Annotated in this window: 51 protein-coding genes, 1 other RNA gene and 1 pseudogene (1 of these 53 running past the window's edge); 41 read left to right on the top strand and 12 right to left on the bottom strand. The window is 35.1% G+C overall.

The features are described 5' to 3' along the window. The 8 genes and pseudogenes from ACYH9I_RS08385 to ACYH9I_RS08350 all read left to right on the top strand — a co-directional run. On the top strand, positions 1 to 132 hold the 3' end of the coding sequence (locus ACYH9I_RS08385) for an SDR family oxidoreductase (protein ID WP_483560303.1). The gene continues 624 nt to the left of window position 1, outside the view; the window shows 132 of its 756 coding nt (coding positions 625-756); the start codon falls outside the window, past its left edge; its stop codon occupies positions 130 to 132. Positions 133 to 273: 141 nt separating this feature from the next. Further along, positions 274 to 603 carry a hypothetical protein gene (locus ACYH9I_RS08380; RefSeq protein WP_483560301.1) on the top strand — a complete coding sequence of 110 codons (330 nt, stop codon included), beginning with the start codon at positions 274 to 276 and terminating at the stop codon, positions 601 to 603. Positions 604 to 956: 353 nt separating this feature from the next. After that, positions 957 to 3,413 (top strand): bifunctional aspartate kinase/homoserine dehydrogenase I, encoded by a 2,457-nt coding sequence (gene thrA, locus ACYH9I_RS08375; RefSeq protein ID WP_483560300.1) that lies wholly within the window; start codon positions 957 to 959, stop codon positions 3,411 to 3,413. Continuing rightward, positions 3,414 to 4,352 (top strand): homoserine kinase, encoded by a 939-nt coding sequence (gene thrB / locus ACYH9I_RS08370; protein ID WP_483560298.1) that lies wholly within the window; start codon positions 3,414 to 3,416, stop codon positions 4,350 to 4,352. Positions 4,353 to 4,451: 99 nt separating this feature from the next. Continuing rightward, positions 4,452 to 5,741: a threonine synthase gene (thrC, locus tag ACYH9I_RS08365; protein WP_483560297.1), complete on the top strand. Its 1,290-nt coding sequence runs from the start codon at positions 4,452 to 4,454 to the stop codon at positions 5,739 to 5,741. Between the two features lie 229 nt (positions 5,742 to 5,970). Then, positions 5,971 to 6,423 carry a transcriptional regulator NrdR gene (gene nrdR / locus ACYH9I_RS08360; RefSeq protein WP_160403694.1) on the top strand — a complete coding sequence of 151 codons (453 nt, stop codon included), beginning with the start codon at positions 5,971 to 5,973 and terminating at the stop codon, positions 6,421 to 6,423. Positions 6,424 to 6,431: 8 nt separating this feature from the next. Next, complete coding sequence (gene ribD / locus ACYH9I_RS08355; RefSeq protein ID WP_483560296.1) at positions 6,432 to 7,544, top strand: bifunctional diaminohydroxyphosphoribosylaminopyrimidine deaminase/5-amino-6-(5-phosphoribosylamino)uracil reductase RibD; 1,113 nt, start codon at positions 6,432 to 6,434, stop codon at positions 7,542 to 7,544. A 483-nt stretch (positions 7,545 to 8,027) separates the two neighbouring features. Next, positions 8,028 to 8,302: pseudogene (locus ACYH9I_RS08350) on the top strand (sugar kinase); the annotation flags it as partial. 437 nt (positions 8,303 to 8,739) lie between these two features. On the opposite strand, the gene hemW reads toward ACYH9I_RS08350, so the two are convergent. Beyond that, positions 8,740 to 9,867 carry a radical SAM family heme chaperone HemW gene (gene hemW, locus ACYH9I_RS08345; protein WP_483560294.1) on the bottom strand — a complete coding sequence of 376 codons (1,128 nt, stop codon included), beginning with the start codon at positions 9,865 to 9,867 and terminating at the stop codon, positions 8,740 to 8,742. 196 nt (positions 9,868 to 10,063) lie between these two features. Between hemW and ACYH9I_RS08340 the strand changes: the two genes are divergently transcribed. From ACYH9I_RS08340 to pgl, 4 genes are all read left to right on the top strand, one after another. Next, complete coding sequence (locus ACYH9I_RS08340) at positions 10,064 to 10,936, top strand: D-hexose-6-phosphate mutarotase (protein WP_483560293.1); 873 nt, start codon at positions 10,064 to 10,066, stop codon at positions 10,934 to 10,936. Positions 10,937 to 11,117: 181 nt separating this feature from the next. Beyond that, the gene (gene rplY, locus ACYH9I_RS08335; RefSeq protein ID WP_091346520.1) at positions 11,118 to 11,402 is read left to right on the top strand and encodes a 50S ribosomal protein L25; all 285 of its coding nucleotides are present in this window, start codon (positions 11,118 to 11,120) and stop codon (positions 11,400 to 11,402) included. A gap of 169 nt (positions 11,403 to 11,571) precedes the next feature. Then, the gene (gene zwf / locus ACYH9I_RS08330; RefSeq protein WP_483560291.1) at positions 11,572 to 13,032 is read left to right on the top strand and encodes a glucose-6-phosphate dehydrogenase; all 1,461 of its coding nucleotides are present in this window, start codon (positions 11,572 to 11,574) and stop codon (positions 13,030 to 13,032) included. A gap of 13 nt (positions 13,033 to 13,045) precedes the next feature. Beyond that, positions 13,046 to 13,744, top strand: coding sequence for a 6-phosphogluconolactonase (gene pgl, locus ACYH9I_RS08325; protein ID WP_091346517.1), 699 nt, complete (start codon positions 13,046 to 13,048; stop codon positions 13,742 to 13,744). 252 nt (positions 13,745 to 13,996) lie between these two features. On the opposite strand, the gene ACYH9I_RS08320 is transcribed toward pgl, so the two are convergent. Then, on the bottom strand, positions 13,997 to 15,361 hold the full coding sequence (locus tag ACYH9I_RS08320; protein ID WP_483560289.1) for an MFS transporter: 1,365 nt from the start codon (positions 15,359 to 15,361) through the stop codon (positions 13,997 to 13,999). A 1-nt stretch (position 15,362) separates the two neighbouring features. Beyond that, positions 15,363 to 16,025 (bottom strand): cytochrome P450, encoded by a 663-nt coding sequence (locus tag ACYH9I_RS08315; RefSeq protein ID WP_091346513.1) that lies wholly within the window; start codon positions 16,023 to 16,025, stop codon positions 15,363 to 15,365. Between the two features lie 261 nt (positions 16,026 to 16,286). On the opposite strand from ACYH9I_RS08315, the gene ACYH9I_RS08310 reads away from it, so the two are divergent. The 19 genes from ACYH9I_RS08310 (at position 16,287) to yfbR (ending at position 37,068) form a co-directional block, all read left to right on the top strand. Further along, positions 16,287 to 17,108 (top strand): AraC family transcriptional regulator, encoded by an 822-nt coding sequence (locus ACYH9I_RS08310; RefSeq protein ID WP_483560287.1) that lies wholly within the window; start codon positions 16,287 to 16,289, stop codon positions 17,106 to 17,108. A 115-nt stretch (positions 17,109 to 17,223) separates the two neighbouring features. Further along, positions 17,224 to 17,985 (top strand): IS5 family transposase, encoded by a 762-nt coding sequence (locus ACYH9I_RS08305; protein ID WP_483560285.1) that lies wholly within the window; start codon positions 17,224 to 17,226, stop codon positions 17,983 to 17,985. A 416-nt stretch (positions 17,986 to 18,401) separates the two neighbouring features. Continuing rightward, a complete protein-coding gene (gene mraZ, locus ACYH9I_RS08300) occupies positions 18,402 to 18,848 on the top strand; it encodes a division/cell wall cluster transcriptional repressor MraZ (RefSeq protein ID WP_483560283.1) in 447 nt (148 codons plus the stop codon). Positions 18,849 to 18,864: 16 nt separating this feature from the next. After that, on the top strand, positions 18,865 to 19,800 hold the full coding sequence (rsmH, locus tag ACYH9I_RS08295) for a 16S rRNA (cytosine(1402)-N(4))-methyltransferase RsmH (RefSeq protein WP_483560281.1): 936 nt from the start codon (positions 18,865 to 18,867) through the stop codon (positions 19,798 to 19,800). Continuing rightward, positions 19,793 to 20,176, top strand: coding sequence for a cell division protein FtsL (gene ftsL, locus ACYH9I_RS08290; protein WP_483560279.1), 384 nt, complete (start codon positions 19,793 to 19,795; stop codon positions 20,174 to 20,176). Before rsmH ends, ftsL begins: the two co-directional genes overlap by 8 nt. Further along, complete coding sequence (gene ftsI / locus ACYH9I_RS08285) at positions 20,176 to 21,954, top strand: peptidoglycan glycosyltransferase FtsI (RefSeq protein WP_483560278.1); 1,779 nt, start codon at positions 20,176 to 20,178, stop codon at positions 21,952 to 21,954. Before ftsL ends, ftsI begins: the two co-directional genes overlap by 1 nt. Positions 21,955 to 21,964: 10 nt before the next feature. Next, positions 21,965 to 23,518 (top strand): UDP-N-acetylmuramoyl-L-alanyl-D-glutamate--2,6-diaminopimelate ligase, encoded by a 1,554-nt coding sequence (gene murE / locus ACYH9I_RS08280; RefSeq protein WP_483560277.1) that lies wholly within the window; start codon positions 21,965 to 21,967, stop codon positions 23,516 to 23,518. Then, positions 23,515 to 24,891: a UDP-N-acetylmuramoyl-tripeptide--D-alanyl-D-alanine ligase gene (gene murF, locus ACYH9I_RS08275; protein WP_483560275.1), complete on the top strand. Its 1,377-nt coding sequence runs from the start codon at positions 23,515 to 23,517 to the stop codon at positions 24,889 to 24,891. The genes murE and murF overlap by 4 nt, the downstream gene beginning before the upstream one ends. Before the next feature lie 4 nt (positions 24,892 to 24,895). After that, positions 24,896 to 25,978 carry a phospho-N-acetylmuramoyl-pentapeptide-transferase gene (gene mraY / locus ACYH9I_RS08270; RefSeq protein WP_160403937.1) on the top strand — a complete coding sequence of 361 codons (1,083 nt, stop codon included), beginning with the start codon at positions 24,896 to 24,898 and terminating at the stop codon, positions 25,976 to 25,978. A 25-nt stretch (positions 25,979 to 26,003) separates the two neighbouring features. Further along, the gene (gene murD, locus ACYH9I_RS08265; protein ID WP_483560273.1) at positions 26,004 to 27,338 is read left to right on the top strand and encodes a UDP-N-acetylmuramoyl-L-alanine--D-glutamate ligase; all 1,335 of its coding nucleotides are present in this window, start codon (positions 26,004 to 26,006) and stop codon (positions 27,336 to 27,338) included. Beyond that, a complete protein-coding gene (gene ftsW, locus ACYH9I_RS08260; RefSeq protein ID WP_483560271.1) occupies positions 27,335 to 28,486 on the top strand; it encodes a cell division protein FtsW in 1,152 nt (383 codons plus the stop codon). The genes murD and ftsW overlap by 4 nt, the downstream gene beginning before the upstream one ends. Continuing rightward, a complete protein-coding gene (gene murG / locus ACYH9I_RS08255) occupies positions 28,486 to 29,538 on the top strand; it encodes an undecaprenyldiphospho-muramoylpentapeptide beta-N-acetylglucosaminyltransferase (protein WP_483560270.1) in 1,053 nt (350 codons plus the stop codon). The genes ftsW and murG overlap by 1 nt, the downstream gene beginning before the upstream one ends. A gap of 166 nt (positions 29,539 to 29,704) precedes the next feature. Beyond that, on the top strand, positions 29,705 to 31,153 hold the full coding sequence (gene murC / locus ACYH9I_RS08250; RefSeq protein WP_483560268.1) for a UDP-N-acetylmuramate--L-alanine ligase: 1,449 nt from the start codon (positions 29,705 to 29,707) through the stop codon (positions 31,151 to 31,153). 2 nt (positions 31,154 to 31,155) lie between these two features. Further along, on the top strand, positions 31,156 to 32,064 hold the full coding sequence (locus ACYH9I_RS08245; RefSeq protein ID WP_483560266.1) for a D-alanine--D-alanine ligase: 909 nt from the start codon (positions 31,156 to 31,158) through the stop codon (positions 32,062 to 32,064). A gap of 15 nt (positions 32,065 to 32,079) precedes the next feature. Beyond that, positions 32,080 to 32,913, top strand: coding sequence for a cell division protein FtsQ/DivIB (locus ACYH9I_RS08240; protein ID WP_483560264.1), 834 nt, complete (start codon positions 32,080 to 32,082; stop codon positions 32,911 to 32,913). Positions 32,914 to 32,934: 21 nt separating this feature from the next. After that, positions 32,935 to 34,188 carry a cell division protein FtsA gene (ftsA, locus tag ACYH9I_RS08235; RefSeq protein ID WP_483560262.1) on the top strand — a complete coding sequence of 418 codons (1,254 nt, stop codon included), beginning with the start codon at positions 32,935 to 32,937 and terminating at the stop codon, positions 34,186 to 34,188. 81 nt (positions 34,189 to 34,269) lie between these two features. After that, positions 34,270 to 35,409 (top strand): cell division protein FtsZ, encoded by a 1,140-nt coding sequence (gene ftsZ / locus ACYH9I_RS08230; protein ID WP_483560261.1) that lies wholly within the window; start codon positions 34,270 to 34,272, stop codon positions 35,407 to 35,409. Positions 35,410 to 35,476: 67 nt separating this feature from the next. Then, positions 35,477 to 36,391 carry a UDP-3-O-acyl-N-acetylglucosamine deacetylase gene (lpxC, locus tag ACYH9I_RS08225; protein ID WP_483560259.1) on the top strand — a complete coding sequence of 305 codons (915 nt, stop codon included), beginning with the start codon at positions 35,477 to 35,479 and terminating at the stop codon, positions 36,389 to 36,391. Positions 36,392 to 36,474: 83 nt separating this feature from the next. Continuing rightward, entirely contained in the window at positions 36,475 to 37,068 is a 594-nt protein-coding gene (gene yfbR / locus ACYH9I_RS08220; RefSeq protein WP_483560257.1) for a 5'-deoxynucleotidase, read from the top strand. Positions 37,069 to 37,426: 358 nt separating this feature from the next. Here yfbR and ACYH9I_RS08215 read toward each other — a convergent pair whose 3' ends face one another. Both ACYH9I_RS08215 and ACYH9I_RS08210 read right to left on the bottom strand, forming a co-directional pair. Further along, a complete protein-coding gene (locus ACYH9I_RS08215) occupies positions 37,427 to 38,014 on the bottom strand; it encodes a hypothetical protein (RefSeq protein WP_483560256.1) in 588 nt (195 codons plus the stop codon). Positions 38,015 to 38,123: 109 nt separating this feature from the next. Beyond that, positions 38,124 to 38,828, bottom strand: coding sequence for a lipopolysaccharide core heptose(II) kinase RfaY (locus ACYH9I_RS08210; protein WP_483560254.1), 705 nt, complete (start codon positions 38,826 to 38,828; stop codon positions 38,124 to 38,126). A gap of 193 nt (positions 38,829 to 39,021) precedes the next feature. On the opposite strand from ACYH9I_RS08210, the gene ACYH9I_RS08205 reads away from it, so the two are divergent. Continuing rightward, the gene (locus tag ACYH9I_RS08205; RefSeq protein ID WP_483560348.1) at positions 39,022 to 39,315 is read left to right on the top strand and encodes a GIY-YIG nuclease family protein; all 294 of its coding nucleotides are present in this window, start codon (positions 39,022 to 39,024) and stop codon (positions 39,313 to 39,315) included. A 15-nt stretch (positions 39,316 to 39,330) separates the two neighbouring features. On the opposite strand, the gene ACYH9I_RS08200 is transcribed toward ACYH9I_RS08205, so the two are convergent. The 3 genes from ACYH9I_RS08200 to argD form a co-directional block, all read right to left on the bottom strand. Continuing rightward, positions 39,331 to 40,317: a serine/threonine protein kinase gene (locus ACYH9I_RS08200; RefSeq protein ID WP_483560347.1), complete on the bottom strand. Its 987-nt coding sequence runs from the start codon at positions 40,315 to 40,317 to the stop codon at positions 39,331 to 39,333. Positions 40,318 to 40,325: 8 nt separating this feature from the next. After that, a complete protein-coding gene (gene yihA / locus ACYH9I_RS08195; RefSeq protein ID WP_174787044.1) occupies positions 40,326 to 40,928 on the bottom strand; it encodes a ribosome biogenesis GTP-binding protein YihA/YsxC in 603 nt (200 codons plus the stop codon). Positions 40,929 to 41,005: 77 nt separating this feature from the next. Then, complete coding sequence (gene argD, locus ACYH9I_RS08190; protein ID WP_483560252.1) at positions 41,006 to 42,217, bottom strand: bifunctional acetylornithine/succinyldiaminopimelate transaminase; 1,212 nt, start codon at positions 42,215 to 42,217, stop codon at positions 41,006 to 41,008. A 215-nt stretch (positions 42,218 to 42,432) separates the two neighbouring features. On the opposite strand from argD, the gene ACYH9I_RS08185 reads away from it, so the two are divergent. The 6 genes from ACYH9I_RS08185 to ACYH9I_RS08160 all read left to right on the top strand — a co-directional run bounded on the left by ACYH9I_RS08185 (position 42,433) and on the right by ACYH9I_RS08160 (position 49,239). After that, a complete protein-coding gene (locus ACYH9I_RS08185) occupies positions 42,433 to 42,702 on the top strand; it encodes an oxidative damage protection protein (RefSeq protein ID WP_160403950.1) in 270 nt (89 codons plus the stop codon). Between the two features lie 8 nt (positions 42,703 to 42,710). Then, positions 42,711 to 43,781: a membrane-bound lytic murein transglycosylase MltC gene (gene mltC / locus ACYH9I_RS08180; protein ID WP_483560250.1), complete on the top strand. Its 1,071-nt coding sequence runs from the start codon at positions 42,711 to 42,713 to the stop codon at positions 43,779 to 43,781. A 1,007-nt stretch (positions 43,782 to 44,788) separates the two neighbouring features. Continuing rightward, the gene (locus ACYH9I_RS08175) at positions 44,789 to 46,417 is read left to right on the top strand and encodes a hypothetical protein (protein WP_483560248.1); all 1,629 of its coding nucleotides are present in this window, start codon (positions 44,789 to 44,791) and stop codon (positions 46,415 to 46,417) included. A gap of 379 nt (positions 46,418 to 46,796) precedes the next feature. After that, positions 46,797 to 47,534, top strand: a complete 738-nt coding sequence (locus ACYH9I_RS08170) for a carbonic anhydrase (protein WP_483560246.1) — start codon at positions 46,797 to 46,799, stop codon at positions 47,532 to 47,534. A gap of 193 nt (positions 47,535 to 47,727) precedes the next feature. Then, positions 47,728 to 48,222, top strand: a complete 495-nt coding sequence (locus tag ACYH9I_RS08165; RefSeq protein ID WP_483560244.1) for a hypothetical protein — start codon at positions 47,728 to 47,730, stop codon at positions 48,220 to 48,222. A gap of 108 nt (positions 48,223 to 48,330) precedes the next feature. Further along, the gene (locus ACYH9I_RS08160) at positions 48,331 to 49,239 is read left to right on the top strand and encodes a DUF5655 domain-containing protein (RefSeq protein ID WP_483560242.1); all 909 of its coding nucleotides are present in this window, start codon (positions 48,331 to 48,333) and stop codon (positions 49,237 to 49,239) included. A gap of 66 nt (positions 49,240 to 49,305) precedes the next feature. Here ACYH9I_RS08160 and ssrA read toward each other — a convergent pair. Together ssrA and ACYH9I_RS08150 are read right to left on the bottom strand one after the other, a co-directional pair. Beyond that, positions 49,306 to 49,670, bottom strand: a transfer-messenger RNA (tmRNA) gene (ssrA, locus tag ACYH9I_RS08155). Positions 49,671 to 49,734: 64 nt separating this feature from the next. Then, positions 49,735 to 50,712, bottom strand: coding sequence for a 2-hydroxyacid dehydrogenase (locus ACYH9I_RS08150; protein ID WP_483560240.1), 978 nt, complete (start codon positions 50,710 to 50,712; stop codon positions 49,735 to 49,737). 616 nt (positions 50,713 to 51,328) lie between these two features. On the opposite strand from ACYH9I_RS08150, the gene ACYH9I_RS08145 reads away from it, so the two are divergent. Beyond that, the gene (locus tag ACYH9I_RS08145; protein ID WP_483560238.1) at positions 51,329 to 52,225 is read left to right on the top strand and encodes a DMT family transporter; all 897 of its coding nucleotides are present in this window, start codon (positions 51,329 to 51,331) and stop codon (positions 52,223 to 52,225) included. Positions 52,226 to 52,311: 86 nt separating this feature from the next. On the opposite strand, the gene ACYH9I_RS08140 is transcribed toward ACYH9I_RS08145, so the two are convergent. Together ACYH9I_RS08140 and mprF are read right to left on the bottom strand one after the other, a co-directional pair. Next, positions 52,312 to 53,595 (bottom strand): virulence factor family protein, encoded by a 1,284-nt coding sequence (locus ACYH9I_RS08140; RefSeq protein WP_483560236.1) that lies wholly within the window; start codon positions 53,593 to 53,595, stop codon positions 52,312 to 52,314. A gap of 1 nt (position 53,596) precedes the next feature. Then, a complete protein-coding gene (gene mprF / locus ACYH9I_RS08135) occupies positions 53,597 to 56,200 on the bottom strand; it encodes a bifunctional lysylphosphatidylglycerol flippase/synthetase MprF (RefSeq protein ID WP_483560235.1) in 2,604 nt (867 codons plus the stop codon). Between the two features lie 483 nt (positions 56,201 to 56,683). On the opposite strand from mprF, the gene ACYH9I_RS08130 reads away from it, so the two are divergent. Together ACYH9I_RS08130 and ACYH9I_RS08125 are read left to right on the top strand one after the other, a co-directional pair. Continuing rightward, entirely contained in the window at positions 56,684 to 57,385 is a 702-nt protein-coding gene (locus ACYH9I_RS08130; RefSeq protein ID WP_483560234.1) for a hypothetical protein, read from the top strand. Positions 57,386 to 57,407: 22 nt separating this feature from the next. Further along, a partial coding sequence (locus ACYH9I_RS08125; RefSeq protein WP_483560232.1) for a transposase occupies positions 57,408 to 57,671 on the top strand: 264 nt, incomplete at its 3' end.

Here is a 57,671-nt window from a genome sequence, read left to right as displayed (position 1 = left end):
ACTCCAGAAGATATTGCTAATACAGTTTCTTGGTTGATTAACACGCCAACTCATTTCAATGTTAACTCAATTGAAATAATGCCTGTTGCACAGGCCTCGGCAGGGTTGTCTGTTTGTAAAAAAAACAACTAAGAATGCATCCATTGGTATTGAGTATTTCAGGTGTTTCTTATTGAGGATTAAAAAAATAGGTTTGGAAAACAAAATAGACTTGCACTTCTGTGAATGGGTTGTTATTCTTTTATCCTGTGATTTTAATTGAGGTTTATGGCAATGACATTTTCTGATGTAACGAAAACATTTGCGACAAGTTTGCCTGGTACAGATAGTTATGTAAAACTAAGAAAGGCAATGAGAACTCTAATTCAAGAAGACCCAAAGAATGCTTCGGTTTATTTTTTGATTTTTGGGTTTGCTCGCACATATGTTATGTTATACGAGGATCAGGAAGTATCCCCTCAATTTGCTGAAGATAATCAAAAATTAATGTTATCGTATCTCAATATTTTAGATGAAGCATTAAAGAAACAAGATGCTCAGAGCATATATCACGCATTGAATAAAGTTGTTAATGAGTATGAAAACAGCAAAAAAGTTTTTTAAATTAACAGCCTGACATGAAAATGTCAGGCTGTTTTTTTTAGGGATTAATTTAATATTTTTAGGAAAATCATGATAATTTTAACCAGTATGACAGGAATTATTAATACCTTAGGTACTATTACGCGATCTAGGGCGGGTTGATTTTTCCAAAAAATATTTAAAAACCCGCCCCTTAAAGGCGGGTTTTTATTTTGTATGAAAGTAAAGTTGTTAACATAAACAAAGTAAAAGCGAAGAATTAAAGATGGAAATAGCGTGATAACACTACAAAATTTTTAATATCTATAAATAAGTATTAAAACAATATATTAAATAATAATGAGTATTAATTAGGATAATAAGTAGGGTGTGATATGAAAGTTTTAAAATTTGGAGGAACATCTGTTGCTAACGCTGAACGTTTTTTGCGCGTTGCAGAGATTATTGAAAATAATGCGAAGCAAGAGCAAACTGCTACTGTTTTATCTGCACCTGCTAAAATTACCAATCATTTAGTTGCAATGGTGGAAAAAACAGTCGCAAAGCAAGATATACAAAGTAATATCTATGATGCAGAGAAAATCTTTGCTGAATTATTGGATGGAATTGCAAAAGCACAACCTAATTTTGCTTATGACGAAATGAAGCGTTTTGCGCTTGATGAATTAAATACTATTAAGCAATTGCTTGAAGGTATTGGTTTACTTGGTCAATGTCCAGATAGTATTAATGCATCAATTATTTGTCGAGGTGAAAAACTTTCTATTGCCATTATGCAAGAACTTCTTAAAGCTAAAAGTCATTTAGTGACGGTGATTAATCCTGTTGCCATGTTAGTTGCAGAAGGCACCTATTTAGAGTCAACTGTTGATATTGCTGAATCTTCACACCGAATTAGTGAAATGCATATTCCACAAGATCATATTATTTTAATGCCAGGGTTTACCGCGGGTAACGAGAAAGGAGAGCTTGTAGTGCTTGGTCGTAATGGCTCGGACTACTCGGCTTCGGTATTAGCAGCATGTTTACGCGCCAATAGCTGTGAAATATGGACAGATGTCGATGGTGTTTATACTTGTGATCCACGTATTGTTCCAGATGCAAAATTACTTAAAACGATGTCTTATCAAGAGGCGATGGAACTTTCATATTTTGGTGCAAAAGTACTTCACCCTAGAACTATTTTACCTATTGCCCAGTTCCAGATCCCTTGTTTAATTAAAAATACTAATAATCCTGATGCACCAGGAACACTTATTGGTGCCAATGTGGTTGATTCAACAACACCTGTAAAAGGTATCACTAATTTAAATAACATGGCAATGATCAATGTCTCTGGTCCTGGATTAAAAGGTATGGTTGGCATGTCGGCCCGAGTTTTTTCTGCAATGTCTTATGCAGGTATTTCGGTCGTACTGATTACTCAATCATCATCCGAATACAGTATTAGCTTTTGTGTACCTCAAACTGAACTTTATCGAGCAGAAGAAGCGTTAAGTGATGAATTTTTCTTGGAATTAAAAGATGGGTTACTTGAACCAATTGAGGTAATCGAAAAACAGGCAATCATCTCCGTTGTCGGTGATGGTATGCGTACATTACGAGGATTATCAGCAAACTTTTTTACAGCGCTTGCTAGAGCCAATATTAATATTGTCGCTATTGCGCAAGGTTCATCTGAAAGGTCGATTTCTGTCGTTGTGGATAATGATGTTGCTGTAATGGGCGTACGGGTTGCTCATCAAATGTTGTTTGGTACAGATAAAATGCTAGATGTATTTGTTGTTGGTGTTGGTGGCGTAGGAGGAGCCTTAATTGATCAAATCGGACGTCAACAAAAATGGCTTAAGAACAAACAAGTTGATTTGCATGTTTGTGGGCTATTTAATTCTAAACATAGCGTGCTTAATCGTGATGGTATTGATCTTACTAATTGGCGAGAGCAAATCAAACACAGCGAAAATGACTACACATTAGATAGTATTATTGAGTTTTCAAAAAATAATCGATTACTCAATCCAATTTTAGTGGACTGCACTTCTAGTAGTGAAGTATCTGATAAATATGCAGACTTTTTAGCCAATGGTTTTCATGTTGTTACGCCAAATAAGAAAGCGAATACGAGTTCAATGGCCTATTATTTACGTTTACGCCAAGAAGCGGCAAAAAGTAAACGCAAATTTCAATACGATACTAACGTAGGGGCAGGGTTGCCTGTCATTGAAAATCTACAAAATTTATTAAATGCAGGTGATGAGCTAATCAAGTTTTCAGGAATTTTGTCGGGATCCCTTTCTTTTATATTTGGTAAACTTGATGAAGGAATGTCGTTGTCAGATGCAACTAAACTTGCTAAAGAAAAAGGTTTTACTGAACCTGATCCCCGTGACGACTTATCGGGTACGGATGTCGCTAGAAAATTATTAATTTTAGCGCGAGAAGCAGGATTACAATTAGAACTAGATCAAATCAATGTCGAATCAGTCCTACCAGCTGAATTTGCACAAGGTAGCATTGATGAATTTATGGCTAAATTGCCGCAATTAGATGCAGAGTTTAAAACAAAATATGAACAAGCAGCAAAAGAAGGCAAAGTGTTACGTTATGTTGGTAGAATTGAAAATAATCAATGTAGCGTTAAAATTGAGACTATTGATAGTGATGATCCGCTATATAAAGTAAAAAATGGTGAAAATGCATTGGCATTTTATACACGTTATTATCAACCAATTCCGCTAGTTTTACGTGGTTATGGAGCTGGGAATGATGTCACAGCTGCAGGGGTTTTTGCTGATATTTTACGTACAACATCAGGCAAAATTGGAGGTTAAATGAATCATAAATCATTAACGGTTTACGCGCCTGCTTCGATGGCCAATATTAGTGTTGGTTTTGATATATTAGGTGCAGCAATTAGCCCAATTAGTGGTGTGATGCTTGGTGACTGTATAACAGTTGAATCTGCTAAGGAATTTTCTCTTACTAGTAAAGGTCAATTTGTTAAAAAACTACCACGCGATCCAAAATACAACATTGTATTTCAATGTTGGCAACGCTTCTGCCAAGCAATGGGTAGAATGTTACCGGTTAGTATGACACTTGAAAAAAACATGCCAATAGGATCTGGATTAGGTTCAAGTGCCTGTTCAGTAGTAGGAGCATTTGTTGCTTTAAATACGTTTTTTGATAAACCATTTAATCAATTTGAATTACTTTCAATGATGGGTGAGCTTGAAGGGCGGATTTCTGGTAGTGTGCATTATGATAATGTTGCACCCTGCTATTTAGGTGGTATGCAACTTATCCTTGATGAAATGGGTATAATTAGTGAGCCCATACCTCATTTTGACGATTGGTACTGGATTATGGCATATCCTGGTATAAAAGTATCAACCGCTGAGGCTCGTGCAATTTTGCCCGCCTTGTACCAAAAATCAGATTGTGTTGCACATGGTCGATATGTTGGTGGGTTTATTCACGCCTGTTATACCAAACAATCAAAATTGGCTGCATCAATGTTATGTGACAATATTGCTGAACCTTATCGTAAACAGCTATTACCTAACTTTGATGAAACACAAAAACGAGTCAAACAGTTAGGTGCATTAGCGTCGGGGATTTCAGGCTCAGGCCCAACGATGTTTGTTGTGGCTGATAAGCTTGAAACTGCAAAGCAGATCGAATCACTACTTCAACATTTTTATTTACAAAATGATGAAGGTTTTACTCATATTTGTAAAATAGATACTCAAGGAGCAAAAGTTATTTAATTTGATTTTTTTAAATTAAAAAATACTCCAATTTCTTACTGATTAAGCTGATATCAGAAAGAGCGAACAATGAAAGCATAAAGATAATCGGAAAATATTATGAAATTGTACAACTTAAAAGATCATTCACAGCAAGTTAACTTTGCACAAGCAGTACAGCAAGGATTGGGAAGGGAACAAGGTTTATTTTTCCCTGAAACACTACCTAAATTTTCTGCAAACGACATTGAATCACTATTAAAACTAGATTTTGTTACTCGTAGTGCCGCAATCTTATCTGCTTTTGTTGATGATGAGATCTCTCGAGAGGATATGTATAGACTTGTAAAAAATGCATTCCAATTTCCAGCCCCAGTGAAATCAGTGGAAGGAGATATTGGTTCACTAGAGCTATATCATGGTCCAACATTAGCGTTTAAAGATTTTGGTGGACGCTTTATGGCACAAGCATTAGTTCAAGTTGCAGCTGACAAAAAAATTACTATTTTAACCGCTACATCCGGCGATACTGGTGCTGCTGTTGCTCATGCTTTTTACCATTTGCCTAATATTCGTGTAGTCATTTTATATCCAGAAGGAAAAATCAGTCCTTTACAAGAAAAGCTATTTTGTACACTTGGCGATAATATTCACACTATTGCTATTCAAAGTGACTTTGATGCATGCCAAGCTTTGGTGAAAAAAGCATTTGATGATGAAGAGTTGAAAGTTGCCATTGGTTTAAACTCGGCTAACTCAATTAATATTAGTCGATTATTAGCTCAAATCTGTTATTACTTTGAAGCTTTTGCACAGCTAACGCCAGCGCAACGTGAACAGTTAGTTATTTCTGTGCCAAGTGGTAATTTTGGTGATTTAACTGCTGGCTTACTAGCTAAAACAATAGGTTTACCAATTAAACGTTTTATTGCTGCAACTAATGCAAATGATACTGTGCCACGATATTTAGTAACGGGTAAATGGGAACCACACGCCACTATTGCAACACTGTCTAATGCAATGGATGTTAGTCAACCCAATAATTGGCCTAGAATTGAAGAAATTTATGCTCGTGAAGGTTGGACTCTTAAATCACTTGGTCATACAGCCGTGTCAGATGAAATTTCTAAACAAACAGTTCGTGAACTTGATAATAAGGGATATTTGTCTGAACCGCATGGTGCAATTGCTTACCGCGCACTGCGTGATCAGTTGCAAGATGGCGAATATGGTCTTTTCTTAGGTACTGCCCATCCAGCTAAATTTAAAGAAGTAGTTGAAGATATTCTAGGTAAATCTATTCCACTTCCTAAAGCATTAGCTGAACGGGCTGATATGACGTTACTTTCTCATTATATGCCTGATGATTTTGAAAAATTGCGGGATTTTTTAATTAAATTGGATTGGTAGATCATTTTTCCGTCGCTATTTTAGCGACGGATTCCTTTTATAAGATTTCAATAAATTTTATCCTCTCTTAAAATAAGTCCTTAGTGTAGATTATGAGCCGATAAGATTTGTATAAAACAGTAATTTTGAATTGAACATATTAACCTGACTTGTTATAAAAGAATCCTTGTTTAAATTAATATTTTCGGCTATTTTAGTATGAATTATAACATTGTTAGGATATTTTTTTATGTACTGCCCGTTTTGTAATGCAGATGATACAAAAGTGATTGATTCTCGACTTGTTGGCGAAGGCTTTCAAGTCCGTCGAAGACGACAATGTGTCGAATGTAATGAACGTTTTACGACATTTGAAGTCGCTGAATTAATAATGCCAAATGTTATTAAAAGTAATAAAATTCGCGAACCTTTTAATGAAGATAAGCTACGTAATGGTATAAAAAGAGCTCTTGAAAAGCGTCCAGTTGGTTTTGATGCCATTGAAGATGCAATTACACGTATAAAATCTAAACTTAGAGCGACTGGTGAACGTGAAGTTCCTGCAAAATTAATTGGTGATTATGTGATTGAAGAACTCAAAAATTTGGATAAAGTCGCTTATATTCGTTTTGCCTCGGTTTATTTTAGCTTTGATGATATTGAGCAATTTAGTAACGAAATTGCGAAGTTACAACAAAAATAATCATTTATATGAACATAACTTGTGATAACGATCTATTTTACATGCAACAAGCAATAGAACTTGCTAAATTAGGTCGTTTCACCACAACCCCAAATCCAAATGTTGGTTGCATAATTGTTAAAGATAACCAGATTATTGGAAAAGGCTATCATAAAAAAGCAGGGCAACCACATGCTGAAGTATATGCATTACAAATGGCTGGTGATGAGGCGAAAGGTGCTACTGCTTATGTAACGCTAGAGCCTTGTAGTCATTTTGGTCGAACTCCTCCTTGTGCAGATGCTTTGATCAAAGCGCAAGTTAAACGTGTTGTTATTGCAATGCAAGACCCTAATCCAACTGTTGCTGGTAATGGTATTAAACGATTAAGCGATGCCGGAATTGAAGTCAAAGTAGGAGTTTTGACTGAACAAGCCGAAGCACTTAATAAAGGTTTTTTGAAACGGATGCGAACAGGTATGCCGTATGTACAACTTAAATTGGCAACATCACTAGATGGTAAAATCGCCATGGCATCTGGTGAAAGTAAGTGGATTACTTCGAGTGTTGCAAGGCAGGATGTACAAAGATTTAGAGCGCAATGCTGTTGTATTTTAAGTACCAGAGCTACGGTACAATCGGATAATGCTAGTCTTACAGTTCGATATGAAGAATTACCTGATGATATCAAGCAAATTTATTCCTCCGAAAATATTCGGCAACCAGTGCGTATTATTATTGATAGCCAAAAGAAACTTACAGGCGATGAAAATATCTTTAAGCAATTAGGTGAAACTTGGATCGTGCGGAAGCAAGATATTCCTGTTACTAAACCAAATACAAAGTTAATCATCGAGTCATCAATGAATAAGAAGATTAATTTGACTAAATTATTTTCTTTATTAGCTAATAAGCAAATAAATTCTATTTGGGTTGAAGCTGGTGCTCACCTAGCAGGTGCATTGATAGAGCAAGATTTAGTTGATGAATTGATTGTCTATTACGCGCCTAAATTACTTGGCCATAATGCGAAAGATATGTGTATATTGCCTAACTTACAGAATTTGTCAATGGCACCAAACTTTCGATTTAAATCAGTTACTATGGTCGGCGAAGATTTACGAGTTATTTTAAAAAAGTGAACCTCATCTCAGTTTTAAAAAGTTTTTAATTTCTATAGTGATAATTTAACTGTTAATTTATTCACTTTTGGTCTTCAAACGAAGATAAATGTTAAAAATTCGCATGTTAATCTTTTGTTTGTGGTTGATCAGTTGTATGATAAATTTTATTATCATTAATATTAAGTAGTTATTTGTAACATAGAAAGTCAAAATTGGCTAGAGTATCTTCAGCCTTATTAAAACGTCGATTGAAAATATTGAACATCAAAAAACTTATCAACAAATACTAAAAATTGTTGAGCATACCTTTGGTATCTTGCCGCCCCAAGAAGGGGGTTGTGATAGTCACAGTATTGGAAAATTAAAATACATGGATGTCGTTATATTATCAAGACATGCTGTCGACTCAAACAGGATGGTGTTATTATTGATGGTATTACTACTTATAATAAAGCTAATATAGGTAGCACTTTTGTTGCTAATAAAAGTATTAGTGAAAAAGATTTCATTTTTAATATTCCTAATAGTGCCTGTGGTTTAATTTCATTCCACCATATTAATAAAAACTTATTAAACGATTGTAATCATTTACATAGGGGCATCATTATATTCTTTTCGTGTCATTGATGCGATGCGTAAAGCGCTTGATATTATTAAAAGTAATGGCGGAACAATTTCTTTCGATCCTAATTTACATAAAGAAATGTTAGATATTCCTGAAGTGAGACAATCTTTTGATTATATTTTGGAATACGCTGATATATTTTTGTCTAGTAAATGCGAAGTGCGTTATTTTGCAAATAATAATGATAAAAGCGAAAAGGAAACTATATTAAGTCTACCTAAAAAAGGCATTAGAATATGCAAATGCAAGTGATGCCTTATCTGCTTCTAAAAAAGGTTCGATGGAAGGGATATCGTCATTTACTTAAATTGAAATATTCTTCTCTAAAAATACACCTGGATTGATTTAGTTTCATCAATTTTTATTTTTCTAATCTAATAAAAAAAATCCCAATAACAAAGTTATTGGGAAAACATAAGGAATAGGAAAACAATGAAATAAATGCATTGTCGGATTGTATTATGCACTTTTTATGGGAAAATGTGTGTAAAGGGATGTGAATTATTGCTTAAATAGTTAGTACTTATTTTGTTAAATAAACGTAAAGAAAGCTCTTTTATTATCGTAAAAATTAAATGCTTAATTTAACTATAAAAAAAGTTCTAATAATGAATTTAAAAATAGCTTGCCATGATCAGTTATTTGCCAGTTTTGTTTGTCTTCAATTAAATAATTTTTTTCAATGGCGGTTGCTATTTGTTTCTCAACTGTTTGTAAAGGTAAATGAGTCCGTTGTTCAAATTCGTGTTTAGGTGTTGGTTCAAAAAGCCTAAAACGATTCATAAAAAATTCAAAGGGCAGATCTTCTTCCGGTACCATATAATACTTATCCAAATAACGTCCTTCTAAATAACCTTTTGGGTGACGCGTTTTTATGGTGCGAATAATTTTGCCATCAGGTTGTGTTAATTTACCATGAGCACCACATCCAATACCTAAATAGTCCCCAAATCGCCAATAATTTAAATTATGTTGGCATTGTAAATCTTCTTTAGCATAAGCCGAAGTTTCATATTGCTGATAACCATGATTTGTCAATAATTGATGACCTCGTTGATAAATTTCCCAAAGTTTATCATCATCTGGTAAAACGGGTGGTTTTGATCCAAATAGTGTATTGGGCTCAATAGTTAATTGATACCAAGACAAATGAGGTGGCGCGATAGCAATGGCTTGTTCTAAGTCATATATGGCATCATCAATACTTTGATTTGGCAATCCATGCATTAAATCTAAATTAAAACTTCTTAAATTTAATTTTTGGGCTAGTTTTCCTGCTGTGGTTGCTTCTTTAGGATCATGTATCCGCCCCAATTTAACCAGCTTATCGGCTTGAAAACTTTGCACACCGATTGATATTCGATTTATACCTGCTTGTTGATAACCATTAAATCTTTCTATATCTACAGAATTTGGATTGGCTTCAATGGTAATTTCTGCATTCTTATTTATGGGGATAATCTTATTTATATTCAATAATAATTTATCAATCAATTCAGCAGAAAACAGGCTCGGTGTACCTCCGCCAATAAAGATTGAATGAATTGAACGGTTTGAACAAAAAACAGCATCATGCTGTAAATCTTTAATCAAATGCGCTATATAGGCTTTATAATCTGGCGTTCTTTTAACGGTATGTGAATTAAAATCACAATAAGGACATTTTTGTACACACCATGGCATATGAATATACAAACTCATTGGGATTTTATACATAAACGTAGCCTTTCCTGAAACTTTTTAACAAAAATAACCCGTGTGTTATCTTATTTTTATAGCCTGCCATTTTACTCCAATTTATTAAAAAAAGCTTTTGGCATCTATAGTGTTTTTATTATTAAGTTAAAAAGCGTACAATTATCGATATGTTTCGATATTAATTGTTGATTAAATTTATTATTTAGGAGTAAGTATGAGTATATATAAAGCGATTTTAGATAGTGGCTTATCAGGCGTATCACTAAGCTCATCGGTTAAGCAATCGACTTATGGCCAACTCCCTATTGTGGTTATTAACCATAAAACTTGCAAGGCAGCGGTTACATTACAAGGTGCACATTTGCTATTTTGGCAACCTGCTACTGAACAAACCCCCGTTGTTTGGCTAAGCGACAAAACAAATTTTAAACAAGGAGTGGCTATTCGAGGAGGGGTACCCGTTTGCTGGCCTTGGTTTGGTCAATTAGGGAATCCTTCTCATGGTTTTGCGCGTATTGTTGAATGGAAATTAGACTCTTGTAAAGAGGACGATAATGGTGTTGATCTCATATTGTCTCTTACTAATAATCAGCAGACAGCACCTTATTGTCACCAACCTTTTACTGTGTCATTAAATCTTCATTTAGGTAAAACTTGTGAAGTTACTTTAAGCTGTTTTGCTGACTTTGATATAACTAGTGCACTACATACTTATTTTGGTATTGATAATATTGACCATGTTGTAGTCAAAGGTTTAGGTGAAACTTATCAAGAACGACTTGCAGTTGAAAACAAACCGGCGACAGTAGGTCAATTAACTTTTAATCAAGAAGTCGATCGTATTTATACTGATGCGAGTAAACAACTAACGATAACTGATGGCATCCGAACAATTCGATTAACCAATACTAATGTCAGTGATGTAGTTACTTGGAATCCATGGATAAATAAAGCTAAAGCCATGGCGGATTTTGGTGATGATGAATATAAATCAATGGTTTGTGTCGAAGCCGGTTGTATTACAAAACCATTAAGATCATCTCCTAATAAGAAATCAACTTATGGTTTTCTGATAGAATTGATCTAATCGTTCATATTTTATGCCACATACGCAATCAATGTTTTACTCAATTTGCATATGATTAATTGATTGCGTTTATAGGGATAACACTTTATAATCCACAACACTTTTTAAAGTGCTAGTTTGATAGTCAACTACTGGGTCGCCTGTAATTGGCTTTTATTTTTAATAATTAAGAGAAATAAATATGTTTACATTCAAAGCTGAAGTTAGAAAAGAGCATGGTAAGGGTGCGAGCCGCCGCCTGCGTCACGCTGGTCAATTCCCAGCCATCATTTATGGTGGAACTGAACCTGCAATCTCTGTTGTGCTTGATCACAACCAAATCTTTAATATGCAAGAGAAACCAGAATTTTATTCTGACGTGTTAACTGTTGAGGTTGACGGCAAAGCAGTTAAAGTCAAAGTACAAGCAGTTCAACGTCATGCGTTTAAACCAAAATTAGTTCATATGGATTTTGTACGCGCGTAATTTATGTAGTGGAATATTATCCATACTTGTTTCAAACAAAAGGTCACCACAGAGGTGACCTTTTTGTTTTAGAGCTAATGCAGGCTAATGCCTATTGTTATGATTTATCCTGTACACTAACCATCCAACATAATAGAATGATTATATTACACCATCCTAGGAGAAAACCATGTCTGATATCCCAGCTTGCGATTTAGTTATTTTTGGTGCTAAAGGGGATTTGACTAGACGTAAATTACTACCGTCTTTATATCAATTAGAAAAGTATGGAAAACTACCTGAACAGACCAAAATTTTAGGCGTAGGGCGCGCTGATTGGGATCATGCTGCTTATTGTGAGGTAGCAAAAGATGCGTTAACCTCATTTATGCCGGAGCCGCTAGACGATAGTATTTGGCAACGATTTAGTCAACGATTGGATTTTCATAAACTAGATGTTAATGATAGCGCTGGTTTTGAACGATTGAAAAATAAACTTAATTCAAGTCATCCCGCTATTTTTTATTTTGCAATGCACCCAGGTACTTTCGGTACTATTTGTCAAGGTTTAGCTGCTGCTGGATTAAATCAATCACAAAACCGTATTGTGATGGAAAAGCCGCTTGGAACTGATTTGCAATCATCTCGCGAAATCAATGATTCGGTGGCTAAATTCTTTAGCGAATCGCAAGTATATCGTATTGATCATTACTTAGGTAAAGAATCGGTACTAAACCTCTTAGCTTTACGTTTTGCCAACACAGTGTTTGCGTCATTTTGGGATCGTAATTCTATTGATCATGTCGAAATTACGGTGGCAGAACAAGTAGGTATTGAAGGTCGTTGGGGATATTTTGATAAAGCTGGTCAAATGCGAGATATGGTACAAAATCATCTATTACAAATCTTAACTATGATTGCTATGTCACCACCTGCTGACCTTGACGACGATAGCTTACGTAGTGAAAAGATAGCTGTACTAAATGCTCTTAGACCAATTAATAAAACCAATATTCGCGAAAAGGTGGTTCGAGGACAATATACAGCAGGATTTGTTAATGGTGTTAATGTACCAGGCTATCTAGAAGAAGACGGCGCAAATCAAAAAAGTAATACCGAAACATTTGTTTCCATTCGAGTTGATATTGATAACTGGCGTTGGGCGGGGGTCCCATTTTATTTACGTACAGGTAAGCGTTTACCTAGCAAATGTTCTGAAGTTGTTGTTTATTTTAAACCATTACCACTTAATCTATTTAGTGAATTTTATCCACAATTACCACAAAATAAATTGACGATTCGTTTACAACCTGATGAAGGAATGGATATTGAAATTCTAAACAAAGTACCGGGATTAGATAGTACTCACAATTTACAAACCACTAAACTTGATTTAAGTTTTAGTGAAACTTTTCACCAACAAAGCGCTGATGCCTATGAGCGTTTATTACTTGAAGTTATGCGGGGGCGCCAAGCGTTATTTGTTCATCGTGATGAAGTTGAAGCAGCATGGAAATGGGTTGATTCAATTATTAGTGCATGGGAAACAGAAAAAGAACCACCAAAAACTTATCAAGCTGGAACTTGGGGACCAGTCGCATCCGTTGCCTTAATCACTAAAGATGGGCATTCATGGCACGAATTTGAATAAAGGAAAAATAACTATGTTTACGTTAAATAAATATCAAAATAGTCAATTATTGATCGAAGATTTAACCTCACATATCGTCAATGAATTAAAACAGGCCATTGTACAAAAAGGACATGCTTCTATTGCGGTTTCGGGGGGGAAAACACCTATTCCATTATTTGTATCACTAAGTCAACAAAATATAGAATGGAGCCGAGTTTTTATTACATTAGTTGATGATAGATGGGTTGATGATAATGATGATGCCAGTAACGAAAAGTTAGTGATGACGCATTTATTACAAAACAATGCAAAATTGGCTAATTTTGTCGGTTTAAAAAACAGTTGTGATAATCCATTTGATGGCGCCGAAATGACTGACAAGATGTTAGATAAAATTCCGATGCCATTTGATGTAATTGTTTTAGGTATGGGCGAAGATGGACATACAGCTTCATTATTCCCAGGGGCAGCTAATTTAGCGGCCGGTTTAGATATGAAATCAGGTCGAAAAGTTGTCGGGATGACACCATTAACAGCGCCACTTGATCGTATTACTTTAACGTTACCTACTATTTTAAATAGTAAAAATATCTATCTACATTTAGTTGGTGAAAGTAAAATGCAGGTATTAGAACAAGCCGAAAAAGATCATAATGTTAATCAAATGCCTATTCGAGCTGTTTTGCAGCAGGACAAAGTGAATGTCACAGGGTTTTGGACTGCATCTTAAATTTTCTTCAGTTTTGTTTGCCAACTTGCGTCGGTAATGAATTTTTACAATAAATTTTGCTTCCAAAGCACTGTGTAAGTGGTTTAGAAAATTAGTTTAAACAGAAAAAATACCTTATTCAAGTTAAAACCTGCGTCAGCGGTTGAGACTCTTTATAGTTCATTCAATTGTTCAATACAGAATAAGTGGCTTAGCAGTATCGTTGAATAAGCGAAAAAAAACGGAACTCACATGTTCCGTTTTTTTTGTATGCTAAATCCTTGTATTCACTCGGCCAAAGAAAATATAGACAATAACCGCTAGAAAACCAAAAGCCAGAGACACAAAAAACATTGCCTGATAAGCGCAGTTTATTGAAATTATTTGATGTTGAGTGAGGTTGATTAATATTCCTGATAGTACACCTCCAAATGCACCACCAATTTGCTGTGTAACACGCGTGATAGCGCTCGTGTCCTTAATTTGATTTTTATCACAGAACTCAAATGGAGAAGAGAGAACAGCAATCGTGGCGACGCCTAATCCGGAACCTCGAACAGTAAAACCGATAATTTCAAAGGCGTTGCCACCTACTTGAATTATTAATATACTTATTGCTGATATTATTAATCCTACACCAATAATTAGAAATGAATTTATCTCACTTAGAGATTTATAAATAAATTTTCTAGCCAACCAGGCACCTACACCTTGTAGAGCTAGCAACATACCAATATATGTAATAGATATATTATCATTTATTGCTTGTATTAAAGGAAAAAAAATCATGAAACCAAAAAAGATAAGTGACGTCAGAAATCCCATAATTATTGCAAACGAATATTGAATACAACTAAATGAACTTAAATCGATCAGTTTACTGTCTGACTTGTTATTAATAATAAGCGAAACCATCATCAAACCAATACCTAAAACTAGCATAATAATATTAAAAATATCAAAAAAATGCCCAGAAGTGATATTTTTAATAGAGATGAAAAATATTATTAAAGCAATTAAAAATGTCATTAATACATAAATATTCATATTGTATTTAGACGTTTTATTATCAGGCATTGTCGTTCTACCAAATAAAAAAGCCATAAGTACTAAAGGTATGTTGATAAAAAAAGCTATTCTCCAATTTAACTGTTCTGATATGATTGCTCCAAAAATTGGCCCTAGTGCAGGGGCAAAGACTGACGGAATAGCAATCAATGCCATAACCGGCTTTAGTCTTTCCTTACCAAAATAAGTTGCTATTGTAGATTGAGTAATAGGAATTAAAATTCCTGCACCAAAACCTTGTAGACATCTATACAAGATTAAAGAAACCAGATTATATGAAAATCCAACTAATATAGAACCAACAAGAAAGACAAAAATTGAGCATACCCATGCTTTCTTGAGTCCAAAATTTTCATGTACATAAGGTGATAGTAATATGCCAGCTGCGCAAGCAAGCATATATATGGTAACAGCCCATTGCATATAAGCATAAGAGGCATTAATGTCATTCGAAATTGAGGGTAAAATAACATTAACAATACTGCTATCTAATAATGGCAATATACTAGATAGTGTCATAGCAAACACTAACTTTCTTTCTGAGGTTGTCAGGTCAATCGATTGTTTCATATTAAACTCTTTCCAGATTATATTGAGTTGCGCCTAGTGTATATATTTCACTGAACGTTGGTGGTGTAATTTCTTTGTAATTTTTAAGTATTGAAACTAATTTTTGAAGGGCGATATTTAATTGTATATTTGTAAATTGAGCACCAATACAAGCATTAATTCCCACTCCATATGAAAGATGTCCCTTAAATTCTCTTCGTGGATTGAATGTGTTTGGATGTTCAAAATATTTTTCATCTCTATTTGCTGATGGTATTAAGGAAAATATTAAATCTCCTTTTTTTAAGTTAACACCTTCAACACAACTATCATCCTCGACTTGGCGTGGAATTAAATGAACAGGTGGTGTAATACGTAAGCTTTCCTGCAAGATACTATTAGTGCTGCAATCATTGGAGATAACTAGATCAATATAAGATTCATTTCTATAAAAGTGATAGATACAATTTGCTAAAACTTTATCAACTGGTTCTGAAGCTGCAAGTAAAATGTTTAATGAAAGCGCGACTATCTCACTATCACTTAATATTTCACTTTCATTACTATTATGAATAATAAAAGAAATAATATCATCTCCAGCACACTTTTTACGTTCATCGATTAAATCCAATATCACTTTTTCCAATTCTTCAGATGCAAATAGTGCGATATCTTCAGTAAACATGTTTTCCTTTCATTTCATTTTATACCTCTTTCTAGACAGCTAGTTACTAAAAATATATATAATCTTAATTGTTTCAATTGTTTATATTAAATGATATTTTTTTAAATCATTCATGATTTATTGGGTTATTGCTAATTTATTTTTGATATATATAGTTATATTTATTTTATTTGAATTAACTTGGGTTAATTTAGGATAGTTAGTAAAACAAAAATTTACTAACTAATTCCAGCCACAAAATATTACTTAGAGGCCATATAAATGAATATTTCACTCATTTCTCCAGAGGTCGCTTCTTCTGATAACGAACCTATGATTATATCGGCATCACTCAAATCCCCATCAGTGAAAGTAACAGAACGTCATCATCATTCGAGAGGACAACTAGCTGGTACATTACAAGGTTTAATTTCAATTGAAGTGGAAGGTAGTCAATGGGTAATACCCGCAACTCATGGTATATGGATACCTCCAGATACACAGCATTCTCTTCTCGGATCACATGGGCCATTCCACGGATGGAGTATCTATATACAAAAAAGCGAATGTAATAATCTGCCGAATAAATCCTGCATGCTAGAATTATCTACTCTATTGCGTGAAGCAATTACCCGAACCATGACATGGAATAATTCAGAATTGCAACCCGAGCATAAGCGATTGATGGCAGTGATTGTCGACGAGATTAGTATAATACCTCAAGTTGATATAGCACTCCCAATGCCAAAAGATATTCGTTTGTTAAAAATTGCTTTAGCTTTGTCTAATAATCCTAGTGATGATAGAAACATTAATGAATGGAGCGTTTGGGCTGGGATTTCTCGACGCTCATTAACTCGTCGATTTACAAATGAAACTGGATTTAATTTCACAGAATGGCGACAGAAACTACGTATGTTAAAAGCTTTAGAGTTGCTTGTTGCGGGCAGACCTATCACAGAAATTTCTTTAAATTTAGGTTATGATAATATTAGTGGTTTTATTGCTATTTTCCGTCGAAATTTCGGGGTAACTCCAGGTAACTATCAAAAAGCGATGAGAAATAACCGCCCATGGAGAAACTTTAATGACACTATCATTTAAAATGATAATTATATTAATGATAAATTAGGGCGTGTTGATCTTTCGTGATTATTTTTTAGACGGCATGATGTGAGTTATAATAATTCTGCAAAAAACAACCATAACTCGATTCATCATGCCAAGAACAATGCTAACAGATAAACGGTGGGAAAAGCTACTACAAATAATGAAAAATACCGGCCGAGTTTATAATAAATCCGAGCATCGGATGACGTTTGAAGGGCTCCTTTTCCGAATGAGAACCGGTATTCCTTGGCGAGATTTGCCAGAAGAGTTTGGTGAATGGAGCACCGTCTATAGACGATTTAATTTGTGGTCTAAAAAAGGAATATTAGTTGATATTTTCAAACATTTATCACAACTAGCGGATTTTGAATGGGTGTTCCTAGATGGCTCGATTATCAGGGCTCATCAATATAGTACAGGCGCTGCAACGGAGCATTCCGAGCAAATAGGTCAGAGCTGTGGTGGTCATTCAACTAAAATTCATCTTGCGGTTGATAGTGGTGGTTTGCCTATTTGTTTTGAGCTTTCTGAAGGACAACGACATGATATCACTTATGCAGAAAACCTAGTTGAAAAACTCGATGAAGTGAATATAGTGATAGCCGATAAAGGTTATAACAGCGAGCCTTTTCGGTGCTTTGTTCGTCAAAAAAGCGGACGAACGGTGATTGCTAAACGTAATTATGGTAAGGATATAGATAAAAGCAGTATAGATAGGTGCCTTTATCGCTATCGTCATTTAGTCGAGAATGCCTTTGCTAGAATCAAGCAATATCGTCAAATATCAACTAGATACGATAAGTTAGAAAGGAATTATGCCAGTATGGTATCACTGGCATTTATGTTAATGTGGCTGCCAATGTATTGTTGAGCAATTTATGTACAGTAAAGATCAACAGCCCCTAATATTTTTTTGATATAGATAATTTTTTGTGTCGTAAAAACTAGCTAATTCACTCATCTAATGTTGCTTCGCCTACTCCAAAATGTTTAGCTAACTCGCCAATAAAAAGGTAGGCATTGGTTAAGGCACAATTTACCAATTGTTGTTTTAAACTGTCCTTTAAATTTTTTAACTATAATATGTTTCCCTCTATGATTTTTTGTGATATTTGTTCATTTTTAGGACAAATATCAATCTTTTATAAATAATTAACCAAGTACCTATTATTTTATAAAATTTTGTGGTAAAAAGTGGGGTTAAGTGGTAAAAATAGGGTTGTTTATTAACACGTTGATTTCTATTGATTAAAAACTAATGAGAAATTAATAAATAATGGTGCATTTATGTTTAGCGGTGCAATTTCAATCAATTTAGATAATAAAGGGCGGTTAGCTATTCCTACTCGTTACCGTGAATTTTTATCTGAAGGTATGGTTTGCACAATTGGTTTATATCATCCTTGCTTGACACTTTATTCAATGTCTGAGTGGAAATGCATAGAACAACAACTTGCAACATTATCAACAATTGTTGAAGCTGAACGTAGAATTAAGAGATTGTTATTGGGATATGCGATCGAGTGTCTGATGGATAATTCAGGACGGATTTTATTGCCACCTACATTACGTACTTATGCAAAATTAGAAAAAAATACAATGTTTGTTGGTCAATCTAATAAATTTGAAATTTGGGATGAGACAATTTGGTATCAACAAATAAGCGACGATATTGCTGCGTTACCCACAGATATTGAAAGTTTATCAGATAATTTAAAAAGTTTAACTATTTAATAAGAGTAAAAGATTAATGGATTATCAACATACAACAGTATTATTAAACGAAGCTGTAGAAGCATTAAATATAAAAAAAGATGGCATTTATGTTGATGGTACTTTTGGGCGAGGAGGTCATTCTCGTTTAATACTTGAACAACTTGGAGCACAAGGACGATTGATTGCTATTGATCGTGATGAGCTTGCTGAGCAAGCCGCGTTGCAGATAGAGGATTCAAGATTTACTTTTATTCGTGGAGAGTTTTCAAATATATATCAATATATTAGTGAATTAGAGCTATTGGGTAAAATTAATGGTGTTTTGTTAGACCTCGGTGTTTCATCACCACAACTTGATGATCCCGAAAGAGGATTTTCTTTTATGCGTGATGGGCCGCTTGATATGAGGATGAATAACCATAAAGGTTTGACAGCAAGTGAATGGTTACTCAGCAGTGACGAAGAAAATATTACATGGGTATTAAAGACATTCGGTGAAGAGAAATTTGCCAAACGCATTGCTCGAGCGATCGTGGAACAGAATAAAGTTTCACCAATCACCCGTACATTGGAGTTGGCTAATTTAATTGAAAAAGCAACACCAAGAAAAGATAAAAACAAGCATCCCGCTACACGCAGTTTTCAAGCTATTCGTATTTATATTAATAGTGAATTGGAAGAAGTTGAGCAAGCATTAAATAGTAGTTTATCTTTTCTTGCTAACCAAGGAAGGCTGGCAGTTATTAGCTTTCACTCTTTGGAAGATAGAATTGTAAAGCAATTTATTAACAAGCAAAGTAAAGGCCCGAATTTACCAACTCGATTACCATTAACAGAGCAACAAATTAAACAATATGGTAGTGTTAAATTAAAATCTCTTGGCAAAATTAAGCCAAGTACTATTGAAATTAATAATAACCCACGTTCTAGAAGCGCAATATTAAGGGTAGCAGAAAGAAAAAATGGATAGTAACCAAAACAATGATACTTTTCGAGAAAAAATCTATATTGATAAAGATATTCAAAAAAGACCAAGCAAAAGCTTATTTGGTTTAATTGTTTGTGATTTGTTTGGCCACCAAAAAATTTCGTTGTTATTATTTACCATGATTATTATTTCTGCTGGCGCTGTACTAATAATAACTCAACAGGTTCGCAAACAATTATTTGAACGTGAGCAACTTTTGTTAGAACAGGATGTTTTAGAGAGTGAATGGCGGAATTTGGTCATTGAGGAAAATGTACTTGCTGATCCAAAACGTGTTGAAGAAAAAGCTAAGAATCAATTAGGTATGTCTTATGTGACACCACAAAATGAAACAGTTATTGTGATAAAGAGTAAATAATGAAACCTGCCACTAAACATCAAAAAGATAAAGTTAAAAAGGCTGTAAAGGTAAATAAAGCCAATAAACTGAATAGTAAAAAACAGTTTTTTACACTGAATCGTTTTTACATTGTATATGGTTTTATTATTTTTGCGATTATTTGTCTTATTGTTCGAATGGCATTATTGCAAATTATTGAGCCCGATAAACTTATTGCTGAAGGTAATAAGCGTTCTATTCGTCACCAAGAAATGGATGCGCCAAGAGCTATGATTACTGATCGTAATGGTCGGGCATTAGCAGTAAGTGTGCCAATGTTTGATGTTTGGGCAGATCCTAAAATCGTAGTACAAAAAGGTGGTGTTAAAGCAGATGATATCAGGTGGCAAGGGTTAGCCAAAACGTTAAATATCCCCATGTCAATATTACAACAAAAACTAGGCAACCCATCAATGCGATTTGTTTATTTGTCTAAACAAGTAACACCAACAATATCTGACTATTTAAAAAAACTGAAATTACCGGGAATATCATTTGCAAAAACATCTAAACGTTATTATCCAGCGGCAGAAAATATAGCTCAATTGATTGGTTTAACAGACATTGATGAAAATGGTACTGAAAAGGGATCTGAGGGTATCGAAAAAAGTTTTAATAAGTGGTTAATTGGAGAATCAGGGCAAAGAATAGTTAGGCGTGACAGAGTAGGTCGTGTTATTGAAGAATTAGAGCGGACAGAAAGTGAAACAGCATCAGATCTAACATTAAGTATTGATGAACGGTTACAATCTTTAGTTTATAGTGAATTAAGTCAGGCGGTTGAATTTAATAAGGCTGATAGTGGTACTGCGGTTTTAATTGATGTACATACCGGTGAGATTTTAGCGATGGCAACCAGTCCATCTTATAATCCTAATAACCGTTCATCAATTGATTATAGTTTATTGAGAAATAGAGCTGTTACCGATGCATTTGAGCCGGGCTCTACAGTAAAACCTTTAGTTGTGATGGCGGCTTTAGAGAAAAAAATTGCAGATTTGAATACTATTGTTGATACCAGACCATTTTTAGTAAATCGTTATGAAATTAAAGATGTATCATATCAAAAATCATTGAATTTGGCTGGTATTTTAGAAAAATCAAGTAATGTAGGTGTAAGTAAATTAGCCTTACAAATGCAGCCTAATGAGCTTGTTGAATATTATAGTCGTTTTGGATTAGGGCAACCTACTGGGTTGGGTTTGGGCGGTGAAGTTAGTGGTTCAATTGCAGCTGATAGAACCCGAAAGTGGGCAGATATTGAGAGAGCAACTTTTGCTTTTGGATATGGATTAAGTGTGACTCCTCTACAATTAGCAAGGGCTTATGCAACTATTGGTAGTTATGGGGTTTATCGTCCTGTTTCTATTTTAAAAGTGACTGAACCTGTTAAAGGCGAGCGAGTTGTACAAGAAAAAATAGCTAAAACAGTAGTTCAATTAATGGAAGCGGTTGCAGTGACAGGTGGTGGGACCAAGGCATCTGTTCCTAGCTATAGTGTGGGTGTAAAAACAGGTACAGCTAAGAAATTATCTGGCGGACGTTATGTCAATCAATATCTTGCTTATACTGCAGGTATCGCACCAGCAACAGGGCCAAAATATTCATTGGTTGTTGTTATTGATAATCCTAAAGCTGGTCAATATTATGGTGGCTCAGTTTCAGCTCCTGTATTTAGTCGTATTATGGGGGGCGTGTTAAGAACGATGAATGTTCAGCCTGACCGCCAAGTTGATGGACAAATGATTATTTATTAATAGGTAAAAAATGATAGCTACAAGCACGTTTAAAACATTATTTGAATTATTAGGCGGGGACCGAAATTTAGAAATAGACGATTTTCCGCTTAGTCATTTACGTATTGATAGTCGTAACGTGAAGAAAAATGATGTTTTTGTTGCTATAAAGGGACATTCTGTTGATGGCCGTTCATTCATCCCTCAAGCTATTTCAGCGGGTGCAGTCGCGGTGCTAGTTGAAACAAATAGCAAATTAAATGATTTAAAAATAGATTATCTTGAGCATGATAATAAATTTGTAATCCCACAAATTAGTGTTTTTCAACTTTCACGGCGTTTATCATTGATTGCTAATGATTTTTATCATTTCCCTTCTAAAAAATTATCTGTTATTGGTGTAACCGGAACAAATGGAAAAACAACTGTTACACAACTCATTGCTCAATGCACAACATTACTCAATGATAAAACGGCAATTTTAGGCACCATTGGTAATGGTATTTATAATCAACTTGAACCAGCTGTAAATACAACAGCATCGGCAATAGATATACAATCTTTGTTAGCTGATTTTGTAAAAAAACAGGTAAAAGTTGTAGCGATGGAAATTTCTTCTCATGGACTTGTGATGAATCGAGTTAAAGGTTTAAATTGTGCGGCAACAGTATTTACCAATTTGAGTCGTGATCATCTTGATTATCATAAAACTATGAGTAAATATGCAAAAGCAAAATGGTCATTATTTAGCCCTGATGAAAAAGAAAGGCTAGTTGAAACTTCAGGTAAATCGATTATTAATTATGATGATAAATATGGTAAACGATGGATTGAAAAGCTTTCACATGTGACAGCTGTATCATGCCAACCGAAATCATTACGTCGGTTAAAAGCTTTAAATAGATCTTATGTCGGTGCTTCTATGATCGAATATTATGATAAAGGCGCTAAAATTCATATGGAATCAAGTTGGGGGAATGCCATTATCAATAGTCGATTATTAGGTGAATTTAATGTTTCTAACTTATTACTATCTATTGCTACATTACTAACGCTTAATTACCCGTTTTTTGCTGTAGTAAATATGGCTTGCTTCCTCAAGCCGATTTGTGGTCGGATGGAAGTGTTACATGAAAAAAATAGTCCTACAGTCATTGTTGATTATGCGCATACTCCAGATGCATTACAAAAGGCATTACAAGCAAGCCGAATCCACTGTCAAGGAACGTTATGGGTTATTTTTGGTTGTGGGGGTGATAGAGATACTGGGAAAAGGCCATTAATGGCAGAAATTGCGGAACAATTTGCTGACAAAATTGTGCTAACTAATGATAACCCCCGAACCGAAGATGAAATAAAGATTATTCACGATATTCAACAAGGTTTACATTCTACTGACAACATACAAATAATCCCTGATAGAATTCAGGCTATTACACAAACATTATCGAAAGCTGAAATTAATGATGTGATTTTAATTGCAGGTAAAGGTCATGAAGATTATCAAATAATTGGCAAAACCAAATATCACTATTCTGATCAAGAAACAGTGAAACAGCTTTTAGGAGTAGAGAATCGATCATGATTCCTTTAAAAATCAAAAAAATAAAAGAAGTTGTGAATGGTAAGTCTTATTATATTCAAGATGAAAATAAGATTATTGATTCTATTTGTACCGATTCAAGAAAAATCACCCCACAGTCACTGTTTATTGCATTAGCTGGTGATAATTTTGATGGGCATAAGTTTGCTTCACAGACGATAAAAGATGGTGCTATTGTGGCTATTGTTAATCATAAAATAGATGATGCTTTAATACCACAAATAGTCGTCAATGATACTCGGCAATCACTAGGACAAATTGCCGCTTTTATTCGAGAACAAAGCAAAGCTAAAATTGTTGCTTTAACGGGCTCCTCAGGAAAGACTTCCGTTAAAGAAATGACTGCGTCAATTTTACAACATTGTGGGCAAACACTTTACACGCAAGGTAATTTTAATAACGATATTGGTGTACCATTAACATTATTTCGCTTAACCGAGCAAGACCAATTTGCAGTGGTAGAGTTAGGTGCTAATCATATTGGCGAAATTGCTTATACAACCAAGATAGTTAAACCGCAAAGCGCTTTAATTAATAATATTGCCGAGGCCCATATTGAAGGTTTTGGTTCACTTGACGGCGTGGCAACGGCTAAAGGTGAAATTTTTGCAGGCTTACCTCAAAATGGCATTGCTATCATTAATTTAGATAGTTGCTCTGATAGATGGTTTACTCAGCTAACAAACAAAAAAGTTTGGACTTTTTCATTAGCAAATTCATCAGCAGATTTTTATGCTAGTAATATTCAACATACTGAAAGTACGACCTTTACATTGCATACGCCAAAAGGTGAATGCTCAATTCTCTTACCGCTAGTTGGATTGCATAATGTGTCAAATGCGATCGCTGCATCCGCTTTAGCAATTTCTGTTGGTGCAAATTTGGATCAAATTAGAAACGGTTTAACAACTTTAAAACCAGTAAAAGGTCGATTATATCCAATAAGATTAAACCAAACTCAATTAATTTGGGATGATTCTTATAACGCCAACGTTGGGTCAATGTCAGCGGCAGTTAAGGTATTAGCAAAACAACCAGGGTATCGAGTTTTAGTCGTTGGTGATATGGGGGAACTTGGTAATGAGGCTGAAAAATATCATCGACAAATCGGCGAGCTTGCTTATCAAGAAAAGCTAGATTGTGTCGTTAGTGTCGGTAAATTAAGTCAATATATTAGTCAGTATAGTGGTGTAGGTTATCATTTTAATAATAAACAAGATGCAGTAAATTTTCTGTTAATGCTCTTAAATCAACATCCCTCTTTAACAATGTTAGTTAAAGGTTCGCGTAGTGCGAAAATGGAAGAGCTTATCGAAAAAATTCAAATTGAACAACTCAAAATGAGTCAGGATTAAAATTATGTTGGTGTGGATATCAGAATATTTAGTTAAACATTTTAGCTTTTTTAATGTTATTTCTTATTTAACAGTAAGAGCAATTTTAGCGTTGTTAACCTCATTGTTAATTTCATTAATAATGGGACAAAAAGTTATTGATTGGTTACAAAAATTACAAATTGGCCAAGTTGTTCGCCATGATGGACCTGAATCTCATTTAAGTAAAAAAGGTACACCAACAATGGGTGGTACATTAATTCTTGCATCAATTTCGATATCGGTATTTTTATGGGCAGATCTTCGTAATCCTTATGTTTGGCTGGCATTATTTGTATTAATTGGCTATGGAATTATTGGTTTTGCTGACGATTATTTAAAAGTTATTCGTAAAAATACAGCGGGTCTTATTGCAAGATGGAAGTATTTTTGGCAATCAGTCATTGCATTAATTGTTGCTTTTGGTCTTTATGTTTATGGAAAAGATAGTTCAGTAACTGTACTAGTTGTGCCTTTTTTTAAAGATGTTATGCCACAGTTAGGATTATTATTTATTCTTTTTACCTATATTGTCATTGTCGGTGCTGGCAATGCTGTTAATCTAACCGATGGACTTGATGGACTAGCCATTATGCCAACAGTCTTTGTTGCTGCTGGTTTTGCTCTAGTATCTTGGGCAACAGGTAATGTTAATTTTGCTGCTTACTTACATATTCCTTATATTAAATTTGGTGGTGAATTGATGATTGTCTGTACAACAATTATTGGTGCTGGGTTAGGTTTTCTATGGTTTAATACTTATCCTGCTATGGTTTTTATGGGGGATGTTGGATCGCTTGCATTGGGAGGGGTATTTGGCATTATCGCTGTTTTATTACGACAAGAATTCCTATTATTGATAATGGGAGGCATATTTGTTGTAGAAACATTATCAGTAATTTTGCAAGTTGGTTCATATAAATTACGAGGTAAACGGATATTTAAAATGGCACCGATTCATCATCATTATGAACTAAAAGGTTGGCCAGAGCCTCGTGTTATTGTACGTTTTTGGATTATTTCATTAATGTTGGTATTAATTGGTTTATTAACTTTGAAATTACGTTAATTTAAAAACAGCTCAGGATTGAATCATGGTTAGCTATCAGGGTAAAAATATTGTTATTGTTGGATTAGGTATCACTGGTCTTTCTTGTGTGAATTATTTTCTTGCTCAAAATATTATCCCAAAAGTAATCGATACTCGTTTAAAGCCGCAAGGATTAGAACAATTAGATAATCGAATTAATTATCACTTGGGAGATTTAAAAATTGATTGGTTGCTAAATGCCGATTTAATTATCGTTAGCCCAGGCATTCCATTATCAACTCCTGAATTACAAAAAGCTGCAGAAAAAGGTGTTGAAATTATAGGTGATATTGAACTTTTTTGTCGTGAAGTTAATGCCAAATCTAATAAAAAAATTGTTGCTATTACTGGCGCAAATGGTAAAACTACTGTTACTACATTAATTGGTGAAATCATTAAGTCAGCAGGTATTAGCGTTGGTGTTGGTGGTAATATAGGACAGCCTGCATTATCTTTATTAACCGAAGATTGCGATATATATGTTCTTGAACTATCGAGTTTTCAGCTAGAAACCACTTATAGTTTAAAAGCGACAGTTGCAACAATTTTAAATATTTCAGAAGACCATATGGATCGTTATCCTCTTGGTTTAATGCAATATGTTAAGGCTAAGCATCGTATTTATCATAATGCAAAATACTGTGTTATTAACCATGATGACCAATTAACCATTCCAACAGATAAACAAAGCGATAGAGTTTCATTTGGTATTGATAAAGGTGATTATCATTTAGATAACCACTACGAGTATTTGATTGCACAAGATCAACCTGTGCTAGCAACAAAAGCGATGAAATTAACTGGATGTCATAACTATCTTAATGCATTAGCGGCTTTAGCGATAGCAGATAAATTAAAAATTTCACGACAAGCAAGCATTGCAACAATTGCTTCATTTCATGGTTTACCACATCGGTTTGAATTAGTGTTGGAAAAAAATGGCGTAAAGTGGATTAATGATTCTAAAGCAACCAATGTTGGTAGCACTGAAGCCGCGTTAAATAGTGTAGTTTGCAAAGGGAAATTATATTTATTATTAGGTGGAGACGGAAAATCTGCTGACTTTTCGCCATTAATCCCTTGCTTAAAAAATAGGAATATTGAGGTTTTTTGTTTTGGGCGAGATCGTTATTTACTTAGTAAATTGGCTCCCAATATAACAACAATCACAGAGACAATGGCTGAATCAATGCAAATTATTGCTAAAAAAGTGGTGTCAAATGATGTGGTTCTGCTTTCCCCTGCTTGTGCAAGTTTAGATCAGTTTAAGAATTATGTTGAACGCGGAAAACAGTTTGCACAACTTGCTGACCAATATACTCAAGGGGCTAGGATATGACATTATTTTGGTTAAAAAAACAAGTTAATCCACATATCCCATTTGACAATCAGTTACTCTGGACAGTGCTTAGTTTAATGACCTTTGGCTTAATAATGGTAACATCGTCTTCGATGTCATTTAATGACAGTAATCCATTCTTTTATACACAACGAGAGCTTATTCAGTTAGGAATATCGCTATTTTTTATGTCTATTACGTTGTATATTCCGATGCAACGCTGGCAACAGTTTGGTTCAGTGTTACTGATCATTGCTATTATTATGTTAATTGTCGTATTGGGTATAGGCTCTTCAATAAACGGTGCATCGCGTTGGATACCTTTAGGAGTATTTAATTTTCAGCCCGCGGAGCTTTCAAAATTAGCGTTATTTTTATTTTTAGCTGGTTATTTATCGCGTAAATCTGAAGAAGTACAAAGTGGATTTTGGGGTTTTTTTAAACCAATGGTTGTTATGGCTGTACTCTCTATTTTGTTACTTAAGCAACCCGATTTAGGTACTGTTATCGTTTTATTTATGGTAACTATTGGTATTCTATTTATTGCTGGTGCCCAATTGTGGCAATTTATTGCTATTTTGCTAACTGGTGTTGGTGCAGTGATTTGTTTGATTTTATACGAGGCTTACCGTTTAACTCGGCTGTTAACCTTTCTTGACCCTTGGCAAGATGCAACTGGATCCGGTTATCAATTAGTTGCCTCATTAATGGCAATTGGTAGTGGAGGAGTTACGGGACAAGGTATGGGAAATTCTATTCTGAAATTAGGTTATTTACCTGAATGTCATACCGATTTTATTTTTTCAATTATTTCTGAAGAGTATGGATATATAGGTGTAGTTGCTTTATTGTCATTACTTTTCTTTTTGACATTCAAAGCGCTTGCAATTGGTTATCGAGCGCTTAATGAGGGGTTATTGTTTTCGGGTTATTTAGCCTGTGAAATTGGAATATGGTTTGGTTTTCAAACATTTGTTAATGTTGGTGTTACATCTGGTATGTTACCAACTAAAGGATTAACATTACCATTTATTAGTTATGGCGGTTCAAGCCTTATTGTGATGAGTATTGCGGTTGCAATATTACTCAGAATAGATTTTGAATTTAGGCAACAACAAGCGCAAGCAAGAATAAGGTTAGTTAAATAATGAAAAAATTATTAGTTATGGCAGGAGGAACTGGCGGACATGTCTTTCCCGGTATTGCTGTTGCGCATTATTTGATGAAGCAAGGTTGGCAAGTAAGATGGTTAGGTACTGCTGATCGTATGGAAGCACATCTCGTCCCTGAAAATGGTATTGAGATCGATTTTATCGAAATATCAGGGTTACGAGGAAAAGGTGTGATGGCATTATTAAAAGCACCTTATAAAATTCTAAAAGCAGTTTTACAAGCACGAAAAATTTTGAAAGCCTATCGTCCAGACGTTGTTTTAGGTATGGGCGGATATGTTTCTGGTCCTGGAGGGATTGCAGCAAAAACACTCGGCATACCGGTTGTATTACATGAACAAAATGGTATAGCAGGTTTAACTAACAAGTGGCTAGCTAAAATTGCGACTAAAGTTTTGCAAGCATTTCCTAGTGCTTTTCCTAACGCTGAAGTCGTAGGTAATCCTGTACGTAGTGATCTTTTAACTGTTGTAAAACCCGAAGAAAGGTTCAAAGATCGTAATGGACCAATCAGAGTGTTAGTCATGGGAGGAAGTCAAGGTGCGAAGATTATCAACGATATTGTGCCCCAAGTGATATCTAAATTATCAGATGAATATGTGGTATGGCATCAAACGGGTAAAGGAATGTTAAATTCGGTAATGCAGTCTTATCAAAATTGCGATATGACTAATAATAAAGTGACTGAGTTTATAACTGATGTTACAGATGCATACAATTGGGCAGATATTGTGATTTGTCGTAGTGGAGCATTAACTGTTAGTGAAATCGAAGTCGTTGGTATTGGTGCTATTTTTGTTCCGTTTATGCATAAAGATCGTCAGCAATTTTGGAATGCAAAATCATTAGCGGATATAGGTGCTGCGGATATAATAGAACAACCAAATTTTAACGTTGAATCATTATCAAAGTTACTATTAAATTTAAATCGCGACAAGTTATTAGAAATGGCAATTAAAGCTAAAAGTTTATCTATTGTAAATTCAACAGAGAAAGTAGCGGAATCCCTTAACTCAGTGATAAAATAATTAGCTTTTGGTATGATTATGTAATAATTTTGTAAAAAAAAACTTCTGTTTATGTGGATATTTGAGTCAATGACTTGTTTGGACTAAAAAAATAACTAGGATACGAATGTTCAACGGTGATATGACAAGGTACACTAAACAACAAAGAATGATTAGGAGTTCGATAGTGAATACAAAGGAATTAGCTAAATTAAGAGCCATTATTCCTGAAATGAAACGAGTCAAGCATATTCACTTTGTGGGTATTGGTGGCGCTGGTATGGGTGGCATAGCTGAAGTTCTAGCCAATGAAGGCTATGAAATTAGTGGTTCAGATATTGCTGAAAATGCTGTGACTCAACATTTAGAAATGTTAGGTGCGAAAATTGTTATTGGCCATGCTGCTGAAAATGTGATTGATTCAAGTGTTGTCGTTATATCTTCTGCTATTTCACAAGACAACATTGAAGTAGTTGCTGCACGTGAAGCTCGCATACCAGTGATTCAACGAGCGGAAATGTTGGCAGAATTAATGCGTTTTCGCTATGGAATCGCTATTGCCGGTACACATGGTAAAACTACTACGACAGCTATGGTTACAGCTATTTATGCCGAAGCAAAACTTGACCCAACTTTTGTCAATGGAGGTTTGGTTAAAGCAGCTGGAACTCATGCACAATTGGGTAGTAGTCGTTATTTTATTGCCGAAGCAGATGAAAGTGATGCATCGTTTCTTCATTTGCAGCCAATGGTCTCTATTATAACAAATATCGAACCAGACCATATGGATACTTATCAAGGTAGTATTGATAATCTTAAACAGACATTTATTTCATTTTTACGTAACCTTCCATTTTATGGTTTAGCTATTATGTGTTATGACGATACCATTAATCGTGAATTATTGCCGATTGTTGGACGTAAAGTCATTACTTATGGGTTTAGTGAAGAAGCTGATGTAGTTATTAAAAATTATCGTCAAGAACGAGGGGTTAGTTATTACACGGTGTGCCGCCCAGATCGCCAAGATTTAAATATTGAGTTAAATGCACCAGGTAAACATAACGCTTTAAATTCAGCAGCTGCAATTATTGCTGCAACCGAAGAGGGTATTGATGATGAATCAATTATAAATGCATTAGCTAAATTTGCTGGTACTAGTCGACGTTTTGATTTATTAGGTGTTTTTCCTCATGCTGATGGTGGAGATATTATGATGGTTGATGATTATGGTCATCATCCAAGTGAAGTCAATGCCACTATTCAAGCTGCTAGAAATGGTTGGCCTGATCGTCGCTTAGTTATGTTATTTCAACCACATCGATATACACGAACTCGCGATTTATTTGATGACTTTGCACAAGTACTTTCTCAAGTCGATGCTCTTGTGATGTTAGATGTCTATTCTGCGGGTGAACAGCCTATTGCTGGGGCTGATAGCCGATCTTTATGTCGTTCAATTCGTAATCGAGGTAAAGTTGACCCTATTTATGTTTCTGATTTAGAAATCTTACCTGAGATTATGGAAGAGATATTGCAAGGTGGCGATTTATTATTAACACAAGGAGCTGGTAGTGTTGGTCGTATAGCGCGCCAATTAACCAAAACTCAATTATCTTCAAAAGAGGTTTTATAAAAATGGTTGATAAAGTGGCTGTATTGTATGGCGGTACCTCTGCCGAAAGAGAAGTATCACTTAAGTCAGGAAAAGCTGTACATGCAGGATTATTGGCAAATGGTATTGATGCGCATCTTATTGATACTAAATATCATCCGATTACCAATTTAAAGGAAGAAGGATTCACAAAAGCTTTTGTTATTCTGCACGGACGTGGTGGAGAAGACGGTATTGTTCAAGCAATTTTGACCTATCAAAATATCCCTTATACAGGTAGTGATGTTTTGTCATCAGCATTAACAATGGATAAATTAAAAACTAAATTAGTTTGGAAATCGCTTAATTTACCTGTTGCTGATTATGTTATGGTAGAAAGATCGCAATCAATTGATACAAATGCTATTGTTAAGCAACTTGGTTTACCATTGTTTGTTAAACCAAGTCATGAAGGTTCAAGCGTAGGTATGGCTAGAGTTAATGAAGCATCTGAATTAGAAGTCGCCATTAACGCAGCTTTTAAATATGATAGTGTTGTGATGGTTGAGTCATTTTTAGCAGGCTCTGAATTTACAGTGGCTATTGTAGGTGAAGAAGTTTTACCATCAATTCATATTAAACCTACAAGCAAATTTTATGATTATGATGCTAAATATTTATCTGATACGACTCAGTATTTTTGTCCAAGTGGTTTATCAGATGATAAAGAACAAGAAATTCGTCAATTAGCCTTGGATGCTTATAAAGCTGTAGGGTGTCGAGGATGGGGAAGAGTTGATATTATGTTTAATGCTAATCAAAAACCATTCTTACTGGAAGTCAATACTGCTCCAGGTATGACGGATCATAGCTTGGTTCCAATGGCTGCAAAACAACATGGCTGGTCGTTTAATGAGCTTGTTGTCAGAATTTTAAATTTGGCAACGTTATAATTGGCCCTTATTGTTATGAAACAAGTTAGACAGGCGGCGCATAGACGAGAAGATAAAAATAAAAGGCGGCTGCTTATCTTTCGTAATACAGAGCAATTAGTAGGCTTTTTGTTCTTAATTATGATCATCCTTATTAGTATTTGGGTTGTTAAAAGCTTTAAAAATTGGATGGATGATCCCGAACAAATGGTATTGTCGCAATTAACATTAAGCGGGGAACACACTTATACAACTGAGGACGATCTTAGGGAAGCTATTTTAGGATTAGGATTGCCTAATACCTACATTGGACAAGATGTTAATGATATTCAACAAGAAGTAATGCGATTTCCGTGGGTTAAGCAAACGAGTGTACGTAAACAGTGGCCAGATAGGTTAATTGTTTATGTTGAAGAATATAAACCAGTTTTTTATTGGAATGACCTATTTTTACTTGATGAGAATGGTAATGTTTTTAGCGTGCCACTTGACCGTATTACTGAATTACAATTGCCAAGACTATATGGTCCTGAAGGTAAAGCTAAATCGGCGTTAGAAACTTATTATAAATTAGAGAATCTTTCTAAAAAATTAGCGAACAATCAGTTGGCATTACATATTAAAGCAGCGATAACAGATGAGCGTAATGCATGGCAATTGATGGTAAAACAGTGTGTATCTGGTTTTTGTCTTGAAAATCAGGAAATAAAGTTGTTGTTAGGTAATGAAAATATTGAACAGCGATATCAACAATTTATTAAATTATTTCCAGAAATTCAATCAAGAGTCCCAGAAAATGAAAGAATAGTGGTAGCTGATTTACGTTATGAAAATGGTATTTCAGTACAAAGAGAAAAATTGGTGCAGTAAGGAATAAATTAAGGCTGGAGTATGAAAGCAACAGAAAAAAAATTGGTTGTTGGGCTAGAAGTTGGTACATCCAAAGTACTTGCCCTTGTTGGTGAAGTTCTTCCTGATGGTATTGTTAATATTATTGGTGTGGGACATTGTCCATCAAAAGGGGTTGATAAAGGTGGTGTGAATGATTTAGAGTCCGTCGTTAAATCAATCCAACGAGCAGTTGATCAAGCTGAACTTATGGCTGATTGTCAAATATCTTCAGTATATTTAAGCCTTTCTGGTAAACATATCCGCTGTCAAAATGAAATAGGTATGGTACCAATAGCGGATGAAGAAGTTACTGCAGAAGATGTAGATAATGTTGTTCATACCGCAAAATCAGTCAGGATTTTAGATGAGCACCGTATTTTACATGTCATTGCGCAAGAATATTCCATCGATTTACAAGAAGGTATTAAAAATCCTATTGGCCTATCTGGGGTAAGAATGAAGGCCAAAGTGCATTTAGTTACCTGTCATAATGATATGGCTAGAAATATTGTTAAAGCCGTCGAGCGTTGCGGATTGAAAGTGGATCAACTGATTTTTTCTGGATTGGCTTCTAGCTATGCAGTTTTAACGGATGATGAAAAAGAACTCGGTGTCTGCGTAATTGATATAGGTGGTGGTACAATGGATGTAACGGTTTATACTGGTGGTGCTTTACGCCATTCTGTTGTCATTCCTTATGCAGGTAATGTTGTTACTAGTGATATTGCTTATGCGTTTGGTGCACCGCCAATGGATGCAGAAAATATTAAGATTCGTTATGGGTGTGCTGTGGGTTCACTAATTGGCAAAGATGAAGTCATCGATGTACCAAGTGTTGGTGGAAGGCCGTCTAGATCATTACAACGACAAACACTTGCCGATGTTATTGAACCTCGCTATTCGGAACTGCTTTCGTTGGTACAAAAAGAGTTACTTGCATTGCAAGAAGAGCTTAAAAAACAAAATGTCAAATATCAATTAGCGGCAGGTATTGTTTTAACTGGTGGTGCAGCTCAAATAAAAGGAATGGTAGAGTGTGCCGAAAAAGTTTTTCAAAATCAAGTTCGTATCGGGCAACCACTAAATATATCAGGCTTAACCGATTATGTACAAAAACCTTATTGTTCAACAACTATAGGGCTATTACATTATGGAAAACAAAGTTTATTAAGTGATGATTCAAAAGACAGTAATAAATCATCATTAAAAGGGATAGCTAAACGATTGACCGGTTGGTTTAAAAAAGAGTTTTAGCTAGTATATTTCAAGAACTTCGTGGACATTGTAGACGATTATCTGTACAATGTTCCAAGATCGTAAATTTGGAGATAAGTTATGTTTGAGCCTATGGTTGCAGATGATGAACCAGCAGCAGTCATTAAAGTTATTGGTGTCGGTGGTGGCGGCGGTAATGCTGTCGAGCATATGATTGCTGAACATATTGAAGGTGTTGAGTTTTTTGCGGCAAATACCGATGCGCAGGCATTAAAAAGAATTAAGGTAGGTCAAACTATCCAAATCGGAACTAATGTCACTAAAGGGCTTGGCGCAGGTGCTAATCCAGAAGTTGGTAGAAATTCTGCTGAAGAAGATCGTGAGGTTATTCGTAGTGCTATTGAAGGTGCGGACATGGTCTTTATCGCAGCAGGAATGGGCGGGGGAACAGGAACAGGTGCTGCCCCAGTTGTTGCGGAAATAGCAAAAGAATTAGGTATTCTAACAGTTGCTGTTGTTACTAAGCCTTTTGGCTTTGAAGGTAAAAAGCGTATGGCTTTTGCTGAACAAGGCATTTCAGAGTTAGCAAAGCATGTTGATTCTCTGATTACTATTCCAAATGACAAGCTTTTAAAAGTATTAGGTCGAGGTGTTAAATTACTTGACGCTTTTGCAGCTGCTAATGGTGTTTTAAAAGGTGCAGTACAAGGTATTGCTGAACTTATTACTAAACCGGGTCATATCAATGTTGACTTTGCTGACGTAAGAACAGTGATGTCTGAAATGGGATATGCTATGATGGGATCTGGTCGAGCTAGTGGTGATAATCGAGCAGAAGAAGCTGCTGAAATGGCGATTTCTAGCCCTTTACTTGAAGATATCGATTTATCTGGTGCTCGAGGCGTATTAGTCAATGTAACCGCAGGGTTAGATCTTGGCTTAGAAGAATTTGAAACAGTAGGTAGCACAGTTAGAGCATTTGCTTCTGACAATGCGACAGTGGTTGTTGGTACAACTTTTGACCCAGATATGTCTGATGAAATTCGAGTAACAGTGGTTGCAACTGGTATTGGTATGGATAAGCGTTCAGAAGTTAAAATTCCTAAACCTGTACCACGTAATGAATTATTTGCTCAAAATAATACGCTGGGACAACAAGAGGAAAAATTGGCTAAAGTTGTTAATGAACCAACAGCTTCTTCTATTGAAGATCATAAAATTTTAGATATTCCTGCTTTCATCCGTAAGCAAGCGAATTAAAGTTGAACTTATTTGATTTTTTATTGTCAAAGTCAATAGGAAATACAAGTAAAAAAGTAGGTGCAAAGTGAAACAAAGAACATTAAAAAAGACTATTCAAGCAACTGGTGTTGGTTTACATACTGGCAAGAAAGTTACTTTGACATTACGTCCTGCGCCTGAAAACACAGGTATTATTTATCGTCGTACTGATTTAAATCCATATGTGGATTTTCCTGTAGATGCAAAATCAGTGCGCGACACAATGCTTTGTACTTGTTTAGTAAACGAAGACAATGTTCGTATTTCAACTGTTGAGCATATCAATTCTGCTTTAGCAGGGTTAGGTATTGATAATCTTATTATTGAAGTTAATGCCCCTGAAATACCAATTATGGACGGTAGTGCAAGTCCTTTTGTTTATTTGTTGCTTGATGCAGGTATTGCCGAACAAAATGCGCTTAAAAAGTTTTTGCGCGTAAAAGAACTTGTTCGAGTTGAAAATGGTGATAAATGGGCAGAGGTAAGACCTTATAGTGGCTTTAGATTAGATTTCACTATTGATTTTCATCATCCTGCTATCGATAGCAGTTCGCAACGTTATCAATTAGATTTTTCGTCTGAATCGTTTATTCGCCAGATCAGCCGTGCAAGAACTTTTGGTTTTATGCGTGATATCGAAGCGTTACAGTCTAAAGGTTTATGTTTAGGTGGTAGCTTAGATTGTGCAATTGTTGTTGATGATTATAAAGTACTTAATGAAGACGGTCTACGTTTTGAAGATGAGTTTGTACGTCACAAAATGCTTGATACTATTGGTGATTTATATATGAGCGGTCATAATATGATTGGTGAAGTAGTTTGTTATAAATCAGGTCATGCATTGAATAATCAATTATTGCAAGCATTGCTTGCTAAACAAGATGCATGGGAATATGTGACATTTACAGAAGAGCAAACTGTACCATTTGCGTTGGGTACTCAACAGCTTATTCTAGCGTAAAATCATAAGCAATATTGTTATAATTATAAACGCTCCTATTTTTAATGGGAGCGTTTTTATTTTATATTTAAAGAGATAATAATATGAATAATAGTCATTTTTTTGCTCATTTATCACGATTAAAACTAATTAACCGTTGGCCTTTAATGCGTAATGTAAGAACGGAAAATGTATCGGAGCATAGCTTACAAGTTGCTTTTGTTGCACATGCTTTAGCCATAATTAAAAACAAAAAATTTAATGGTGATGTGAATCCTGAGCGAATCGCATTATTAGCCATGTATCATGATGTTTCAGAAGTCATAACCGGTGACTTACCAACACCTACAAAGTATTATAATCCGCAAATCACGGTTGAATATAAAAAGATTGAAAAAATAGCACAACATAAACTTATTAATATGCTACCTAAAGAGTTACAAGATGACTTTAGAGCATTAATCGATGATGATTTTTATGCTGAAGCAGAAAAAAGTATCGTAAAACAGGCTGACGCATTATGTGCTTATCTTAAAACTATTGAAGAATTGAGTGCAGGTAATAATGAATTTAAATTGGCCGAACAACGTTTAAAAAAGACTTTATCTGAACGTAATAGTCCAGAAATGAACTACTTTTTGGATGTTTTTCTTCCAAGCTTTAGTTTATCATTAGATGAAATCACAATGGATAAATAGCTTTGCTACTTATGATAAATATAACGTTTAATAGCTTGACCTATTGATAGATAGGTCAGATGGCTTTCAAGTTCGCTTAACTTTTCTAAGTAATCAAGAATCATGCTCATAATATACTTCTTATATTGCTCATTGGTTTTAAACCATCACCAGTATAGTTATAGATACAAAAATCAGAAGATTAAGAAAGTTATTAAGCAAGAGGAATGATATAAATTGAAGTATAGTGTAATTTTGTTGAGGCGTTTTAAAATGCTAAAAACGTTTTAGTCATCCACGATTTTTTTTATCTTATTAAATAATAATATCAGAACATAGACTAAAACGTATGTGCTGCCTGAAACTTCCTTACGATCGGTTATTGGCGTAATAAACATTCTTGAATTTTATTAACTTCATTATTGAGTGCTTCAATAACTAAGTTAGGATGAGATCTTTCAAGTGTTTTTACATTTTCAAATCCATCATTAATCACAGACCCCGTATATTGTTGAGCTTGTTTAATGTTGCTGAATAGATAACGAATATCGTGTTGGTTACGAGTTGCTGTTAAAGTATAACTAACAAAATATTTAGCATGATATTGATAGTCCACGACAGCATTGGCGACAACATGATTACCTTCAACTAATTTGATTGTATCGCCACCATTAACCGTAATAGCTTGTTGGTTAGGCATATTCCAATATGGCCACCATTGTGAACCCAAATAGTTTTCATTACTTAACACAACGGGACTGTTATCCAGTTCTTGTGCAATACATAATGACAAAGATGAGTGTAGGGCGGTAATCGGTCGTGATGTGCTATATTTATTTAATATATCGACACCTGACGAATCTTTAGTGATTTCAGCGCCTTCTGTATGGTAAATTGACACCATTTTTTGAGATGCACAGCTAGTTAGAATAGTTAAAACAGCAAAATAACCAATTAACTTTTTCATACTACATCCTTTTTAAGTCTTATTAATTTTATTTTTTACTAACTGATTAGTTAATATTTAAAAATGATGAATACCAATTTCACTAAAGCCATCCTTGATAAGAAGATTGTTAATCTTCTTTACCACGGATCTTACGAGATAACCGTTTAAACCCATGAGTAAACTTCTTAATTGCCATTGCAAAAAAAGGAACTTTAATTTCAATTCCAAAACGCTCTTGTGCCTCGATCGCATCATTAGCTTTAGTTAACCATATAAAGCCTGAGTTAGTTAAATCAATTGCTTTGATTTTTCCTTCTGGCGTTAAAATAAAATTACCACCGTGCACATCATTAGATACTAAGTTATAGCTGTGAAGTTTTTCGATGCAGCTTTTGACTTGCTCACCATACTCTCTCATTTCTTCCCATTTTAGGCTGCGACCTTCAATAAAATTAAATATCATATAGTGACGTTTGGTTCTTTTGTCAAAAGCGACCAAATAAAGCTCATAAGCAATATCACATTTATCGAGCGATATTTTTGCCAGCTTACGAATTAAATTAAAATAAAAATCACCGGTTATTTTGGCAATGAGTTTACGTTCTAAACGGTGTTCAACGCCACCATCGATTTTAAAAATAAATTTTGTTTGATTATGATTAATTAAGTAAGTATATCGTTCTAATTTATCGCTTGGATCGAGCAATTCATGATGCCCTTCTTCGGACAAAAATTGGTCAAAAAGGTCTAGATAATTTATTTCATCATTTTGTATGTAAGCAAACGTCATTTCTCCACGTTCGGCTTCAATAATTTTTGCAAAGTTATTCAAATTTTATTATCCCAGAGTACATCAAAAAAGTTGGTTTATCTTAAACATTATCAGCATTAAAGTAAATGGAGCTGTAATGGTTAACAATGCGGTATTGTTAAATAATAGCTTCCTAAAAATCAAAAATATTAGTTAGGTGACCAAAATGATATTATGGATAAATTATTCACTTTATATTTTTTGTCGGTTATTTATGTCTAATAAAGTATCTAACTGGTTTTTATATATCATTAGAACAGCAAATCAATTGTTATATACAGGTATCACCACTGATGTTGCTAGACGTTTACAGCAACATCAAAGTGGCAAAGGTGCTAAATGTTTAAAAGGCCATCAGAATTTGACGGTTGTGTATCAGATTTTTATTGGTGACAAATCAATAGCACTAAAGCTTGAATATAAAATAAAACAGCTCTCTAAGCAGAAAAAAGAGGCATTAGTCAAAAACCGTCCCAATTTTGATGAATTATTAAAATTAATCAATTAATCAAAATGTTAAAATTTACATTATCGACATTAGTTTTATCGATGGCACTTTGATTGCTTCAATTTGCTTGTTAAATTCTGATAATTGTTGTCGCCAAAAATCTTCATCAGTTATCCATGGAAAAGCGATAGGAAAAGCCGGATCTTGCCAACGGGCGATAATCCATGCTAAATGGTGAACCATTCTCATCGCTCTTAATGGCTCAATTAATCTAAGTTGTTCTTTATCAAAGTCACAAAACTCTTGATACATTTCAATTAACATATCTAACTGTAAGCGTTGCTCTTGTTGGTTGCCATAAAGTAGCATCCACAGATCTTGAATAGCAGGTCCATTACGAGCATCATCAAAATCAACAAACATTGCACCATCTCGCCATAAAATATTGCCAGCATGGCAATCGGCGTGCAGTCGGATAGGTTGCCAATCATTATGCCAATATTGTTCAACTGTTGTTATTAATTGTGCCAAAATTGTTTTCAGATCAGATTGCACTTTTCTAGGAATAAAATAGCAAGATAATATCCTCTCTTGGGGATGATAAAGATATTCTTCTAATCCGATGGTTGGGCGATGTAAAAAAGGTTGTTTTGTGCCAATTTGATGAATACGACCAAGTAGCATCGCAACGGAGTCCATCTGTTCCAGATTATCTACTTCATATTGCCGTCCGCCAACACTTGGAAATAGGGCAAACCGATAACCTAGATGCTCATGGAGCGTGGTATTATTGAATATTAAAGGAGCAACAACAGGAATTTCAGCGTCAGCTAATTGCTTGGTAAACTGATGCTCTTCAACGATTTGCTCACTACTCCAACGATGAGGTCGATAAAATTTCGCGACATAGCGAGTACGATCCTCATCATGAAATTGATAAACTCGATTTTCATAACTATTTAAAGCGGTAAGACCTGAATCAATGCGAATGCCGATTGATGCCAAACTATCAAAAATTAATTCAGGTGATAAAGCATGAAATGAAAAAGCAGCATCATCCATTACAGGTTTCATTGTTGGCTAAACCATTCATCTAACTTCTGTTTTAAAGGCTCTAAACCCATGCGTTTAGGTGATGAAAAAGGTGCAACAGTAATATCGCCCTGAAAAGGTAAAATCGCTTCTTTAACCATGTTGACCTGTTTTTTTTGTGCGCCAGAAGCCAATTTATCGGCTTTAGTTAATAGTAACATCACGGGAATATCAACCGAGACGGCCCACTCAATCATTTGTTGATCTAAATCTTTTAAAGGATGTCTTATATCCATTAATACAATCAACCCTTTCAAGCTTTCGCGTTTTTGAAGGTATTCTCCTAACGATTTCTGCCATTTACGTTTTATTGCTTCGGGAACTTGCGCATAGCCATAACCGGGCAAATCAACGAGTCGGCAATTTTCTTCCACTTCAAAAAGATTGATTAATTGTGTTCTTCCTGGCGTTTTACTAGTTCTGGCTAATGCTTTTTGATTGGTCAACGTGTTAAGTGCGCTGGATTTGCCTGCATTAGATCTACCGGCAAATGCTACTTCAACCCCGCTATCACTTGGTAAATGAGATATATCAGGTGCACTTAAAATAAAATGTGTTTTTGCATAGTTTAATGGTCGAATATCGGTCATAAAAAAGTATCCTTTAAATGCGCTAATGGCATTTAATTGATTAAAATGCTGTTACTGTATAGAAAAACTCAAGCATTGACAACTTTTTCGACGGCTTTTGTCAATCGTCTCATACCTTCTTTAATTTCTTCCTCGGTTATTAGCAAAGATGGGGTAAAACGCAGTACATTTGGACCTGCATTTAAAATCATCACTTGACTCTCAGTGGCGGCATTTAAAAAATCTCGGGCTTTATTATGGTACTCAGGTTGTAGTTCTGCACCTAACAATAATCCTTTTCCTCGATATTGGCGGAAAAGCTTGAATTTATCATTAATTTCTTCAAGTTGTTCAATGAACAGTGCGCGTCGGTTTTCTACGCCTTCAAGTACTTCAGGGGAATTGATGATATCAAAGGCTTCACAAGCCACAGCACAAGCAAGGGGATTGCCACCATAAGTCGTACCATGTACGCCGGGATGCATGACTGAAGCAATGTCATTGGTTGTTAACATCGCACTAATTGGAAAGCCACCTCCTAATGCCTTAGCCGAGGTTAGAATATCAGGCGTCACACCATATTGCTGATAAGTATATAAACTACCTGTTCTTCCCATGCCGCACTGCACCTCATCAAACACTAGTAATGTTTTATATTCATCACATAGTTTGCGAACACCTTGCAAAAATTCAGGTGTTGCTGATGTTAATCCACCTTCGCCCTGAACAGGCTCTAATACAATAGCACAAGTATGATCATCGATTACCGCTTTTACCGCATCAAGATCATTAAATGGAACATGAATGATATCAGCTGGTTTTGGTCCAAAACCATCAGAATATTTTGCCTGTCCGCCTACCGAAACAGTAAAAAACGTACGGCCATGAAAAGATTGATAAAAAGCAATGATTTTGCTCTTATAAGGGCTATATCTTTGTGCTGCATAATATCGCGCTAGCTTAAATGCGGCCTCATTAGCTTCCGCCCCCGAGTTAGCAAAAAAAACACGATCAGCAAAAGTATTGTCAATCAGTTTTTGAGCTAGATTTAATGCGGGTTCATTAGTAAATACATTACTAACATGCCACAACTTTTCGCTTTGCTCATGTAAGGCTTTTACTAACCGAGGGTTACAATGACCAAGTGCATTAACTGCAATGCCGCCGGCAAAATCAATATATTCTTCACCATTTTGATCCCAAACACGACTACCTTGACCTTTGACAGGAATAAATTGAGCCGGTGCATAAACAGGTAAAATGACTTGATCAAAAAGTTCACGAGTGATTTTTGCAGGCATTGTTTCATCCTTATTTATTTTTATTAAATGATTCATATTATTTTAAGCGAATTAATTGCAGTGTAAAGTAAATAATTATTCAGTTATTTTAAATTAATATTCATTAGGAAAACGATTTTAATTTGCAAACTTATTCAATAATTTTCTTCTGCTCTCTAATTATTTTCAGGTATAATCAGCAACTGTTCGTTAATTGTACTTAAAAAGAGATAAAAATGAGTCGTGTTATTTATTGCCATTATTTAAAAAAAGAAGCGGATGGTTTAGATTTCCAGCTTTATCCGGGAGAGCTAGGCAAGCGAATTTTTAATGAAATATCAAAACAAGCATGGCAAGAGTGGCTCAAAAAGCAAACCATGCTAATTAACGAAAATAAATTTAACATGATGAATCCAGAACACCGCAAAAAAATTGAAACCGAAATGGTTAAATTCCTATTCGAAGGTGAAGATGTTGTTATTGATGGGTATAAACCTCAAAATTGAGATAAAAAATGAAAAATAGCAAAAAGCTCATTGCATTAATTATTACTGTCAGCCTACTAACAGGCTGTCCTAGCCAAAATTCGCACAAAGATGATGAAGACTATTACGTCAAAGATACCAATGCCTTCAATATCTTAATCAGCCAATATGCTAATAACATCGAACAAATTTGGGGGCCAAAAGAAGTCCTTATAGCGGGTCCTAAAGACTATGTTCAATATGAAGATAATCTCAAAACCCGTGTCCATATTAACTTCGTTTCTGGTGTCATAACCATTGAAACCATGGCCGAATCGCCGATCGAAAATTTAAAAGAAGCGATCGTTTCAACATTACTCATGCCAGAGCCGGTTGATATTATTCGCCACGATAAGATCAGCCAAAACTTATCTAAAGATCCATTTTTATTTAATCAGGTATTAGACCAAGACCACCAACCGATTCGCTGGAGCGGTCGGGCCAACAGCTTTGCTGATTATGTTCTTGCCAACAACCTAAAATTCCGCACCTCTGGCCCACATAAAATCGCCTATGTTGAAATCAAACTTGTTCCTAACCACATTAACCAACGAGCTAAAAAATTCTTACCAATTGTTACCGAAGCGTCAAATCGTTATTTTATCGACGAACGCTTGATACTTGCCATTATGGAAGTTGAATCCGCATTTAACCCCTATGCGGTTAGCCGTACAGATGCACTTGGATTAATGCAAGTACAACAACATACTGCAGGTCGTGATATTTTTAAATTACGAGGAAAATCCGGTGAACCAAGTAGAAAGTTCTTACTAGATCCGCGTAATAATGTCGATATGGGAACAGCGTACTTATCATTATTAAAAACCAAGTACTTAGCAGGCATTAACAACCCAATTTCATTAAGATATGCAATGATTACTTCTTACAACGGCGGGGCGGGTAGCGTGTTGCGTACGTTTTCAAATGATCGCAACGAAGCCATCAACATTATCAACTCAATGACACCGCAACAAGTATATCGAAAGCTAGTCACTTCGCATGTTTCGCAAGAGTCGCGGAATTATTTAGTAAAAGTAAGCCGAATTTTAGATAACAAGTAAGTAACCAATATAAATAGCCCACTTTTCACTTTTATGGAAAGTGGGCTATTTTATTTTAAGAATAGAAAGGTCATAATGTTTTGTTAAAAACATAAAATAAAAACTTTAATAAAATCAGTACCTTTCCTGAACGATTTTTTGATGGTTAAATGGCTGTTATTAAAGCGCTTTATTCGTGGTTTTGTTAATTTTTTGTATGCCGGATCCTTGTTTAGGTTGGGTAAATAATTGATTTTTCTTGAAAATAGCAAAACAAAAACTTCAATAAAATCAATACCTTTCCTGACCACTTTTTGGATTTAATTGCGTTATTTTTTTACAAAAAGCAACTCACAAAAAACACCCAAGGTTATGTTGTGTGCCTTATTTCGGCGTCAGAATGTGCCGATAATAGAGGCGGTCAGCACGCCAAACAGGGATGTTTGACGAGTCTGTGTTTTGTCTGGAACAAATTTAAACATTTGAGTATCGAGAAGATGTCCTCAAAGAGCCGAGTATCACGATGATATGAGTAATCATAGTCGATGCGTTAAGACCGAGCGACGGCGTTGGTTGTCGAAGGACACATTCTGCAGCCAAAGCGTGGATTCTCAGGGAATTCGCTTTAACTCCCTAACTCGGACGTGATCGCTATAGCTATTTTGACATTAAACTACAAACGTCAGAAACCAATGCACCCAATCCATCCACCAAAACAAAAAAGGATTTATTTTCCGTCAAAAAGTTGTCAGGAAAGGTATTGATTTTATTAATGTTTTTTTGTTTAGTGTTTTTGTTTAAAAAAACACCAAAACCATTCTCCAAAACACGCAACAAAAAGCTTAATCCCATTAACTTAACAAAACTTTACAAATTTTTAACAAAAAAACTAGCGCATTATTATTCAACAGATTATAATTTCACCGCTTTTAAAGCAAGGGAAAGCTCATTAGTTGAGCAGTTAATTATAAAAAATCTAAATAAAACAAAAATTTACTTGACAGGATGAACGAAATGCGCTATCATACTTGGCATCTGGCATCTGGCATCTGGCCTGCCAAACCTACGCCCTAAAACTTATTGAATCTCACGGTAGTCAAAAACAGACACCATTCTTATTTTCATTACCGAAATCGACAACTTTATCGGCAAGACGATCGCCGATTTCCAAATTGTTATCTAAATCTTCATTATTATCTAAATCCGCGTTGGTTTTTGCGCCACTGCTCTTATTATCATATACGCAAGGAACACAGGCGTTGACGGCATATACGTCAAGGGCAATAGAGGGGAGTGCACCGTATTTAACGTTTGATGGAGGTCGAACTAAAGCGACTTCAACAGATAGTTTATTGTCTATTACGTTGTCGGATGGTAGAACTTTTACACCGTCAACCAACACATCAAGTGCCACAAACCCAATAAGGTTATCTAATGCAGGGGATACTATGGGTGATATAGTTACTTTTGTGCCACCATCAGTCAACCAATCGGGTGTTTTCTATTCAGTGAGTTTAAACGATTTAGTGAATACATATCATTATTGGGGGGATGACGATGGAGATGGACAGGGTACTAATGGCCTAACAGCAACGGGGAATTTATCGGTGAATTTTGCTGATAAGAATAATCTTACAGTTAGCCGTAGTGATATTTTAGATCCCTGTAAGGCGCCTTATGAAGTCAGATTACGTACTTCTGGTGGAAATTTAACGACCCAGTATGGCGTGCCAAATAGCAGTACTTTTGGTCGTAGTTCGCTCGTGGTTTATTATATCAGTCCAAAAGGGGCTAAAGTCTGTAACGCAAGGCCGAGTTTGTATTTTGGTAGCGCTGATTATTTTATTATTAGTGCGAGGATTGATGACAGTCGCTATGCAGGCCCATCTAGCATATGGAATCCTGAAAAGGGCTTTTTAATTCAGTCTACAACCCCATCCTCTTACGGTCTTAATTTTCCGACAACAGGTGCTAATGGTCTTTATTTTGATTTAGATATAGGTGGAGTAGATGAAAATCAGTTGACTTGGTCTCCCGTTACGCATGAGGGAATAACAGCGACAGTGCGTCGGGTAAGACCACGTTCAGGCTCATTCACTGACTTACAGGGACGCAACATAGAATACGATGCTTGGATTCATGATAGATCCCAATATGTAACTCGGGTAACGTTAAATGGTCCTAAGGCAAATAATAGCCAGATAGGTTCAAATAATCCGAGTCGTCTAAGTGTGCCAATTTTACCGCAGACCTTTGAGTTAGAGGGTAGGGATAGCAGTGGTAATGTGGTGGTCAAGTATGGTTTTGTATTGCAGAAGTGGTTCGTGGACCGAACTATTGAAGCTGCCAGGGTTAACCATTCATCTTGGTGTAGTAGTTTGGGTTATCGTATGCCACAGGTTAGGGACTTGACTAACGCAGTGAAGACAGGTAGTACCCCTGTTATTGGCGCCACGCCGTCGTCAACAGGCAATTATTATAAGCGTCGAATAGGGGGAGGATTTTTTTCGGAGTGGGGCATCTCGGGATTTTATAATATCTCAACTAAAACCTACTGGGCGAGTGACGTAGTAGATTTATTGGTCCACTCGCTTGACGGCCACATAGAAAACTCTAGCACCAGTTTTTACCATCGTGGCATTTGCGTAACACCTTGACTTTTAGTCTTTAATCCTTAAGCTGTGAGAGTGCTTATGGTGCTAATTAAAGATAATCTGACAAAGAACAGCGCCCAGTTGGGGTGCTTATTAGGGGGTGCGCCGTGGCGGCTGAGCCCCATAATCGTGCCACTTCCGACCGACGATGCTCAAGGAGTAAATAGTTTCTTAATATAAATAATTGGACATTATTATCATAAAAATTGAGTAAAATTAGCACCAAATAAAACAGGCTATTTTCTAGCCTGTTTTTTTGTATAAATGTCAAACAATTTTTTTATAAAAATATTAAAAAGTGATGATGTACGATTCTAGTAAGGTGATTTTTTGTGGCGTATAATTTGGTTCCCACTAATCAACTTTCTAGCGTAAAATCAAGATGAAATTTAATGCAATAATTGCGGCCTTAATGGTTACAAGTCTATCTTGTGCTGCAACAGAACCCGCTCCTCATTGGGGCTACGAAGGTGAAAATAGCCCAGAAAATTGGGGAAGTCTTTCGCCAGAATTTTCAACCTGCGAAACTGGAAAAAACCAATCACCTATCAATATTGAGCATGTTTTTAAAACGCACCATGACAAGCTTAAACTAGCATTTAAACAAAGTAAGCAAGAAATCATCAATAACGGTCATACAATTCAAGTTAATGTTAATGATGGCAATACGCTTGAAATTGACAACGAAGTGTTTACGTTACAACAATTCCATTTCCACACACCAAGCGAAAATAAGATTAAAGGCAAACAATTTCCTATGGAGGCTCATTTTGTTTATAAAAACAAAAATGGTGACTTAGCGGTTATCGGCCTGATGTTTAATAAAGGAAAAGCTAACCCTGAATTGGCGAAAGCTTGGCAACAAATGCCAGAAGAAGAAGGGGATACAGCAGCATTAAATCAGCCTGTCGATATTAAGGCTTTATTACCGAATAGGTTAGATTTTTATCGCTTTAGTGGATCTTTGACAACGCCACCTTGCTCTGAAGGTGTTCGATGGATTGTGTTAGAGCAAGAAAGTAGTGCATCTGCTGAACAAATTGAAAAGTTCCATTCAATCATACATCATGATAACAACCGTCCAGTTCAACCTTTGAATGGACGAGTGATTGTTGATTAATATTTCTTGTCTGGCTTGGTTAACAAATTTTTAATTGAGCCAGGTTATTTAATCTGAATTGCTAAAATCTGTATAAAAACTTATTATATTGTTTTATTATGAGTTATCGGGCTTATTGTATAAATTGATTATGGAAAGGTTTTTTTTAGGTACTTTTTTTATTATTTTCTCATTTTTGTTTATATTATATTTTATGCCAACCATAGGAAAAAATAATGTACTGAACAATTCAATCAATTGGGATAATACAATTTCTCTAGATGCAGAGGATCTTGCTGAGCAAGGTATTAAAAAGATATATGACCAATATGTGGTTCCTCATTTAAAAAATTATGTAGTAAAGCCAGCTGAAATTGAAGAGTTAATAGCTATTGATAATGCTGAGTATCGAGTCAAAGTAAACAATAAAATTTATTTTATATACAACAGCGATGATCAAAAAACAGAATATTTGTCGTGGGGATATGCCACTTTTGCATTGTTTGATATCGTGAACCAGCAACTTAAGGATTCGGACTATAAATTCTATGCTATTAATAGCGGCAATGAGTTATCTGGTATATTTATGTCAAAAGATCAGTATCAACAATATTGCCACGAATTAAAAGCAAATAAAGATAAACCCACTGATTTTCCTTATATACCCACGCTAGAGCCTGATTGGTTTGGGCAGTATCATGAGATATAATAAAAATTAATTTGTTTAATTAATTTATTTTATTATATATGTTGTTAGCATTAGAAATTAAGGTGCTTTATTCAACAATAATATTTACCAAACTAGGCTGGGAGAACAATGCAAGTTTTTTTAAATAAAAATCAAGAGCTAACGCTTTTGAAAGAAAAACCTTTTAAGCTAGAAAAAGAAATTCAAATATTATTTGAAAATAATTTAGATATTATTGGTAATTTAACTTTTGTAAAATCTGAATTCAAAATTAAAGATTACCGTATCGATACCTTAGCATATGATACCGAATCAAATGCCTTTGTCATTATTGAATATAAACGTGAACGTAATTTTAGTGTTATCGATCAGGGTGTAACCTATTTAAATCTTATGCTTGATTATCAGGCTGATTTTATTGTTGAGTATAATGAATCTTGCCAAGCTAATTTAAAACGTAACCAAATTGACTGGTCGCAAAGCAAAATTATTTTTGTTTCCCCTTCTTTTACTGACTACCAAAAACAGTCGACTAACTTTAAAGATTTAGCAATAGAACTGTGGGAAATTAAACGGTTTGATAACGATTTAATTTCGATTAATCCGATCAAACGTTCTAAGTCTGCACCAAGTATTAAACAAGTACAACATACAAAAAATTCTGTATTAGATAAAGTGACTAAAGAATTAATTGTATATGATGAAGATTATCATTTAAAGGATAAATCTGATGATGTACTAGAACTTTATGAAAGCTTTAAAAATGCGATTTTAGCCTTATCAACAGAGCTAGAAATATCACCCAAAAAGTTTTATGTTGCTTTTAAACAAGGTAAAAATAATATTGTTTCTATACACTTAAAAAATAAATCATTAAAAATCTGGATTAATGCTAAAAAAGGCAATCTTGACGACCCTAAAAAATTAACCAAAGATGTTTCAAATATTGGTCATTGGGCGACTGGTGATTATGAGTTAACCGTGTCTGATACCAAAAACTTAGAATATATTATGAGTTTGGTTAAGCAAGTTCTATAAAGGGATGAGTTTTGTATTAGGGGTAAAAATCCCGTGTGTAAATAGTTTTTATTTTAAGAGTGATAGTGGTGGAGCTGGCGGGAGTTGAACCCGCGTCCGAAATCTCTACATCCTCGGTACTACATGCGTAGTTTGTTTTTAGATTTCATCTACCCGCTGCGAACAAACACGCCACTGATAAACTAGCTTGATTAAGTTTAATGCTTCCGCCCCAAGCAAGGCTTCCACACGATCTCGTTTGGGTTTGACTCCTCTTGATCCCCGTCCTACGAGCGGAGGCTAGGGAGAGAAGGCTCTATACAGGTTATTAAGCTGCTAGTGCGTAGTTTTCGTCGTTTGCGACTATTTTTTTGCGGTTTATTTACGAGGCCTACCGCACCTCGGCATGCACCTTGGGTTTCGCAAATCCCGTCGAATCCAGAATCAGCCCCAATTGTGATTTGTAACTATGTACAATATCGGGCCATTATAGGTGAATTCAAGTATGAATACAAGTTAGCCGACTTCGGGATTGACCCAGTTTTCGGTTGGTTTTTCGTCTTTTAATGCCGCAATGATATTATCAACAGCACATTTTGCCATCGCGTAACGAGTTTCTACCGTTGCTGATCCTACATGAGGCGATAATAATACGTTATCAAGCTGTAGCAATGGTGAGTTAGTTGGGAGCGGTTCTATCTCGAATACGTCTAGTCCTGCAGCTTTGATGGTTTTATTTTTTAGTGCTTCAAATAATGCTTGTTGATCAATAATTTTGCCCCTTGCGCCGTTAATGAGTATGGCTGATGGTTTCATTAAGGCGAGTTTTTCTTTTGTGATTAGTTTTGTCGTTTCTTCGGTTAAAGGTAGGATGATCACTATAAAATCGGCTTGTCTTAATACGTTGTCGAGTTCAAGACGTTTAGCATTATAAGTTTGTTCGATATCATGCCGAGCTGATCGATTGTAATAAATAATGTTCATATCAAAGCCACAATGAGCGCGTTTGGCAATCGCTTGTCCAATTCGTCCCATGCCTAAAATACCGATGGTTTTCCCGTAAATATCGGTTCCATAATATTCCGGTGTGATCCCTTTTTTCCATTTTCCGTTATGAATGAGGTTAGATAATTCAACAGTTCGGCGTGCGGTTGCCATCATTAGTGTAAAAATTAGATCTGCGGTGCTTTCAGTTAATACTTTTGGTGTATTCATTAATCGGATGCCGTGTTTTTTTAAGGCATTAAGATCGTAGCTATCAAAACCAACTGAAATGGTTGCTGCTGCTTTTAATTTTGGCATTTTGGCTAAAAAGTTGTCGTCAATACGAGTGGAGATGTTGCCAATCATACCTTCGGCATTAGCTAGTGCGTTAGTATAACTTGTTGAATTGTAATCTGTGTTGTCATCAAATACGGTTAAATTGAAAGCTTGTTCTAGTCTAGTTTGTTGGTCAGCAGGAATTTTACTGAATAAAACTACGTTCTTTTTCATATACTCGCCTACATAATTTTGTTTACATCATTTTGTAACAGTATATCGCTATTTTTTAGAATTGTAATTCAATCAAAATTAGCCGATTTTATGTCTGTTAATGAGTTTTAAGAAAGTATGTGTATCAGTCAAAAATAAAATTTGTAATAGTTTAGATAGTAATGTTGGTTGTGTACTGATTTTGTGCTTTGATTAAAATTAATAGATAAGGTTTTATTGTATTGATAACTTTATTTTAAATTTTAAAAAAAATAAAACAATTATTTATTAAAAATCATTGTGTTATTGATTTTTTCATTAAATATTAAAAAATAGGTGAAATTAAATTGAACTTTTTGCTATTTAGATTGTCTATATTAACAGATTATGTTTTTCATTTTTTGCCCTCCACTCGAATATTCGAGTGGATTTTTTTTGCCTTGTTTTTGGTGAAAAATAATTTGCGTTTAGTTAAACAGAAATATAGTATCTATTTGGGTTATTAAATAGCATAATTTTATCAATTCCTCCTTCAATATTTTTCACTTTATGTTGAGTTGCTAATTCTAAAAATAAATATCTAGCAATAAAATGCGCTTTAATAATAGTTTTATTTATGTGAGCTGAGAGAGTTTTCATGTTATTTACAAAAAGAATACAAGGGCACCTTGTTGCACTTATGACAGTGTTTATTTGGGGAACAACTTTTATTGCAACTAAAGTTTTATTAATCGATTTTAAGCCGATTGAAATTCTGTTTTTTCGATTTAGTTTAGGGTATGTTGTCCTTTGGATCTTAGCACCGCGTTTTTTGGCATGGCAGGGTTTTAAAAAAGAGTTTATGTTTTTGTGTGCTGGGCTGTGTGGTGTCACTTGTTATTTTTTGTGTGAAAATATTGCATTAACCTATACAACAGCGTCTAACGTTGGAGTTATTACTACTTTAGCGCCAATATTTACTGCGATATTATCGATATTCTTTTTAAAGGCCGAAACACCACCTAAGCGTTTTTATATTGGTTGCTTATTTGCCGTTGTTGGTGTTGGGTTTATTAGTTTTAATGGCAAGTTTGTTCTTTCACTCAATCCGCTTGGTGATCTGCTAACTATGTTAGCTTGTTTGTTTTGGGCTTGTTATTCAATTTTGGTAAAAAAGAGTAGTAATTATGGTTACAATACAATTTTATTAACAAGAAGATTCTTTTTTTATGGTCTGATTTTGATGTTGCCAGTATTGTCTTTCTTCGATTTTGAATGGCATTTGTCTCGTTTTACCGATCCTGTTAATCTACTTAATATTTTATTTTTAGGTGTTGGTGCTTCGGCAATTTGTTTTGCATCTTGGAATTATGCTGTTAAATTAGTAGGGGCAGTCAAGATTAGTATTTATTTATATTTAGTCCCTATTCTTACCATTATTGCTGCAGTTGTTATTTTGAATGAACCTTTTACTTGGATTGCTGCTATTGGTACATTGTTTACGCTTTGCGGTGTACTGTTGTCAGAAAGTAAGGTTAGTATAAAAAGAAGCTAATTCTTTATTTGTCTACGAAAGCCCAAAAGGCGCATTAGTCTCTTGGGTCTGATAGCTGTTTTTATATTTTGATGTTGTTAATTAATTTACTGTGTTCTTTTGTCGATGGCATCCATAATAATTTGTCCAAGATGCTCATAATTTTCATCAAAATGGTGTCCGCCCGGTAGTTTGAATGCTTCCCCTTTCATTTCTGGTTGTAAGCATCCTGTTTCGTCTTTTTCTTCTTCACCGTAAATACAAAATAGTTTGCTTGCTGGAATTTTGTTGACTTCTGGCCCTGTTTTCATTTCGTTGCCTGATTGGCCAAGCCAGCCACTGATTTCGATTTCAAAATTGGCATCTTTTGAAAAGGCAATCATAACAATTGCTTGAACGCTATTTTGATCTGCAATTGATAAACGATTATAAAGCGAAGGTAAGATGTCTCCACCAAATGAATACCCTGCCAGCACAAAACGGGTTGTTCCCCATTTTTCTCGGTATTGTTGCATTAAGTAGCTCAGATCTTTAGCACTACGTTCAACCGAACGATGTTGCCAAAATAGTTTTAATGCATCAACTCCAACCACAGAATAACCGTGCGAAGCCATGTATTCTGCCGATATTTTATCTAAATCACGCCAGCCTCCATCGCCAGAATAATAAAGCGTTACTGTATTTGGGTGAACTTCTTTATTAGTTGCCGGTAATTCAATAACAGGTAGTTGTTCATATTTCCCAAATAAAACCGATGCAAGGTGTAAGCTTAGTAGTTCAACTGGCGAGGCTTGATATTCTCCTATTGACGTTGTGACAGCGATTTTTTTTTGTTCGCGAGGAAAGATAGCCACTTCTTCTTCAGGTGGGTTATTCCAAATCACTTGCCATGCTCCATGGTTTGCTTGTGCTGGCAAGGGGAGGTCGCAATCTTTATGGTTTAATGTAAATTCAATTGATAGTGCTTTCGCATCATCACTTTTTTGCTCTGTTAACCAACGGTAAGCAAAAGCCGCACCTTCTTGCATTCCTGCAACGACAAATTGTGATTCATTTAATATCTTGACGGCTTCATTAAAGCGGTTTTGTTGTTCACTACAACTCTTTTCTTTTGGCTTTAATTCAAACTGCACTAGTTTGGCACCCATTTTTTCAGATAAGTCTAATAGCTGTTGTTCTGTAAAATGATTTTTATTGGTGGCAACAATGATAGCAGCAGCTTCAGCTTTTTGTTTAGGGTTTGCTGATATGATCGAAAGGTCATTGCTGATTGTTATCGTTTTTACTGATGCACGACTTTGGTTTTTTATCAAATACCAACCAATAAATCCTAGTAATATTATGAGTATTATGGTGATTAGGAATAAAATATAACGTATTATTTTTTTCATATTATGAGTTCTTATTCTTTTTTAGCCCTGTTATGCCACCTGAAATAAGCATGGTTGTGTCAATGATTGCAACTAAAGGATCAAGCCCCGCAGGAACGGCCATATAACGCGGTTCCCAATGTGTTGCAAATTTTTCTTTAAAACGGCGTAATCCTTGAAAATTATAAAAACGCCCACCACGACGAAAAACTAATGCACCGAGCCTTTGAATCATAGGCGCACCTCGGCGTCTTTGCATACCAGCAAGGGGTACCATACCTAGGCTGAAATATTTATATCCTTTTTCCTGATAATGCAGAATTAATCCAACCATGAAAAATTCCATGGTTAATTTAGGAATATCTTGCACTACTCGCATTAAATCAATGCTAGCTGAATAGTCTTGATTGGTTTCTAACAGATTGACAAAAGCAATAATACGATCTTCATAGGTAATTGCAGCGATAGTAAAATTATCCAAATACTGTTTAGAAAACGATCCTAACGAAAACCTTTTTTCCTTTGAATGTTTGTTTTTAAGCCATGCATCAGATACAGCTTTTAATTCATCAATCGGTGCTGTTCCTGGTGGATAAAATTTTAGTGACAGTCCATCACGCTGCCCTCGGTTCCATGTATAGCGGAGATCTTTATAATCTTTTGATGCCAAATCAAATATTTTTAAATTGACTAATGCTTCTTCACCTAATTTAACGGTACGTAAACCAATATCCATATAAAAAGGTAAATTTGCTGCTTTCACTTGATAAAAAACAGGGCGAAGATTATGTTGATCGCAAAGATCACGAAAAGCCCAAATTAAATCAGCTCGATCAGCACTATCACCAATGGGGTCATAAAGTGCAATCATACTTCGCCCACGCCTTGCATACATAATGAATGATGTTTCGGCCTCATTGAACAGTAATGACTTATCTCCAGTCATGGCAAGTCCACCTTCAGGTTGTTTGGAGGCTAAAATAATTTGGTAAGCCTTGCTAAGCTGTGTTTTGTCGGGTTTAGTTAAAATGGGTAATGCAGGGCGAAAAATCCAAAATAGCATAACACAACTTAATAAAATAAAACTGCCTAAGGCGGCGCGTAATGCTCGTGGCACTTTGCTATCTAATTCAAATTGCCACCATAAAGAGCGACTATAAGGTACATCTTGATAGATAAATAAAATCACCCATACAAATAGTGCGATCATACCAAAACAGATGGCAAAAAATTTGAAAGAAAAAGGAATGATTATCAAGCGGCTTTTTCTATAAAAAGAGTGCCTAAAATTGATTAATAAGATGGCAATGCTTAATAATATAGCAGCTTCGATCCAATGTAATCCCCGTAATAAAGAAAGCACACTTCCTATTAATAATAATATGACTGCACCCCACCAAGCCGAAAAAAGTCGACGGCGTAACCCCATTGCGAGTAATAAACATAAAATACCGATTAAACTAGCAATTAAATGGGCAATGTTGATCACTTTTTTGGGAATAAATGTGTTAACTAAGTCATGGTTAAAACCGGGTAATACACTTGAAAACATCATGACAACACCAGCAAAAAATACGGTATACGCCATGACTGAAGCGGCAATGCCTGTTTCGGTCTCTTTTACTTTTGGTGCAGTTAAATAGTGCTTTCCCTCATTAACCAATAATAAAATCCCTGCGGGAATGAGTGGGATTAAAATATAAATAGTTCGATAAATAACAAGTGCAACGGTTAATGATGCCGCATCAATTTCTGACGATAATGTTGCTAACATAATAGCTTCAAAAACACCAACACCACCAGGTACATGGCTTAGCACACCAGCGACTAATGCTAGAATGTAAACCATAATAAAAGTGATGAAATTAGGCTGTATTGGCAATAAAAAGTATAGAATAGCACCAGCTAAAATAGCATCGAATAAAGTGATAATAAGCTGACAACTTGCTAATCGCATATTTGGTAAGCGAATTGTCCAGCGGGATAATTGGAATAGTCTTGTGTCTTTATTGGGTTTTTCTGGTAATTGATGTCGATACAAAAAAACAAAAATTAAAGCATAAAAACAAAATACTGATGCTGCGGTTAACCATATGCCATTTTTTGACATATGAAGCGCTAGCATTGTTTGTTGTGTGTGGATTAATGCGGCAATTGTAGCGAATAATGGTAATGAACAACCCAATGATAACGTTACAAAAAGTGACATTCTGGCGACATCTATGGCGGTCAAGCCTTGTTTAAAATAAAGGCGGCATCGTACGGCTCCCCCAGATAATACAGACAAACCTATTGCATTACCGATAGCAGAGGCACAAATTGCGCCAAGAATTAACACAGATGGTTTTAATTTGACACCAGCATAACGGGCGGCTGACCATTCATAACAGATCAACATAAAATAACTACCCACAGCGGATAAACAAGAAAATAAAATTGCATTAATTGAAAGATTTCGGAAAGCTTGTTTTAAGTCCCTAAGATTAATTTCTTTTAATAAATTCCAACAAATAATTAATGCAATAAAAAAGATAGATAATCCTAATAATAAAGCGAAACGTTGGCGGTATCGAGTGAAGTGTTCAATAAACTGCCATGGCAAAACCTTGCGTACTAATGTTTTCACTAAGTGAACTCCAAAATTTGCTTTAATGATGTCTTATTTCTGCGCATTTTACCTGCCCAATCCACCGAAAACAATCGAAAGGAAATAAAAAATATATAAAAAAAATATTAATTTCATCACTTTGACTATTAGAACAATCAGTTTGTTTTTTGTGCACTTTATTAAGCTCCCATAAAACGTATTTTCCCTTTTAATATAGGAATGATGGTGGAATGGCTTAATTTTTAGTTATGCCAGTAATCAGCATGTTAAAAAATATCGTGTTAAAAACCTTATTGTTATATTATAATGGTATTGACTTAGTTAATGATTTATGAAAATCATTTTTTGTTGAAGATGTATTTGCAGTAATTAAACATTATTGTACAATCGCCACACAATATGCAAACTGGTAAAATTATACCAATATTGTTGCTATGCCGTTTTGTTTGATGTAGATCTCAATGTAAAAGAATATTGTCATGAAGTCAAAGGAGCAACAGATTGGAAAAAAGGAATGAAATTGGAACAGTTAAACAGCTAGGCATATGTAATTTTTTATTTGTTTATGTGCGTAAATTATGCCTTTGTGATGATTTATCGTTAATATTAAAAAATAATTTCATTACTTTAAAATCAATTTTATTTTTGTGTTGTTGTATAGGAATTAGTCATCCTTTATTTGCGGTATTACCTAAAGTTGAACCTGCAAAAACCGTAAAAGCAATACAGGGTTCGGCTCCTTATTTAACGTTTGATGGTGGGCAAACTCAATCATGGGATACGGATAGATTTTTAGATATCGAGCTACCTGATGGTAATGTGCTAACCCCAAAAAACAATTCCTCATCTAAAGCCAATCCGATACCATTGCCGCGTGAAGGCTTAAAACTTAGCGATATTAAAACGCTTATTTCATCGGGTCAAAATGCTATTTCAATGACCGATTTACTGAATAATAATGTTTTTTGGGCTGATAAAGATGGTGATGGTGATATTACTGCAACGGGGAATTTAATCATTATTGGTCGAGACGCAAATGGTACCGAAATGGGATTAGATGATACCTTTCAGGATTGTAATGCGCCCTATAGTGTAACAATGCAGAGTGATCATAGTATTTTATCAACGGCTTATGGCTACCCAAATTCAACTGGGATAGGGGCTAATAGCGCTGAACTGCCCCCCAAAAGTTGGATTGTTTAAATCTACTTTTGGGAACAAAATTATGGCAAAAAAATATACATTCGATTTTAAAAAACAAGTTATTGAACATTATTTTAAGAGTAATGATGGTTATGGTTTAACCGCTCGACGCTTCCAAATGCCTGCTAATACAGTTGAATGGTGGGTAAATTTATATAGAAGAAAAGGCATTGAAGGACTAAAACCCGTCACAAAACCAAGGTATTTTTCTCCAGATTTTAAATACAAAGTGGTCAGGTATTTTATAGACAATCATCTTTCACAAAATCAAGCTGCTTTGGCGTTT

The organism is Gilliamella sp. X-23 (genome assembly GCF_057063545.1).
The sequence above is the reverse complement of the archived record's forward strand: the minus strand, read 5'-3'. Positions and strand labels throughout refer to the sequence as shown.

What these genes read in the sequence shown, in the direction of transcription:
- ACYH9I_RS08380 (WP_483560301.1), top strand. Translation starts at nt 274, where the DNA reads ATGACATTTTCTGATGTAACGAAAACATTTGCGACAAGTTTGCCTGGT.
- thrA (WP_483560300.1), top strand. Translation starts at nt 957, where the DNA reads ATGAAAGTTTTAAAATTTGGAGGAACATCTGTTGCTAACGCTGAACGT.
- thrB (WP_483560298.1), top strand. Translation starts at nt 3,414, where the DNA reads ATGAATCATAAATCATTAACGGTTTACGCGCCTGCTTCGATGGCCAAT.
- thrC (WP_483560297.1), top strand. Translation starts at nt 4,452, where the DNA reads ATGAAATTGTACAACTTAAAAGATCATTCACAGCAAGTTAACTTTGCA.
- nrdR (WP_160403694.1), top strand. Translation starts at nt 5,971, where the DNA reads ATGTACTGCCCGTTTTGTAATGCAGATGATACAAAAGTGATTGATTCT.
- ribD (WP_483560296.1), top strand. Translation starts at nt 6,432, where the DNA reads ATGAACATAACTTGTGATAACGATCTATTTTACATGCAACAAGCAATA.
- hemW (WP_483560294.1), bottom strand. Translation starts at nt 9,867, where the DNA reads ATGTATAAAATCCCAATGAGTTTGTATATTCATATGCCATGGTGTGTA.
- ACYH9I_RS08340 (WP_483560293.1), top strand. Translation starts at nt 10,064, where the DNA reads ATGAGTATATATAAAGCGATTTTAGATAGTGGCTTATCAGGCGTATCA.
- rplY (WP_091346520.1), top strand. Translation starts at nt 11,118, where the DNA reads ATGTTTACATTCAAAGCTGAAGTTAGAAAAGAGCATGGTAAGGGTGCG.
- zwf (WP_483560291.1), top strand. Translation starts at nt 11,572, where the DNA reads ATGTCTGATATCCCAGCTTGCGATTTAGTTATTTTTGGTGCTAAAGGG.
- pgl (WP_091346517.1), top strand. Translation starts at nt 13,046, where the DNA reads ATGTTTACGTTAAATAAATATCAAAATAGTCAATTATTGATCGAAGAT.
- ACYH9I_RS08320 (WP_483560289.1), bottom strand. Translation starts at nt 15,361, where the DNA reads ATGAAACAATCGATTGACCTGACAACCTCAGAAAGAAAGTTAGTGTTT.
- ACYH9I_RS08315 (WP_091346513.1), bottom strand. Translation starts at nt 16,025, where the DNA reads ATGTTTACTGAAGATATCGCACTATTTGCATCTGAAGAATTGGAAAAA.
- ACYH9I_RS08310 (WP_483560287.1), top strand. Translation starts at nt 16,287, where the DNA reads ATGAATATTTCACTCATTTCTCCAGAGGTCGCTTCTTCTGATAACGAA.
- ACYH9I_RS08305 (WP_483560285.1), top strand. Translation starts at nt 17,224, where the DNA reads ATGCCAAGAACAATGCTAACAGATAAACGGTGGGAAAAGCTACTACAA.
- mraZ (WP_483560283.1), top strand. Translation starts at nt 18,402, where the DNA reads ATGTTTAGCGGTGCAATTTCAATCAATTTAGATAATAAAGGGCGGTTA.
- rsmH (WP_483560281.1), top strand. Translation starts at nt 18,865, where the DNA reads ATGGATTATCAACATACAACAGTATTATTAAACGAAGCTGTAGAAGCA.
- ftsL (WP_483560279.1), top strand. Translation starts at nt 19,793, where the DNA reads ATGGATAGTAACCAAAACAATGATACTTTTCGAGAAAAAATCTATATT.
- ftsI (WP_483560278.1), top strand. Translation starts at nt 20,176, where the DNA reads ATGAAACCTGCCACTAAACATCAAAAAGATAAAGTTAAAAAGGCTGTA.
- murE (WP_483560277.1), top strand. Translation starts at nt 21,965, where the DNA reads ATGATAGCTACAAGCACGTTTAAAACATTATTTGAATTATTAGGCGGG.
- murF (WP_483560275.1), top strand. Translation starts at nt 23,515, where the DNA reads ATGATTCCTTTAAAAATCAAAAAAATAAAAGAAGTTGTGAATGGTAAG.
- mraY (WP_160403937.1), top strand. Translation starts at nt 24,896, where the DNA reads ATGTTGGTGTGGATATCAGAATATTTAGTTAAACATTTTAGCTTTTTT.
- murD (WP_483560273.1), top strand. Translation starts at nt 26,004, where the DNA reads ATGGTTAGCTATCAGGGTAAAAATATTGTTATTGTTGGATTAGGTATC.
- ftsW (WP_483560271.1), top strand. Translation starts at nt 27,335, where the DNA reads ATGACATTATTTTGGTTAAAAAAACAAGTTAATCCACATATCCCATTT.
- murG (WP_483560270.1), top strand. Translation starts at nt 28,486, where the DNA reads ATGAAAAAATTATTAGTTATGGCAGGAGGAACTGGCGGACATGTCTTT.
- ACYH9I_RS08245 (WP_483560266.1), top strand. Translation starts at nt 31,156, where the DNA reads ATGGTTGATAAAGTGGCTGTATTGTATGGCGGTACCTCTGCCGAAAGA.
- ACYH9I_RS08240 (WP_483560264.1), top strand. Translation starts at nt 32,080, where the DNA reads ATGAAACAAGTTAGACAGGCGGCGCATAGACGAGAAGATAAAAATAAA.
- ftsA (WP_483560262.1), top strand. Translation starts at nt 32,935, where the DNA reads ATGAAAGCAACAGAAAAAAAATTGGTTGTTGGGCTAGAAGTTGGTACA.
- ftsZ (WP_483560261.1), top strand. Translation starts at nt 34,270, where the DNA reads ATGTTTGAGCCTATGGTTGCAGATGATGAACCAGCAGCAGTCATTAAA.
- yfbR (WP_483560257.1), top strand. Translation starts at nt 36,475, where the DNA reads ATGAATAATAGTCATTTTTTTGCTCATTTATCACGATTAAAACTAATT.
- ACYH9I_RS08215 (WP_483560256.1), bottom strand. Translation starts at nt 38,014, where the DNA reads ATGAAAAAGTTAATTGGTTATTTTGCTGTTTTAACTATTCTAACTAGC.
- ACYH9I_RS08205 (WP_483560348.1), top strand. Translation starts at nt 39,022, where the DNA reads ATGTCTAATAAAGTATCTAACTGGTTTTTATATATCATTAGAACAGCA.
- ACYH9I_RS08200 (WP_483560347.1), bottom strand. Translation starts at nt 40,317, where the DNA reads ATGGATGATGCTGCTTTTTCATTTCATGCTTTATCACCTGAATTAATT.
- argD (WP_483560252.1), bottom strand. Translation starts at nt 42,217, where the DNA reads ATGCCTGCAAAAATCACTCGTGAACTTTTTGATCAAGTCATTTTACCT.
- ACYH9I_RS08185 (WP_160403950.1), top strand. Translation starts at nt 42,433, where the DNA reads ATGAGTCGTGTTATTTATTGCCATTATTTAAAAAAAGAAGCGGATGGT.
- mltC (WP_483560250.1), top strand. Translation starts at nt 42,711, where the DNA reads ATGAAAAATAGCAAAAAGCTCATTGCATTAATTATTACTGTCAGCCTA.
- ACYH9I_RS08170 (WP_483560246.1), top strand. Translation starts at nt 46,797, where the DNA reads ATGAAATTTAATGCAATAATTGCGGCCTTAATGGTTACAAGTCTATCT.
- ACYH9I_RS08165 (WP_483560244.1), top strand. Translation starts at nt 47,728, where the DNA reads ATGCCAACCATAGGAAAAAATAATGTACTGAACAATTCAATCAATTGG.
- ACYH9I_RS08160 (WP_483560242.1), top strand. Translation starts at nt 48,331, where the DNA reads ATGCAAGTTTTTTTAAATAAAAATCAAGAGCTAACGCTTTTGAAAGAA.
- ACYH9I_RS08150 (WP_483560240.1), bottom strand. Translation starts at nt 50,712, where the DNA reads ATGAAAAAGAACGTAGTTTTATTCAGTAAAATTCCTGCTGACCAACAA.
- ACYH9I_RS08145 (WP_483560238.1), top strand. Translation starts at nt 51,329, where the DNA reads ATGTTATTTACAAAAAGAATACAAGGGCACCTTGTTGCACTTATGACA.
- ACYH9I_RS08140 (WP_483560236.1), bottom strand. Translation starts at nt 53,595, where the DNA reads ATGAAAAAAATAATACGTTATATTTTATTCCTAATCACCATAATACTC.